The organism is Marinicellulosiphila megalodicopiae (assembly GCF_045862395.1).
Lineage (GTDB): Bacteria > Pseudomonadota > Gammaproteobacteria > Pseudomonadales > Natronospirillaceae > Marinicellulosiphila > Marinicellulosiphila megalodicopiae.
Window position 1 is genome coordinate 4,152,343 of record NZ_AP023087.1, and the last position, 57,671, is coordinate 4,210,013.

General features: G+C 35.5%; 50 protein-coding genes and 1 tRNA gene (2 of these 51 only partly in view). 13 read left to right on the forward strand and 38 right to left on the reverse strand.

The window, feature by feature from the left end; all coding sequences use genetic code 11:
• The 10 genes from rpoB to glnL all read right to left on the reverse strand — a co-directional run.
• A protein-coding gene (gene rpoB / locus TYM08_RS17845) for a DNA-directed RNA polymerase subunit beta (protein ID WP_422380505.1) crosses the window boundary here: on the reverse strand, window positions 1-1,807 show its start. The gene continues 2,276 nt to the left of window position 1, outside the view; the window shows 1,807 of its 4,083 coding nt (coding positions 1-1,807); the start codon lies at window positions 1,805-1,807; its stop codon lies beyond the left edge, outside the window.
• A 165-nt stretch (window positions 1,808-1,972) separates the two neighbouring features.
• A complete protein-coding gene (gene rplL / locus TYM08_RS17850) occupies window positions 1,973-2,344 on the reverse strand; it encodes a 50S ribosomal protein L7/L12 (RefSeq protein WP_422380506.1) in 372 nt (123 codons plus the stop codon).
• 72 nt (window positions 2,345-2,416) lie between these two features.
• Window positions 2,417-2,911, reverse strand: a complete 495-nt coding sequence (gene rplJ, locus TYM08_RS17855) for a 50S ribosomal protein L10 (RefSeq protein ID WP_422380507.1) — start codon at window positions 2,909-2,911, stop codon at window positions 2,417-2,419.
• A gap of 202 nt (window positions 2,912-3,113) precedes the next feature.
• Complete coding sequence (rplA, locus tag TYM08_RS17860) at window positions 3,114-3,812, reverse strand: 50S ribosomal protein L1 (protein WP_422380508.1); 699 nt, start codon at window positions 3,810-3,812, stop codon at window positions 3,114-3,116.
• Complete coding sequence (rplK, locus tag TYM08_RS17865; RefSeq protein WP_422380509.1) at window positions 3,812-4,246, reverse strand: 50S ribosomal protein L11; 435 nt, start codon at window positions 4,244-4,246, stop codon at window positions 3,812-3,814. The genes rplA and rplK overlap by 1 nt, the downstream gene beginning before the upstream one ends.
• Before the next feature lie 108 nt (window positions 4,247-4,354).
• On the reverse strand, window positions 4,355-4,888 hold the full coding sequence (gene nusG / locus TYM08_RS17870; RefSeq protein ID WP_422380510.1) for a transcription termination/antitermination protein NusG: 534 nt from the start codon (window positions 4,886-4,888) through the stop codon (window positions 4,355-4,357).
• Window positions 4,889-4,897: 9 nt separating this feature from the next.
• Window positions 4,898-5,281, reverse strand: a complete 384-nt coding sequence (secE, locus tag TYM08_RS17875; RefSeq protein WP_422380511.1) for a preprotein translocase subunit SecE — start codon at window positions 5,279-5,281, stop codon at window positions 4,898-4,900.
• A gap of 34 nt (window positions 5,282-5,315) precedes the next feature.
• Window positions 5,316-5,391: transfer RNA gene (locus TYM08_RS17880), tRNA-Trp, on the reverse strand.
• Window positions 5,392-5,470: 79 nt separating this feature from the next.
• Window positions 5,471-6,892 carry a nitrogen regulation protein NR(I) gene (gene glnG, locus TYM08_RS17885; protein WP_425325072.1) on the reverse strand — a complete coding sequence of 474 codons (1,422 nt, stop codon included), beginning with the start codon at window positions 6,890-6,892 and terminating at the stop codon, window positions 5,471-5,473.
• Between the two features lie 22 nt (window positions 6,893-6,914).
• Complete coding sequence (gene glnL, locus TYM08_RS17890; protein ID WP_422380512.1) at window positions 6,915-7,979, reverse strand: nitrogen regulation protein NR(II); 1,065 nt, start codon at window positions 7,977-7,979, stop codon at window positions 6,915-6,917.
• A 483-nt stretch (window positions 7,980-8,462) separates the two neighbouring features.
• On the opposite strand from glnL, the gene TYM08_RS17895 reads away from it, so the two are divergent.
• Window positions 8,463-9,029, forward strand: a complete 567-nt coding sequence (locus tag TYM08_RS17895) for a YdeI/OmpD-associated family protein (RefSeq protein ID WP_422380513.1) — start codon at window positions 8,463-8,465, stop codon at window positions 9,027-9,029.
• A 135-nt stretch (window positions 9,030-9,164) separates the two neighbouring features.
• Window positions 9,165-10,049, forward strand: a complete 885-nt coding sequence (locus TYM08_RS17900; RefSeq protein ID WP_422380514.1) for a DM13 domain-containing protein — start codon at window positions 9,165-9,167, stop codon at window positions 10,047-10,049.
• Window positions 10,050-10,262: 213 nt separating this feature from the next.
• Here the strand turns inward: TYM08_RS17900 and TYM08_RS17905 are convergent, their stop codons facing one another.
• Entirely contained in the window at window positions 10,263-10,385 is a 123-nt protein-coding gene (locus TYM08_RS17905; protein WP_422380515.1) for a hypothetical protein, read from the reverse strand.
• Window positions 10,386-10,847: 462 nt separating this feature from the next.
• Here TYM08_RS17905 and TYM08_RS17910 point away from each other — a divergent pair, with 462 nt between their 5' ends.
• Window positions 10,848-12,377 carry a PKD domain-containing protein gene (locus TYM08_RS17910; protein WP_422380516.1) on the forward strand — a complete coding sequence of 510 codons (1,530 nt, stop codon included), beginning with the start codon at window positions 10,848-10,850 and terminating at the stop codon, window positions 12,375-12,377.
• 460 nt (window positions 12,378-12,837) lie between these two features.
• On the opposite strand, the gene TYM08_RS17915 is transcribed toward TYM08_RS17910, so the two are convergent.
• From TYM08_RS17915 to TYM08_RS17945, 7 genes are all read right to left on the reverse strand, one after another.
• Window positions 12,838-13,227, reverse strand: a complete 390-nt coding sequence (locus TYM08_RS17915; protein ID WP_422380517.1) for a hypothetical protein — start codon at window positions 13,225-13,227, stop codon at window positions 12,838-12,840.
• Window positions 13,228-13,273: 46 nt separating this feature from the next.
• Complete coding sequence (locus TYM08_RS17920) at window positions 13,274-13,732, reverse strand: hypothetical protein (protein WP_422380518.1); 459 nt, start codon at window positions 13,730-13,732, stop codon at window positions 13,274-13,276.
• 353 nt (window positions 13,733-14,085) lie between these two features.
• Window positions 14,086-16,095 (reverse strand): hypothetical protein, encoded by a 2,010-nt coding sequence (locus TYM08_RS17925; RefSeq protein WP_422380519.1) that lies wholly within the window; start codon window positions 16,093-16,095, stop codon window positions 14,086-14,088.
• 9 nt (window positions 16,096-16,104) lie between these two features.
• On the reverse strand, window positions 16,105-17,274 hold the full coding sequence (locus TYM08_RS17930) for a hypothetical protein (protein WP_422380520.1): 1,170 nt from the start codon (window positions 17,272-17,274) through the stop codon (window positions 16,105-16,107).
• Window positions 17,275-17,345: 71 nt separating this feature from the next.
• Complete coding sequence (locus TYM08_RS17935) at window positions 17,346-17,531, reverse strand: hypothetical protein (protein WP_422380521.1); 186 nt, start codon at window positions 17,529-17,531, stop codon at window positions 17,346-17,348.
• 944 nt (window positions 17,532-18,475) lie between these two features.
• Window positions 18,476-19,006, reverse strand: a complete 531-nt coding sequence (locus tag TYM08_RS17940) for a hypothetical protein (protein WP_422380522.1) — start codon at window positions 19,004-19,006, stop codon at window positions 18,476-18,478.
• Between the two features lie 430 nt (window positions 19,007-19,436).
• Entirely contained in the window at window positions 19,437-19,790 is a 354-nt protein-coding gene (locus TYM08_RS17945; RefSeq protein ID WP_422380523.1) for a hypothetical protein, read from the reverse strand.
• Between the two features lie 1,252 nt (window positions 19,791-21,042).
• Between TYM08_RS17945 and TYM08_RS17950 the strand changes: the two genes are divergently transcribed.
• Both TYM08_RS17950 and TYM08_RS17955 read left to right on the forward strand, forming a co-directional pair.
• Window positions 21,043-21,756, forward strand: coding sequence for a hypothetical protein (locus tag TYM08_RS17950; RefSeq protein WP_422380524.1), 714 nt, complete (start codon window positions 21,043-21,045; stop codon window positions 21,754-21,756).
• A gap of 2 nt (window positions 21,757-21,758) precedes the next feature.
• Entirely contained in the window at window positions 21,759-22,496 is a 738-nt protein-coding gene (locus tag TYM08_RS17955) for a hypothetical protein (protein WP_422380525.1), read from the forward strand.
• A gap of 245 nt (window positions 22,497-22,741) precedes the next feature.
• Here TYM08_RS17955 and TYM08_RS17960 read toward each other — a convergent pair whose 3' ends face one another.
• Window positions 22,742-23,332, reverse strand: a complete 591-nt coding sequence (locus TYM08_RS17960; RefSeq protein ID WP_422380526.1) for a YiiX/YebB-like N1pC/P60 family cysteine hydrolase — start codon at window positions 23,330-23,332, stop codon at window positions 22,742-22,744.
• A 136-nt stretch (window positions 23,333-23,468) separates the two neighbouring features.
• A complete protein-coding gene (locus tag TYM08_RS17965; RefSeq protein ID WP_422380527.1) occupies window positions 23,469-23,735 on the reverse strand; it encodes a hypothetical protein in 267 nt (88 codons plus the stop codon).
• 611 nt (window positions 23,736-24,346) lie between these two features.
• Between TYM08_RS17965 and TYM08_RS17970 the strand changes: the two genes are divergently transcribed.
• From TYM08_RS17970 to TYM08_RS17980, 3 genes are all read left to right on the forward strand, one after another.
• A complete protein-coding gene (locus tag TYM08_RS17970) occupies window positions 24,347-24,577 on the forward strand; it encodes a hypothetical protein (protein ID WP_422380528.1) in 231 nt (76 codons plus the stop codon).
• A gap of 834 nt (window positions 24,578-25,411) precedes the next feature.
• A complete protein-coding gene (locus tag TYM08_RS17975; RefSeq protein ID WP_422380529.1) occupies window positions 25,412-26,185 on the forward strand; it encodes a hypothetical protein in 774 nt (257 codons plus the stop codon).
• Between the two features lie 95 nt (window positions 26,186-26,280).
• Window positions 26,281-26,991, forward strand: coding sequence for a hypothetical protein (locus TYM08_RS17980; protein ID WP_422380530.1), 711 nt, complete (start codon window positions 26,281-26,283; stop codon window positions 26,989-26,991).
• A 246-nt stretch (window positions 26,992-27,237) separates the two neighbouring features.
• On the opposite strand, the gene TYM08_RS17985 is transcribed toward TYM08_RS17980, so the two are convergent.
• Window positions 27,238-27,525, reverse strand: a complete 288-nt coding sequence (locus tag TYM08_RS17985; RefSeq protein ID WP_422380531.1) for a hypothetical protein — start codon at window positions 27,523-27,525, stop codon at window positions 27,238-27,240.
• A gap of 613 nt (window positions 27,526-28,138) precedes the next feature.
• Between TYM08_RS17985 and TYM08_RS17990 the strand changes: the two genes are divergently transcribed.
• Window positions 28,139-29,032, forward strand: coding sequence for a hypothetical protein (locus tag TYM08_RS17990; protein ID WP_422380532.1), 894 nt, complete (start codon window positions 28,139-28,141; stop codon window positions 29,030-29,032).
• 140 nt (window positions 29,033-29,172) lie between these two features.
• On the opposite strand, the gene TYM08_RS17995 is transcribed toward TYM08_RS17990, so the two are convergent.
• The 8 genes from TYM08_RS17995 to TYM08_RS18030 all read right to left on the reverse strand — a co-directional run bounded on the left by TYM08_RS17995 (window position 29,173) and on the right by TYM08_RS18030 (window position 41,877).
• Window positions 29,173-29,856: a hypothetical protein gene (locus tag TYM08_RS17995; protein ID WP_422380533.1), complete on the reverse strand. Its 684-nt coding sequence runs from the start codon at window positions 29,854-29,856 to the stop codon at window positions 29,173-29,175.
• A gap of 98 nt (window positions 29,857-29,954) precedes the next feature.
• On the reverse strand, window positions 29,955-30,221 hold the full coding sequence (locus TYM08_RS18000; protein WP_422380534.1) for a hypothetical protein: 267 nt from the start codon (window positions 30,219-30,221) through the stop codon (window positions 29,955-29,957).
• 111 nt (window positions 30,222-30,332) lie between these two features.
• Window positions 30,333-30,599 (reverse strand): AVAST type 1 anti-phage system protein Avs1c, encoded by a 267-nt coding sequence (avs1c, locus tag TYM08_RS18005; RefSeq protein WP_422380535.1) that lies wholly within the window; start codon window positions 30,597-30,599, stop codon window positions 30,333-30,335.
• The gene (avs1b, locus tag TYM08_RS18010; RefSeq protein ID WP_422380536.1) at window positions 30,596-36,424 is read right to left on the reverse strand and encodes an AVAST type 1 anti-phage system protease Avs1b; all 5,829 of its coding nucleotides are present in this window, start codon (window positions 36,422-36,424) and stop codon (window positions 30,596-30,598) included. Before avs1b ends, avs1c begins: the two co-directional genes overlap by 4 nt.
• Complete coding sequence (gene avs1a / locus TYM08_RS18015; RefSeq protein WP_422380537.1) at window positions 36,418-37,602, reverse strand: AVAST type 1 anti-phage system MBL fold metallo-hydrolase Avs1a; 1,185 nt, start codon at window positions 37,600-37,602, stop codon at window positions 36,418-36,420. The genes avs1b and avs1a overlap by 7 nt, the downstream gene beginning before the upstream one ends.
• A 697-nt stretch (window positions 37,603-38,299) precedes the next feature.
• Window positions 38,300-38,710 (reverse strand): hypothetical protein, encoded by a 411-nt coding sequence (locus tag TYM08_RS18020; protein ID WP_422380538.1) that lies wholly within the window; start codon window positions 38,708-38,710, stop codon window positions 38,300-38,302.
• Between the two features lie 21 nt (window positions 38,711-38,731).
• Window positions 38,732-40,144, reverse strand: a complete 1,413-nt coding sequence (locus TYM08_RS18025) for a UvrD-helicase domain-containing protein (RefSeq protein ID WP_422380539.1) — start codon at window positions 40,142-40,144, stop codon at window positions 38,732-38,734.
• Window positions 40,145-40,152: 8 nt separating this feature from the next.
• Window positions 40,153-41,877, reverse strand: coding sequence for an ATP-dependent nuclease (locus TYM08_RS18030; RefSeq protein WP_422380540.1), 1,725 nt, complete (start codon window positions 41,875-41,877; stop codon window positions 40,153-40,155).
• Between the two features lie 104 nt (window positions 41,878-41,981).
• On the opposite strand from TYM08_RS18030, the gene TYM08_RS18035 reads away from it, so the two are divergent.
• Window positions 41,982-43,265, forward strand: coding sequence for a TniQ family protein (locus tag TYM08_RS18035; protein ID WP_422380541.1), 1,284 nt, complete (start codon window positions 41,982-41,984; stop codon window positions 43,263-43,265).
• Window positions 43,266-43,555: 290 nt separating this feature from the next.
• Here the strand turns inward: TYM08_RS18035 and TYM08_RS18040 are convergent, their stop codons facing one another.
• The 8 genes from TYM08_RS18040 to TYM08_RS18075 form a co-directional block, all read right to left on the reverse strand.
• Complete coding sequence (locus TYM08_RS18040; RefSeq protein WP_422380542.1) at window positions 43,556-44,503, reverse strand: hypothetical protein; 948 nt, start codon at window positions 44,501-44,503, stop codon at window positions 43,556-43,558.
• Window positions 44,496-45,464 (reverse strand): TniB family NTP-binding protein, encoded by a 969-nt coding sequence (locus tag TYM08_RS18045; RefSeq protein WP_422380543.1) that lies wholly within the window; start codon window positions 45,462-45,464, stop codon window positions 44,496-44,498. Before TYM08_RS18045 ends, TYM08_RS18040 begins: the two co-directional genes overlap by 8 nt.
• Window positions 45,457-47,352 (reverse strand): DDE-type integrase/transposase/recombinase, encoded by a 1,896-nt coding sequence (locus TYM08_RS18050; RefSeq protein ID WP_422380544.1) that lies wholly within the window; start codon window positions 47,350-47,352, stop codon window positions 45,457-45,459. Before TYM08_RS18050 ends, TYM08_RS18045 begins: the two co-directional genes overlap by 8 nt.
• Window positions 47,339-47,983, reverse strand: coding sequence for a TnsA endonuclease N-terminal domain-containing protein (locus tag TYM08_RS18055; RefSeq protein ID WP_422380545.1), 645 nt, complete (start codon window positions 47,981-47,983; stop codon window positions 47,339-47,341). The genes TYM08_RS18050 and TYM08_RS18055 overlap by 14 nt, the downstream gene beginning before the upstream one ends.
• 630 nt (window positions 47,984-48,613) lie before the next feature.
• Window positions 48,614-49,747, reverse strand: coding sequence for a molecular chaperone DnaJ (dnaJ, locus tag TYM08_RS18060; protein ID WP_422380546.1), 1,134 nt, complete (start codon window positions 49,745-49,747; stop codon window positions 48,614-48,616).
• Between the two features lie 77 nt (window positions 49,748-49,824).
• Window positions 49,825-51,735 carry a molecular chaperone DnaK gene (dnaK, locus tag TYM08_RS18065; protein WP_422380547.1) on the reverse strand — a complete coding sequence of 637 codons (1,911 nt, stop codon included), beginning with the start codon at window positions 51,733-51,735 and terminating at the stop codon, window positions 49,825-49,827.
• Window positions 51,736-51,822: 87 nt separating this feature from the next.
• Complete coding sequence (gene grpE / locus TYM08_RS18070) at window positions 51,823-52,380, reverse strand: nucleotide exchange factor GrpE (RefSeq protein WP_422380548.1); 558 nt, start codon at window positions 52,378-52,380, stop codon at window positions 51,823-51,825.
• 160 nt (window positions 52,381-52,540) lie between these two features.
• On the reverse strand, window positions 52,541-54,193 hold the full coding sequence (locus TYM08_RS18075) for a S1 family peptidase (protein WP_422380549.1): 1,653 nt from the start codon (window positions 54,191-54,193) through the stop codon (window positions 52,541-52,543).
• A gap of 200 nt (window positions 54,194-54,393) precedes the next feature.
• On the opposite strand from TYM08_RS18075, the gene hisA reads away from it, so the two are divergent.
• From hisA to TYM08_RS18090, 3 genes are read left to right on the forward strand one after another with little or no spacing between them, the layout of a single operon-like run.
• Window positions 54,394-55,152, forward strand: coding sequence for a phosphoribosylformimino-5-aminoimidazole carboxamide ribotide isomerase (gene hisA / locus TYM08_RS18080; RefSeq protein ID WP_422380550.1), 759 nt, complete (start codon window positions 54,394-54,396; stop codon window positions 55,150-55,152).
• Window positions 55,153-55,170: 18 nt separating this feature from the next.
• Window positions 55,171-56,139, forward strand: coding sequence for a calcium/sodium antiporter (locus tag TYM08_RS18085; protein ID WP_422380551.1), 969 nt, complete (start codon window positions 55,171-55,173; stop codon window positions 56,137-56,139).
• A 51-nt stretch (window positions 56,140-56,190) separates the two neighbouring features.
• Entirely contained in the window at window positions 56,191-57,288 is a 1,098-nt protein-coding gene (locus TYM08_RS18090) for a 1-acyl-sn-glycerol-3-phosphate acyltransferase (protein WP_422380552.1), read from the forward strand.
• 34 nt (window positions 57,289-57,322) lie between these two features.
• Here the strand turns inward: TYM08_RS18090 and TYM08_RS18095 are convergent, their stop codons facing one another.
• Window positions 57,323-57,671, reverse strand: the 3' end of a protein-coding gene (locus TYM08_RS18095) for a nitrilase-related carbon-nitrogen hydrolase (protein WP_422380553.1). Its footprint extends 458 nt past the window's final position; 349 of the gene's 807 nt are visible here — the last part of the coding sequence; the start codon falls outside the window, past its right edge; it ends in the stop codon at window positions 57,323-57,325.

Below are 57,671 nucleotides of genomic sequence, written 5' to 3' on the forward strand. Positions count from 1 at the left end.
ATCCATTTTCTACTGCACGGTAAGGTGTTTCTAAGAAACCATAACTATTAGTACGAGCGTATGTTGCCAAAGAGTTGATCAAACCAATGTTTGGACCCTCTGGTGTTTCAATCGGACAAACACGACCATAATGCGTTGGATGTACGTCACGCACTTCGAAACCAGCACGTTCACGCGTTAAACCACCAGGGCCTAATGCAGAAACACGACGCTTATGCGTAATTTCTGACAATGGATTGTTTTGATCCATAAACTGAGATAACTGTGATGAACCAAAGAACTCTTTGATTGCAGCAGCTACAGGCTTAGCGTTGATCATATCTTGTGGCATTAAACCTTCACTTTCAGCCATAGATAAACGTTCACGAACAGCACGTTCAACACGAACTAAACCAACACGGAATTGGTTTTCAGCCATTTCACCAACAGAACGTATGCGACGGTTACCAAGATGATCGATATCATCTACGATACCTTTACCGTTACGGATGTTAATCAATGTAGATAGCACATCAACGATATCTTGCTTATCTAAGATTCCTGCACCCTCATCTTCTGTACGTAAAAGACGACGGTTAAACTTCATACGACCAACCGCTGATAAGTCATAACGCTCTTCAGTGAAGAATAAGTTTTGGAATAAACCTTCAGCAGATTCTTTTGTTGGCGGCTCACCAGGGCGCATCATACGGTAGATTTCTACCAATGCCTCTAGCTGAGTATTAGTTGGATCAATACGTAATGTATCTGAAATGAACGGTCCACAGTCCAAATCATTTGTATAAATCACTTCAATTTTTTGCTGCTTAATTGCTTTAATTTGCTCAAGTACTTCTTCGGTTATTGCAGAGTTACATGGAACAACTATTTCACCCGTTGCTGGATCAACGATGTCTTCAGCAATCGATTTACCTAACAAGAAATCTTCTGGAACAATGACAGATTCCAATTTTGCTTTTTGCATTTTCTTTAAATGACGAGCAGTAATACGACGACTTTCTTCAACGATAATTTCGCCTTTGCCGTCTGTAATTGGGAAGTTTACAACCTCACCTTTTAACTGATCTTCTTTAATAACTAATTTGAAGTTTTCGCCATCTACTGTAAGAACCATACGATCGTAATACATGTCGATGATTTCTTGAGTGTTATAGCCAATCGCGCGCAATAATATGGTTGCAGCTAATTTACGACGTCTATCGATACGTACAAACACACAGTCTTTAGGATCAAATTCAAAATCTAACCACGAACCACGGTATGGGATCACACGTGCAGAGAACAATAATTTCCCTGAAGAATGCGTTTTACCTTTGTCATGATCAAAGAACACACCTGGAGAACGATGTAACTGAGATACGATTACACGCTCAGTACCGTTAATAACAAAAGTACCGTTATTAGTCATCAAAGGCATTTCGCCCATGTAGACCTCTTGCTCTTTAATATCTTTAATCGCCTTATTTGAAGATTCACGATCATATATGATCAAGCGAACCTTAACACGCAAGGGCGCAGCGTATGTAATACCACGAGATTGACACTCTTTTACATCAAAAACAGGGTTACCCAACTGATAACTTACATATTCTAAAGCAGCATTACCTGAATAACTGACAATTGGAAAAATTGATTTAAATGCTGCATGTAAACCTATATCACTTCGATCGGCAACCGTTACATTTTCTTGTAAGAATTGACGATAGGAATCCAGCTGGATAGCCAACAGATATGGCACGTCCATCACCGGTGGGAGTTTACCGAAATCCTTGCGGATACGTTTTTTTTCAGTATACGAGTATGCCATTAGCAATCCCCAGTTCGTTTGTTTAACCACCCTTAACGGGCTGAATTTTTGACACGACGCATTTGAGAAAATGTGACGATTTTATAAACGGAAAAAGGCCAGCAACAATTTCTTGTTACCAGCCATTTTCTTCACGCTTTCGCGCGAGAAGTTAAACTTAAGTTATTACTTAAGCTCAACAGAAGCGCCTGCAGCTTCAAGCTCTGCTTTCATAGCTTCAGCATCTTCTTTAGAAACGCCTTCTTTAACAGTCGCCGGAGCGCCGTCTACGATTGCTTTAGCTTCTTTAAGACCTAGGCCAGTTGCACCACGAACTGCTTTAATAACGTTAACTTTCTTATCGCCAACAGCAGATAATACAACGTCAAATTCAGTTTGTTCAGCAGCAGCTGCACCAGCATCACCACCAGCAGCAACGGCAACGCCAACTGCAGCAGTTACGCCAAATTTTTCTTCCATTGCTTCGATTAATTCTACAACGTCTTTTACAGACATTTCAGCAACTGCATTGATAATATCGTCTTTAGATAGAGACATGATTATATTCCCAAATTTTGGAGCGATTTTCGCTCACATATAAATAATTTAAACCACTTATCGATAATTCGATTAAGCAGCTGATTCTTCTTTCTGATCGCGAATTGCAGCAATGGTACGAACCAATTTGCCTGCAGATGCCTCTTTCATAACTGACATTAATCTTGCAATTGCTTCGTCGTAAGTCGGCAAACTTGCTAATAATTTAACATCTGTAATGACACCTTCAAATGCAGCAGCTTTAATTTCGAATTTATCATTTGTTTTTGCAAAGTCAGATAAAATACGAGCGCCTGCACCAGGGTGTTCTTGAGAAAGAGCAATAATTGAAGGACCTACTAAATGCTCATTCAAGCAATCGTAATCAGTACCTTCTAATGCGCGACGAGCCAGTGTATTACGAACAACTTTCAACCAAACACCGCTTTCGCGAGCCAGTTTACGTAATTCAGTCATATCACCAACAGTAACGCCACGAGAGTCTGCAACAACAGCAGAAAGTGCAGTACCTGCAGCTTCTTGCACTTGTGCAACAATCGCTTTCTTATCCTCGAGTCTAATAGCCACGGGATTCTCCTGGATTTGATTAGTAAAAAACTAATCGTGTGTATCAATTGCCAAAATAAATTAGCAACTCTTTTTTGGTATCAAATCCAAGCTCAAAAATTTCGAGCCGGGTAACACCGTTTGCGCAGGCATAATTAAGGACGAATCCACCTGCGGTCTTCAACGGCCACGCACAAATTACTTTGAACATGACCCGTTAAACTTACTTTTGGCTTAAAGACGACAAATCAATAGTTAAGCCAGGACCCATAGTCGAGCTAAGTGTAATTTTTTTCAAATATACACCTTTCGCTTGAGATGGTTTTAATTTTCTTAATTCAGTGATGATGGCTTCAACGTTTGCACGCAATGCTGGAGCATCAAAACTTACTTTACCGATTGAAGCATGGATAATACCATTCTTATCAGTACGGAAACGAGCTTGACCTGATTTAGCATTCTTTACAGCAGTTGCTACATCTGGAGTCACAGTTCCAACTTTAGGGTTAGGCATTAAACCACGAGGACCTAAGATCTGACCTAATTGTCCAACGATACGCATTGCATCAGGAGACGCGATCACAACACCAAAGTCTAAATCGCCGCCTTTGATTTGTTCCATTAAGTCTTCCATACCAACAGCGTCAGCACCTGCAGCTTTAGCAGCTTCAGCGTTAGCACCTTGAGTGAAAACAGCAACACGAACATCTTTACCAGTACCACTTGGTAATACTGCAGAACCACGAACGTTTTGATCAGATTTACGCGCATCAACACCTAAGTTCACAGATAAATCAACTGATTCAGCGAATTTAACTTTTGATACTTCTTGCAATAATGCAACAGCTGAGTCGAAATCGTATGCTTTAGTAGATTCTACTTTTTCAGCAATTAATTTTGCGCGTTTAGTTAATTTAGCCATTATTCTACACCCTCAACGTTTAAGCCCATGCTACGTGCTGTACCAGCAATAGTACGAATTGCCGCGTCTTCAGAAGCAGCAGTTAAATCTGGCTCTTTAGTTTTAGCGATTTCTAATAATTGATCACGAGTAACCGTACCTACTTTTTCAGTATTTGGACGGCCAGAACCACTTTTAAGACCAGCAGCTTTTTTCAATAAAATTGCAGCAGGCGGTGTTTTAGTGATGAACGTAAAACTACGATCACTATAAACTGAGATTACTACAGGAATTGGAAGACCTGGTTCAACACCTTGTGTTGCCGCGTTAAACGCTTTACAGAATTCCATGATATTCACACCTTTTTGACCCAATGCAGGACCAACTGGTGGACTTGGGTTTGCTTTACCAGCACCCACTTGTAGCTTAATGTAAGCTTCGACTTTCTTAGCCATTTTTTATTACCTCATTTTGGGTGCAAACGCCTTTAAATAAGGCTCCCCGCTTTAGACACGAAAACCCCGAAAGACATACGCCCTTCAGGGTTTTCATTATTTTATTGATTACGCTTTTTCAACTTGACTGAACGTCAACTCTACTGGTGTTGCGCGACCAAAGATGGAAACCGAAACTTGAAGTTTCGACTTCTCGTAATTTACTTTTTCTACAGTACCGTTAAAGTCAGCAAATGGACCGTCATTAACTCGAACCACTTCACCTGGTTCGTAAACTGTCTTCTGAGCAACTTTATTTTCACCATCTTCAACACGCTGAAGGATGATATTTGCTTCTTTTTGAGTAATCGGCGCTGGCTTATCTTTTGTACCACCGATAAATCCAAGCACTCTAGGTGTACTTTTAACTAAATGCCATGACTCATCCATCATGTCCATTTCAACTAATACATAACCTGGGTAAAATTTACGTTCACTTTTACGCTTTTTACCATCACGAATTTCTACAACACTTTCAGTTGGCACCAAAACATCACCGAATAAGTCTTGCAGACCTTTTAATTCGATTTGCTCTTTTAAAGCACCCTGAACGCGTTTTTCATAACCGGAATAAGCATGAACAACATACCAACGCTTTGACATTTTGATCCCTTAACTTCCGATATTAAAAACAACTGACATTAATGAAGCTAATCCAAGATCCATCATACCAATAATAAACGCTGCAACTGCAGCCATTACAATAACCATAATGGTTGTTTGTATTGTTTCCTGACGCGTTGGCCAGACAACTTTTTTAATTTCTACAACTGACTCTTTTCTTAACTGATTAACGCGCTTACCAGTTTGCGTCAACAACGCCAAACCTAAAGCAATCAGAACAGCTACAACCACACCACCTAGACGCATATACCATGTAACACTTTCTATATTTGTATAATGGTAATTACCCCAAATAGCAGCAGTTAACACTACAACCACTAAAAGCCATACTACGTTATCTACTGGGTTTTTTTTATTTGATTCTGAACTCATATTTATATACTCACATACCATCTATGGTTTGGGATGGCAGGCCAGGGGGGACTCGAACCCGCAACTTTCGGTTTTGGAGACCGACGCTCTACCAATTGAACTACTGGCCTATACACTCGACGAACGCTCGTCAAAAAGAGAGCGCGGATAATACGCAACAGAAAAAATAAAATCAAGTAAAATTAAAGATTAATCTTCATCTTCTTGGTTATCTTCAATCCCTAACTCTTTGATTTTGCGAGTTAAAGTATTCCTTCCCCATCCCAGCCATATGGAAGCATCTTTCTTACGGCCCGCAGTATGCTTGAGCGCAGCCTCAATCATAATCTTTTCAAAAGCAGGTAACGCCTCATCCAAAAGCGACTGATGCCCTCCCGCCAACTCTTTTTCCGCCCAGAATTTTAAACTCTGCTGCCAATCATCATTTTGCGGCGCTCGCTCAGTTTGAGTTTTAGTTAATTCAGGAGGCAAATCAGATACATGCACCTCTCGACCTGAAGCCATCACAGTTAACCAACGGCAAATATTTTGTAATTGCCTTACGTTACCAGGCCAATCCAGCCCTGAAAGAAACACCTCTGATTCTGGCGCAAGTATTTTACTTTCAACCTTTAACTCAACAGCCGCCTCTTTCAGAAAGTGATGCAGCAGTTTTGGAATATCTTCACGCCTATTAGACAATTTTGGTAAATGAATTCGAATCACATTTAATCGATGAAACAAATCTTCCCTAAAGCGACCATCAGTTACCATTTTTTCTAAATTCTGATGAGTAGCAGCTATTATTCTAACATCTACTTTTACCGACGAATGCCCGCCCACCCTATAAAATTCACCATCAGCCAAAACCCTCAATAACCGAGTTTGTGTTTCGTGAGGCATATCTCCAATTTCATCTAAAAATAATGTACCGCCATTTGCTTGCTCAAATCGACCACGACGCATATTTTGCGCACCAGTAAACGATCCTTTCTCATGCCCAAACAGTTCAGATTCCATCAAATCTTTAGGGATCGCGGCCATATTTAAAGCAATGAACGCTTCTTCACGTCGTGGACTATGCCTGTGCAAGGCTTGGGCAACCAATTCTTTACCTGTGCCAGATTCTCCATTAATAAGCACTGTAATATTTGATTGCGACAATCGCCCAATTGCCCGAAACACTTCCTGCATCGCAGGCGCTTCGCCAATAATTTCAGTCTCGTTAGCACCATCATCTACTTCAATACGCGCATTTTGCTCTCTAGCATGAGCAATTGCCCGGCTTGCCAGCTCAACGGCCTCGTCCACATCAAAAGGCTTAGGCAAATATTCAAACGCCCCGCCTTGATAAGATTGAACAGCCGACTCTAAATCAGAATGAGCCGTCATGATAATTACAGGTAGGTCAGGATATTGCTCATGAACTTTGTTCATCATCTCAATACCATCCAATCCCTCCATACGCACATCAGAAATGATCGCCTCTGGCACTTCGGTTTTCAATTTAGTCAACAATGCCTGCGCTGATGAAAAGCTCGTACAAGTAATATCCGCTTTGCTTAACGCTTTTTCTAACACCCATCGGATAGATCGATCATCATCAACGACCCAAAGTGAGGTTGTATTCATAATATTACCTTTAATCAATTATTTATTTTTGTTCAATTGGAAAGTACAGGGAGAAACTGGTTCTACCCGCCATTGAATCATGTTCAATTAACCCATCATGTCGATGCATGATTTGCTGCGCAATTGACAACCCAAGCCCCGTGCCTTTTGCTCGCCCTGAAATCATTGGATAGAAAATATCCGATTTCAATTGCTCAGGAATCCCAGGGCCGTTATCTATAATTTCCAATCGACATGCCAATCGAACATTCTTTTTGCCCATTAAAATCTGTCTTACAATTCTTGTTTTAAAAGTGATTTGCGCATTTGGTGTCCCGCTTTCTTTTAATGCTTGTACCGCATTTTGCACAACATTCAAAACCGCCTGAATCAATTGCTCTTTATCCGCTATGATTTTTGGAATACTCGGATCAAAATCACACAGCAACACAACGGATTTACCACATTCCACTTGAGCTAATTGATAGACCCTATCCACAACTTGATGGATATTGACCCGCTCAAATAACCCCGCTTCACGCGAGCCAAGCATTCTATCTACAAGATTTCTTAAACGATCCGCTTCTTCAATTATGATATTGGTATATTCAGTTAATTCAGAATTTTCGAATTCCGAGGCCAACAATTGTGCCGCTCCTCTAATCCCACCCAATGGGTTTTTTATTTCATGCGCAACGCCGCGCACCAATACCTGAGTTGTTTCTTGTTTTTGACGCATCTGCTCTTCACGATCAAAACGCACCATACGCTCAATATTTTGAATCTCGAGCAACACACAAACCACGCCATTTTCAACAATTGGCGAAGCCACCACATCCACCCTCACAGGCTTATGCCCCTTAATGCACCATTTTGCATCATGCTCAATAACAGGCGCTTCAGACAACCCTGCCGCCTCAACCAACCTCTGGATTTTATCCACTTGAGAGAAAAAATCCTGAAATTCTCCACCTATTAATTGGTGCGAGGAACGATGAAATAGTGCCTCAGCACTAGCATTGACGTAGGTAACCTTAAATGAGCTATCTAGCAAAACAACCGACGTGGTTAAATTATCAAAAATTGAATCAATATACGCTAACGTCAAAAAAGAACCTCTTTAAATGAATATTCAAATTACAAAAAAATGCGCGACCTAGAGCGCCATCGCAAAAATCAAGCCAAGATCAAAAAATAAATTAACCCCCTGCAGCCCGCACCCCTTCATTGTCGCCCATTTTAATTGCACCATAATAAAGCAAGCAAGTTTTATTATGTTTAAATTTATTTAAATTTTCAGCACCAAAAGTAAACACAGCGAAATTTTGAGTGCTAATTTCGCTTAAAAAGCTTAAAAAGCACCTATTTATGAGTTATATACGCAAACGTCTAAAAGACACAACCAATTATTAAATCAATGAATATCCACTTTTTATTATTTTATCCCTGACATCAATGCCTGTATTAGCCATTAACTTGGCTCGATTATTATCCTTATCACCTCCATTTAAAACTTTCGATGGATTGGAAAATCACTATAATGCTGAGCAATACGTGCCTACACACATTTACAAAAGATTTGGAACCAATAATGGACAGCATCATTTTTTTCAAAAATCAAAATGAATTTCACAATTGGTTAGAAATGCATTGTGAAACTAAAGAAATCTGGGTGGGTTATTACAAAAAAAACTCAGGACAATCAAGTATAACTTGGCCAGAGTCTGTTGATGTCGCACTTTGTTTTGGTTGGATAGATGGCATTCGAAAAACCATTGATGATAAAAGCTATAAGATCCGTTTTACACCACGCAAAATCAAAAGCGTTTGGAGCGCTGTAAACGTAAACAAAGTCAAACAACTCATCCCCCTTGGAAAAATGAAACCTGAGGGAATGCTTGTCTATAATAAACGCAGTGACAAACAAGGTTACACATCTCAAGATAGAAATGTACAACTTTCTACTGAATACGAATCAAAAATAAAGTCAAACCTATCAGCTTGGGAATTTTTTACACAATTAGCTCCATCCTATAAAAGAGATTCCATTTGGTGGGTAATGAGCGCAAAAAGAAAGGACACGCAATTAAGAAGACTCGGTATTTTAATTGAATCCTCTGAAGCAGGATTAAAAATCCCGAGTATGCGCAAAAAATAAGTTCAAACATAACTTCTCTAACACTTCGCCATCACGGATCAACTCCCGATTACATACTAAATGTTATATTTTCGTGAGGATTCCTAGCATTTTATTATTTATGATCTTCAGGTCATTCTAATAAACGAGATCATCATGTTTAATTCTAGTCATATATTTAGTTCGGTAATTTTAAGTCTATTCATTTTACAATCATGCCAAGTTATTGAGACCTCAGACGATCAGTTCTCGGGCAAGCATACAGGCTCATTTTCTAAAATACAGATTGAAGGTCTTAAATACCAATCAGGTGATATTACAGGCATCACAAATGATATGGGTGAGTTTGAATACGAACAAGGCAAAAAAATCAGTTTTTACATTGCAGATCAACAATTAATTTCATTAGATAATTCAAACCAAATCAACTACTACCCCACTTATAGCACAGTCGAAAATGATGACGAGACACTTATTAATTTTTGGCGATTAATGCTGTCATTAGATTTAGATGGAGATGCATCAAACGGCATTTATTTAGACCCTGCCATTCATAATTTACAATTAAGCGATCTAGATTTAAGCACACAAACAAGCAACACAACTTTTGAAACCAATGCAAATGAATGGGTCGCTGCAAATAAAGGCTATCACACACAATTAATACCAAGTGAAAATGCAATCACGCAAATCACCAATATAATAAACACTGACTTTACTTGCGGATCAACTCATGAAAAAGTTGGGCAAACCATGACATTCAAAACCAAAAGTCATGATGTATCTGGAACAGCTGAAATTTTAAATGATTGTACGATTCGAATTACAAACTTTACATTCGACGGTAAAGGTCCTGCTGTATATTTTTATACAGGCAATAATGGTAATTTTAATTCAGGCAGCCGTTTAAGTGAAAAATTAACACGCGCATACAATAATGAAGTCGTGGATATCCCTGTTTCTAACTTAGATGATTTTGATAGCTTAAGTGTATGGTGTGTGCAATTTAGAGTGAGTTTTGGTGATGGCGTATTTAATTAAATGAATCAATTGAGTTGTGAAAGAACTAAACAATTATCCTATGAATTCATAAAACCTCCCAACATTTCGAAGGTAAATTTCAGGAAATAATCAGCATCATAAAAAACATGCAAACCACCATGACTCATTTTAAATTAACCAAAGTGTTAGGGTCGAAATTTTCAAAATCGCTGTTTGAATAAATTCAATTTTAAAAGTAGGCGTCATATTAGGTTACTCACCTAAATACCCGCTGTCGTCGCCTATTAATTTTTCATCAACGTATAATAAATTATGCGCATTCATACCAAACGCTTTTTTGCAGGAATGCATTTCAGGATAAGATGATTCGATCATAGGCAGAAAAAAGTCCCTGGGAACGAATCATTCCATATGAATAAGGAATTTTTTCTTTTCGAGTTTGTCTTCATTTCAGATGGGATCCTGCGCCAGTGAAGCTGGATTGATTTATGTAAAATATAGACTTCAAATAAAATTAATAGAAATTCATAGAAATTCATATTTTGGAATTATTTAAAAAGAGTTTCCTTAAATGTACCTTTTTTTTCAGTGATTTGTTAATTCGATTAAAATCAGCCCTAACTAATTACCCCTATTTGGATAACTCCAAACATTGCTACAGACCTTCTATAGTGCGTTTATCTCCTTAGCTTAGTACCACATATCTCTCACCCCCACTGGACTATTTGCGCTTCAATCGTGTGTGTCTTACTTATTGCTATTAAAAGACACCTTGCATACACTTGCCCTGTCTCAATGTTGAGGCAATCAAATTTTTTTTATGAGGGAATACACAAAATGGAAAAAATAACTTTTTCAATACTGACCTGTTTATCTGCTGCATTCGCGACCCAAGCACACGCTAGCTGTGAGTATCAAGTTCATTGTGATTGGGGCAGTGGTCAAATTTTAGAAGTGTTGGTGACTAACGATACTAATCAAACAATCAACGAACCCGAACTATTTGTCAATTTTACAAATGCAAATGTAAATAGTATTTGGGGCGATTTTAAAGTTGCAAGCCAAAATCCTGTACATTTAGATGGAGTATATCGTGGTGATGGACTTCCAGTTAATCAAACAGTCAGTGCTTTTTTAAGTATCTCAAGAACAAACGGTAATGTAATTAATCCGCCCACATTTGACGGTACGTTATGCGGCTTTAAAAATGATGAATTTGCTGCTTTTGTTCCTTCAAGTTTTGGATTAAATGCAACTGTATATGCAACTTCAGAAAAAGAAAAATTCACAAATATTAAAAGTTATCAATGGGATTATTTAGATTCTTCTGCATCTGGTGAAGTGGCAACATTAAGCTTTGACCAAGCCGGTACCTACCCTGTTACATTAACTATTACAACGGACAATAACGAGGTATTTCATTTCAAAAAAAATGTAACAGTCTCTGAATTGCCTGAACGTACCGATCACTATGATAGCGATATAATTACTGGATTATACAAAGTCTCTTACTATGAATATAAAAACGAAAATGGTATTTACGAGACAGACATTTTCAATAATCTAAATATTGAAAAAACGTTAATTGCACAAGAATACGCTCCAACTATGCAATTAATCTATTCAAAAGAACGATTCAATGGCATGGCACCAGAAGATTTAATGGTCACGTTTGAAGCAGACGTAACTGTTTTGCGCGATACAAGGATTCAATACAATGCTCAATCGGCGTATCTAAATGGCTCGGTAATATATTTAGATGACACTCGCCTTTATAGTACAGCGCCAAATTCTTCTTCTGGTAGCGCAGGAATGCGCAATATAGCTGCAGGTCAATACACTATTCGAGGTGCAGCATTAGGTTCAGATCATCGCGAAGAAGGATTTAGATTTCGTTATAATTTTGCCGGAGAAACAGGTTTACTAACAGAGTCTCCATATTTAACTAAAGACGAAACCGACAGCTATTTCATAGATTTATTAAATTCCGATAACGAACTATTTTTAGTTAACCATACTAAAAGCAATAGCATTCAACCTGTACGAGAATTAACTCTACCAAAACGTGATGGTGCGATTAATTTAGTTCTTGAGGCTAAATATATGCCGCCACTTGAATGGCGTATTTCAAATCCTTACAACACAAAAATTAATTCCATTGTGATTTCTCATGGTCATTCACAAAATACAAAAATAACAGGCGTGACAGCTGATGAATATGTTTACACTAACTATTCCAGCCCTTACATTCCAATAAATGTTAATGATATTAATACGTACTTTGAAGACTTAACGGGGCAAACGATTAAACCACAGAATATTTATTCTTCTGAATATTATCCGTTAGAAGGTTATATTTTAAAGTAGAAAATAATTTATCGAATTAATTCAAATCTGAAATGACAGTTGCCTATTTATTTAAAGGTGATTGTCATTAATTAAAGGTGACTGTCATTTTAATTTTTGACTTAATATTATTTTTATTTGACTTAACAATGGATTTTTTAGAATTAGTTGAATGGATAATTAATTAAATAGACAGGCAAAAAAAAACAATAAAGATAAAAAAGGCAGCATTAACAAAAATACGACCGACCAACAACTCTTACTCTTTTGATTCCCAATATTTTGCTCTAGGTTTTTCTAACGTTAAGTTTTAAATCCTCACATTCTTTTATATAAAGCATAACTAAAATGGTGATCTAAAGGGTGATCTAAAGTGACATCCACTTTTGTATTTTAAAAGTGAGAGCACTTATTTTGTTTAGCAAAAAATGATCGATGCAATGCAATCTGTATTGCGGATTTTTCTGTAAAACATAATGGATTAAAACATCAATCTTAACACTTGCCAAATTCCTTTAATGGCCATAGAAGGAAAAAATATCAACAGTGCGGCCGACAATGGTGCAAGTATAACCATAAAACCATCACCATTTGCACAGCGCCCCCACTCATCTGCCGCCAAAGCTAACAACCAAAGAAATACATACCCAACTAACAAACAACCTGCTAGCTGTAAACAATAATACCAACTAATTGTTTGACCAATAGCATAAATCGAACCTACCAACATCCATACTGATATTAAACTGACACCACCAATAACAATAGCCAGTGCAGATAACCGACTTACTAATGCAATAAACACCAAAACTGCACAATAGACTAATAAATGCAAAAACGGAGATTGAATGTTATCTAAAATGGCCTGCATGATTGACTCCTGTTTTTTAAAAAAATAAATGCTATTTCTTGATTGGTTATTTTATTACAATTTTTAAAATAATATTCTTTGAATACCATATTTCAACAAATACACCATTAAACAATTTACCTTTCGCTTTTTTAGGAGAGTTAAAACCTGCCGAATATAGACTAGGGCTGTATCTAAATTTCACAGAGCCCACTTCAAAAGTTTCATCTTTTTGCATGTTACCTCGATATGCATCGAAATATTCAATTTGTCCAGATACAAAACTAACATCGTTTAATGTTTTAAGTTTGTGAGTATAATGAATATTTTCATTTAGCATAAATGCACTGAGCCATATTAAAGTAGCAGCCATAGGTAACACTATAAAAAAACCCAGTACTTTTTTAAGCTTACTTTTAGCTTCGAATGTATAAAAACCATAAACAGTAATTACAAATACAATAATACAGGCAATGAATATCCCAACTAATTTGAATAATTCATCACTGATTTCGTACAATAACATACACCTACTCCACACTATTCTCTTTAATGATAAGGCACATTAACACCTTAAATGACACCCACTTTTTCTCCTACAGCAGGGCGTGTGGTCTGATTGCGCGCTATTCAATTGATATACCCAACGCCGAGGGGCATTTTCGCTCATCCCGCGCGCCTCGCACTTTTAGTGTGCTGTAACTTTTTTAGATGACGAGTTCTACGGCATCGCACTTAAATTCCGAGGTAAATACTTGTCTCTTTTTGGTCATGTGATATTCCTATCGAGGTGCATACCGCCTAATTAAGTGTCCAAGATTATTAGACCCAATCAAGCGCGTCCTTGCCCTTAAAAAAAACCATTATTAGGGGTCCCTTTTAATCCCTCTCTAACTGTGGAATCCATGCTTCATCGCCACATTTAGCTTTAAAAAACGCAATAAAATCCAGTTCTTCAGGTTCGGGTTCTCGCTCGGGGTAATAGCCACCAATAAAATTAACTTCGTCTAAGAGCTCAAAAAGCAACCCCTTAGTTCTGGGCTTTATTTCGCACAAGTCCAAACCAAGCTCAGAAAACATCATTAAGCGATTAATATACCCATTGTGCCTTTCTGAAATTCCCACAGAATATAAAAAAGGGTGTTCCTTGGAAAAACGATCAATACGTTTAAAATCGATGGGGTAATGACGTTGCGCCAAGACCACGAACTCTTTGCTAGGTGCATCCGCCAAAATCCTATGCCGCCTAGGGTCTAAACCCTCACTCATAAGCAGATCAGCCAATTTCAGGTGAGTTTTTTTAATCCATTCTTTGTAATACGGGTGCTTCCCTCGTTCGTGGTATTTGTAGTCCTCAAATATTATAGTGAGGTAATTACCGCGTATATTAATATCATGATCATAGCTTTGAGTAGGATAAGACAGGTTAATTTGATCATAACTAATGTAGGGCAATAGCTTTTTCAACATATTAATTTCACCATCATCTACCGCTGCATAAAATGCATTCACATTAGACTTAAAGGTATCGAAACCACCATTAGCATTGCGCGCTAATAAATAATCCACGCTTTTTTCAGCACCCTTTTTAACGGCATGCACAAGTACCGAAGAGTGCTCACCAAAATCAAGGCTAGCTAATAAAGCCTCGGGATTGCCATGCATAGTGGTTAAAATATAGTCAACCACAGGCACAATATCCGATTCAAAAGCGCAACCCAGAAGCCTATACGCTTGCGAATCATCTATCTCTGGCTGCAAATCATTAAGCTTCGCCAATACATCAAAGCGCCCTTCGCTTGCTGCATTGCACAGCATGATATCAGGGTCGGCGTAATTCCAAGGAACCGAATTACGCTCGGGGTTTTGTTTTTTGTATTCAAGCGCCTGTCGGTACGCGCCCTCAAACTCTGCAACGGTAACCCCAGGGCTAAAATTAGTCTGAAGTAAAACTAAAACAAAAAACACATACCATGCTAAGCCGATAGTTAGGCTATTGATTACCCATCGCCACCGGTGCTGGGCGCGATAAAATTTACCGACTACAGACTCCACTTCGCCAAAGCGCTGAGCTAACTTGCGCAATGCATATTTGTTAGCCAGCAAGACAATCGATAGGTAGGCTCCTAATAAAATAGCTACGGCAAACACACCACCTAATTTCACTACGTCACCAACAAATAACGCTAAACCAAGAGTAATCGGTAAAACCACAACCATCGCCCACTGACGATAGACAATAGACCAAATAGGTAATACAAAAAACGCATGAAAATTCAATGTAGGTCGAGAGTAGCGCTTACTATCGGGCGAAGCCACTGGCCTAAATATCAAGAGAAACAGAATCAAAAATATCGGAAAATAACGATAATCAACACTTTGGTTTTTTAGCTCCGGACAAGCCGCCAGATAATAAAACGCAGTAGGCTCACCAAATGTAATTACCCTAGAAGAATGAAGTCCGCCCCACTGGACAAAATCATAGTACCTCCATATATAACAGCCCCATTCAACGACAGGCATCATTAAAGAAAAATTGACCAGCGTTAACCAAAAACCCCATTGCGGGCGACGCCATAATGTTAGCGCTGCAAACACACCCAGCAAAATTAAGACTAAATGAGCCCCCCCAAAAAACTGGGATATCGTATCGTTTTGGCTACGTGTCCATAAATCACTGCCTAAAGCCACAGCAATCGCCAATTGATACAGAATAAAGCCTATTAAAACTAATGCTTTAACCCGTTCCCAAACTGCGACCACTCTAAACAACCAACCTCTACTGGCTACCTCTTGCAGCAGCTGAGGCGAAGCTTGACCGCTTTTTTTCTCAATTTGAAGGCGGGCTGCTAGCTCAGTATGGCTATAACAACTATATAATCTGGACATTATCAACTCCTATTGTTTCTTATCACACAGCACTTCTTGGCCTGATGGCATATAGACTTTTAGCTGATCCTTAACCAACTCGGCTTTATAACTCATCTCGCCCCCATCAAGCATGGCCCTGCCCATCATTCGGCAGACAGGACCTATTTGCTGCACTACACCTTGTGTGAAGTTGTATTTTGACGGGTCACATTCCAATACAAGCTCACCACCTTGAGTCATGCTAATGCTGACCTTGTCGGCAGAAAAATCAAAGCCAAGTACCTGCTCTGCGGCAATACAACGATAACGACCATCTGCAATGTTTTCGCTTGTCGGCTCGGGAGTCGTTGATGTTGACACCCCCCATTTTTTGCCATCTAAATCGTCTAAAGCCTCTAATTTGCTGAGCACCTCGCTAAACAGGTATCGACTTTCGGCAAAGCCTGTATTTAGATTCGAACGCGCATATTCTTTAGCGCTTGCCACTGCACTTTGGCGCTCCTCATCACTAGCCAGTGCGTTATAAGCTAACAGAAAAGTCCCCCAAACATCACCAACAAGGATCGAACCCCAAAATAGCTCTTGGGCTACTTTTTGCCCCGTAGTGCTGCCTTTTAATTTGCCGCCTTGAGTGAGTAAGTATTTGAATGTCTCAGTGCGGGACCTTTCTAAGGCCTGCTCCATAGGGTAACTAGGAAATGAAACATCCGTCTCATACTCGTAGTTAATTTCGGCGCCGTATTTTACCAATAGCTTTACAGCATTTAAGCCGTCGGCGTCACGCGCTACATCACCAATGACTCGACCTTGTGAACGGGAATGCCAATTAGGGTCAAAACCTAATTTCAGCAATTGTTCTGCACGATCAAGGTGATTGAGGTTTAAACATGTTTTTAGCTCACTTTCACTATAACGTTGCTCACGATTGTACTCCTTTGGTAAGACTATTGGGCCTGGGTTTACACTATGCGCAACCAAAAGATCAAACAATGCAGAATCTTCCTGACGACAGGCAAAACTGTATAGTGACTCACGTGCATTCAATAGAACTTGGCCATTTGCACCCTGCGCAAGGGCAGCTTCAGCCGCTGCCAGGTCGCCATCTTCCACGGCTAATCGCAGCTGGTAATTTTTTTCATTAACCTGTATATCCTGCTTTCTTTGCTTGGCTACCTGCGTATGTGCAACCTCACGCAATCCATCACAAGACAAGCTCACACACAAAATTAAGGCACAACCTAAATACCTAAACGTTTTCCCCTCAAACATCATTCATCCTCTAATATTCTTTTTTTGGTTTCATACAAACACAGCTCGCCTTTGCCGCATAGTAACTGAATTGCGACAAAACGAAGCGAGGTGTTGCGTTCACGTACCGAAACTTCTTCGGTGACTAAGTCGCTAAATCTAGTAATGCTGGTAATGCTGGTAATGCTGGAGAGTAAGATAGACACTCACACTTACTCTCAGATATTGAAATACGCATGCAGGATATCAATAACGGTTATTTTTCCAACGGCTAGCCAGATTATGAATTTTACCTGTCATGGTATTCTTAGTATTGCTTTTAGTTCTACATAGTGTGATTTCACAACTAATAACACTTTTGTACCTGAACGCTGGCCATCACTCCGACATTTTTGAAAGTGGACGGAACACATGGGACAGGAACACATGGGACAGGCAACTTAAAATAGGACAGGCATCATAAAATAATTTGACAACTCAATCCCAATCTATCATTTAATTAATTACAACATATTTAAAATGGATTGAATATGTTCTCCATAGATTAATAGTTAGTCTGCGCCTTGTAAACGATGCAGCCGCTACCAAATAGTTAATTACCTTTCGCTGTGTCCTACACGCATTTTTATGTGAACAAGAAACGTACGGGATCTTCTAATACTAGGATTGCAGGGATATAGTGCCAATATACCAATCATTATTTTGAACCAAGCTAAAATCCAACCAGTTAACATAAGGATTTTAGAATTATTATGTGTGTCAGTGTAAGTTGCTGGATATTATCCGTAAGCTTGCCACCACTTTAGCGGTAAGCGCCGATGAGATAATTTTTGGTGCAGCTGAGCGGACCAGACGAGCGGCTAAGGTTGCAGTTTGAAGCGATCAGTAATTTGATGAGGAAGACAGGTAACTGACTCAATGGGTGTTAGAAGGGTTGATCCTTAAGCATCAGGCCAAACAATCTGTGCAGCGACAAGCAACAGCTAAAGCTAATAAATAGCAGATAAAGAAAAACCCGCTTTTGCGGGCTTTGTAGTGAAATTTTAGAGAGTCATGAATTATTTAGAGTGTGTGTCTAGATAAGTAAGTGAGAAAAAAATCAGAGGTATTTTTCAACAACTCTGACCCTCTTGATTTATTTACTGATTTACTATTCAACTTCAAAATTTATTGGGTTAGTAAATACCTCATAAAAAGAACCATCCTCAACATAAACTTTAAAGTTAAATACATGAGAGCTACTTTTTTCTGCAGGTGCTACGTGCAATCTAAATCCGATTCTTTCAGCACCATAAAGTAGCTGAAAATTATCAATCAAATTAGTCCCTTGAGGTGAATTTTCATTAAAATTACTGTTTGAAAAAATTTCAATTTTTGTAATTAGTTCACTAGGATTTGTTACGAACATCCCCCCACAATCTGCACTTGCGTATGCCGGCTGAATTAGTGACAATCTGCTCCAATTAAAAGATGTTGTTTCTTCAGTGGCATAATCAATAAACAAGTTTAATTCTAAATCATTAAAGTTAATTGTATTTTGAGGTTGATATGATTGCCCTGTAGATTTATTTATTTCAAATATCCGAAAACCATTAATTATTGTAAAATAAGTTGGACATGTACAAGATGAAATTATTGAAAATATAAATAAAACTATAAGACTGACGGTTCTTGCTTTCATAAAAATACCAATATTTAATTTGAATCTATTAATAACCTAGCACGGCTTATTTTGACACACATAATAAGCTTAAAATCCTTGTCTTAACCGGCTTTAAAATTATATAAATCAAACAAAACCAACCAAAACACCAAAACTAAAACCAAAGCCAATCCTAAAAAAATTGGCCTTTTTTATCCAACGCAAACCAAGTGAAGCCCACCACAATTACCACCAGACCAATGGGGTCAGAGTAGAATGGCACTTAGTTAAGCCCTAGAGTCTGATTAAATAAGGCCTGTAGGCATGATAATCCATTAAAAAAAAATAAGACAGCCAGTAATTTTGTTATAATTAAATCACCACAAAATAACGAAACAAAAAAACTGACTGTATGACTATTATCGCTGATCAAACCCAATAGAGTAGTCAGATTAATATTCAATACTCATTACTTCTCCTTTAATAAAAATTTATTTGAAGATGTTGTTCTTTTTTCTTCAACAATTTCAAAGACAGTACCTTTGTTATAACATTTTTTCGCAATAGAATTCTCTACATAATCTTCTTGAAAATAATAGTCTTCATTTAAACTAATACTTTTCACTATTTCACTATTTAATAGATAACTCACCCCCTCACTCATATGATATTTAAAACAAATGTTATCCCATTTCAAACCTTCAACAAGGTTTAATTCTGAATAAAATTTACCATTCTCTTCGTATATTTCAGGAGTTATCCTTTTTACACAACTATTAAGAAAAGATAACAAAAATAAAGCTAAAAAAAGTTGTTTTTTCATAATTATTAACACTCTGAAGGTGGATCATATTGATACCTAATCATCTTCGAGAGAGAGAAAAAAATCAATCACTCGTCGCTTTCCTGTATCAATCTAAGCCGATAATAACATCCCTACGCTTAATTGCTTGAATACACAGAGGTTTGATTTTGGATCAATACTAATTAAGGCAGAATTCCTAAACTAACTGATCTGTTCCAAATCTATGGCATCTTGCGAGAGACTTTGTATTTCTCCTTGCAAGCTACCAAAGCGGGTAAAGTCGAATGCTTCGAGTTTTATCTCTACGCTTTGGCTTTTTAATTTATCCAATACTTTTAATTAACACAATCACAAAAAAAAGACCCCAAACGGAGTCTTTAAAATTATTTCATAAGTGTCGTGTAATTATTTTTTAATGTCAATTGCATTATAGAATGAACCTAAAATCAGCCTACAAGCCTCATTCTTAGGTTTTATTGAAATAAGGTATGAAACTGGTACTGAATTAAGGTTTGCATCAAATTAACCAAACGAGAATCATTATCACATTCAATACCTTTTATTAAATATGGCAACGCTTAATAAATACTTTTTAGTTAATAACAATCAATTCTGATTGGTTATTTCAACAACTCTGACCCGAACGGCACTAAGCTAAGAAGCTTAACTCCCAATATACGTGGTCTGTAGACATGTTATAAATTATCAAAACAGAGCTAATTGGCTCAGGCTGATTATAATCGAATTAACAAAGTACTTAAAATAGATACTTCTAAGAAATCACTTATGAGAGTTAATAAAATATATTAGCAACTTTCTCTGTAAGCCCCGTAGTATAAGGGGTTATAGCTTAACTTAGTGCCATTCAACTCTGACCCGCTTGAATTTGGGTATTATGTTTTTTTTGGTAAAAAATATAATTGGGTTTGGGAAAAGTTATGATTTTAATGAGGAAATCGTTGTAGGCCATATACAGCCTGGGGTTACAGTATTTAATTCTTAAGCTTAATGCTTAGAGAGCGTTTGTTGGCAAGTTAGCTTAAACGAAAGTTACTAAATAATTAACAGATAAAGAAAAGCCAGTGTTAACAGGCTTTGTAGAGAAGAATATTGGAAGTCATGGATTGTTTAGGGTGGATGTCCAAATAAATCAATTTGAAATTCCAGAGTCAATGAAATTCGAAATACTCAGAACATTTTTTGTTTCAGGACAATGTAAAGGATAGTACTATTCATAAAAGAATAAATATTAATTATGGGAATAGTTTAAATGAATGACTTACTGAACAAAATTGAAGCCTTAAAAAAATCAATTGTAATAGCTGGAACCGCATTACCAGTTCTTGCTATTCTCGCTTATTTTTCAGGCTGGCATTATGCTGCTGAATATTTTTCAGAATTCAATATTAATCGTTCCAATATTTTATTTAATGATTACACTGTTTTCACACACTCTTTTTCGGTCATCACAGCATTACCTAAAATTTTATTTAATATGAAACTAGAAATTTCATTTTGGCTTATACCATTACTATTACTATTACTAGGACCTTACATCAAATTTAGAATTGAAAATAAATACGAAAAATTTAAGACTTACAGTCACATGTTATTAAAAATTTGGTCATGGTCATTATTATTAATCGCTACTTTTAATTGCTCACAACAAGCTGGACGATATTACGCTAATTCAGTTAAAAATGAAGCTGGCTATCGATCTGTAAATGTAATTTTCACAAAAGATTTTATGAGTGACCTTAAAGAGTATAACGGAAGTGATTGGACATTAAATAGGAAGTTTTTATTTAAAAACTCTGCAAAAAATAATGCTCTTGGCTTAATTTGGAGAAATTCTAGTGAAACTATTTTGGCAATTTATGATTCATCAGGGGATCCTGAAACTAATAATAAAATGGTCGAAGTTATAAGAATTGACAACAGTAATATATCAATGATTTTAAGTACGATTAAATTTGAGGATTGATTATGAATAAATTAATAAATATTATGTTAATAATTACATTAAATATTGTTGTGCATGGTCAACTAAATGCTAAAAATTATTATGTACTGGATCATAACGATATTCGAATAGGTTTAAAATACACCTCTGGTAAGTTTACAACCTCAGGAGAACTAGGGTATGACGACATTAATAAAAGAGATCTTTTTATTCCTTGCAGACATAAAGACTTAACTCACGATGAATATAAAATCAAATTCAAACTCTTAAATTGCTCTAACGAACAATCAACATGGCCTGCTAATCTAGGCTTCACTTTAGATATGGACAAAGGAGTTAAGCTAGTATTGACAAATATAGAAGGCGGCTGTGCCACTTGTATAGAATCTCCATATGGAAATGAAGAAATAATCGACAAAGAAGAATTGGACTTTAAAATTGATAATAATATCCCAGAAAAGCTAATTAATAATCCAGACTTAATTATAACTATCGATGAATTTGAAGATTTTTTGAAAGACAGTAAAAGTGAAAGTAAATACGCTATTAAAACCCCTGACGATCTTAAGTTGATTAGTATGTATATTCACTTCTTAGGTATCACTGATATAGACGATGAAAGATTAAAGGGAATTAATATAAACCCAGTTCATTTAGAAAGAATATTCCCAGGCCAAACTATTGATATACAAATTCCGATCAGGCAAAACGAAAATCAACTTCAAGAAATGATCAATTTTGAACCCAGTATTACACCTTAAAGACTTCAAAATTAAGTCAGAAATACAGATCCCTAATTAAAATTAATTTAGCTGTTTCAACACTTGCATTGAAACAGCTATTTATTTTGATGCTATATAATTTACTTTTAATTCCAACTTTTCTCTCTCAAAATAACCTTATAGAAAAAGAAATATTTAGAGTGTAACTTATACGACTTATAAGCTAAAACCCTCATTTAATTTAGCTATTCAATAATTATCACTACAACTATTAGCATATCCAGTTAAGGTTCATATCCAGTTAGATCACCGACAACATCATAAATATGTAATCTTTCATCATTACTCATATCTCCTGGGTTAGATCCTGGCTCACCTTCAGGAACTACCATACCGAAGAAATCCAAATAATGATGCTTCCAATAATCATGTATTTCACCAGTTTCAATATCTCTAAAGCTCATTGGAGACTCTTTAAAGAAATCAGCACCTCCATTAGCATATTTAAACATATCAACAATTAATTCTGTACAATAAAGTGCAGACTCATCAGTTAGATAACGATGATCATATGGCACATTCCTTTGCCTCAAACCATATGTAAATGCTTTATCGAGTAGATATTGATATTCTTCTTTAAGCCTTCCAACTATGTACCTAGGGTTCTTAGTACCATACCAAGATCTCTTAAGATAAATGTTGATATTAGTAAGCCTTACTTCAGGCGGAAAAGCCTCCAAAACAAATTTTCCATGTTGATTCTCAATAACTATACCAACATGATTAACTCTTGCCCCTTTATACCCTTTTGTTACTGAGCCGATTGCATTAGTTGCCTCACCTAATTGGGTAAAAATAATATCTCCACTTTTCATATAGACTCTCTTTTTTTAATATCAATTTAATTTAGGGTTGTGAGAATAAATTCATTTAGCCACATTACAAATAAACCGCGCAAAAGGAGGGGGGGTTGCGTCGGTGTAATTAGCTTTATATTCTGGATGATGTGATCTATACCTCTGTTTCTTCATTAACACTCTCAAATGTAGACCAAGAGTTATTCATAAATAATATTTGCTGATTTTTATCTGAATTATTCTTGGAAGCATTTATTGCATGATTAATTGCTTCGTCAAGTTTGCCTTTTGCATATGGATTAGTATTTAAACTTACTGAAAGAAATCTCAATCTAGAAATATTATTTTTTGCATCTACTTTTGAAAGGGGTTCACTGATATCTTCAAGAAGTTGTTCAATCTCTTCAATTTTATTAATCATGTAATACCTTTTTTATGAAGAATATAACGAGGCTGTAGAAAAATTAACTTTGTTCAACCCACTATTAATTTGTTTATTTTATGGACTAAAAATAGCCCTGTATTTTAAATTCTAGATAGGTAGTGTCACTAAAAAAAATATTTCAATATACCCTCAGCAGCTAGATTTTCAAGGTTTTAATTTTTCTACAGCCAGAACGCAACAATAAGTGGCAAATAATACTTGGCTATAATCTACTGTGAGGAACGAAAATCAACCAAGTGTTAGATTACCTTGTATAAAGCCAGTAATGTGATACGCTTAAACAACATTTTTTAAAGCATATCAATAGACTTCTTGCCATATATGGAGATAAATTGATAAATTTCAAGGCATAAGACACCCACTAAAATAAATTTATCTAGTTATTATTGTATCCCTGAATGCACCTAATTTACCAAACCTAAGGCTCAGATTCGTATATATTGTTTATACAAAAAAATATAAATCGTTTTAAGCATAAATTTACGAAAAGAGATCTACCTACTAGGTATCTTATAGCCTGAATATTTGACACACATAAATATTCAGCTATATTTTCTCGTACCATTTTTCAATAAGGATAATATTGAATGCTAACCGAGACAGTCACGCTTGATCAACAAATCCAATCTATTACTTTAATAATTAATAAAAAAAGAAATCAGTTATTCAGAACGCCCTATGCGGGTGACATCATTACTGAGATGGATTGGAAGTCATACATTCCTGATATCGAAATCAGCGAAAGCATTGGCGAAATGAAACAATCGATTAAATCTCTTGAACGCCAATTAGCCCAACTAATAAATAAGATTAACTGAGCTAAAGGTTCACACAAACTCTAATTATTCTTTATAAAGGAGGTGATACTAAATAAAGTATCTATTATCACCTATCAACAAAGCATTTAAATTATAAAAAAACCTCCCCCAATAGCTTAAGTATCATTATTACTCGCTTTATGAACAATATGATTAAATGAAATCTTGTTCCATTTTTATTGAATTTTCGTATTTCATTAAATAATTGCAACAAGACTATTATTAATCTCAATACAATTAAAATTATCGTTAGTTTATTCACGATTAATTATTACTCCAGAGTAACGCGCACATGAAAACACCCAATATAAGTAAAAGGTGTAGAAGTACGCTTTGTTTAATTATTTACCGGCTGAATACCGATAGCCAAAGAAAGGAAAGAGCGTTTTGCTCAAGTTATGATTCTACTTATGTGTAGTTGAATAACTACACGGGAATCAAACAAAGTTCTTACTAAGAACTTACTGTGCTGCACTGCATCCTAGCCTATGTTGCATTGCTAGTTTTATACAGTGCATACCCATTGCATATAACTACTTCCCTCAATAGGTAACCCTTTGTACTGCTATAACCCTCCTTCCAACTAGGTTTGTGATGCATGTCCTTGGCATATAGCTACTATCCTCAATAGGCAACCCATTGTGCTGGTAGATAACTACCTTCTCCCGACTATCTTAAATTTGAAACAACAATTTTAATTAGTCTCGTGCTGATAGGATTTATTAATTTCAATAATTGAGCATCTAAAACCCTATAAAGTATTTTCATTCAGATGCTGACGAATATTTAGAAGTTGTTATTATTTGATTCACTATTAAAAATGAGAACAAGAACATGAATGAAATAGAATATTGTGAAGAGGTTATTAAGTCTGAATTAGAATATAATCGACTTAAAGAAATATGGCCCTCCTGGTATCCAGTGATGGAGAGAATGTTAGATAACCGTTTAGAAATGAGTATTGTTTACAAAGAGATAGTGAATAAATACGGTTATCCTCGGAAAATTGAAAATGATTCAGTGTGGATTCTTTTTGAAGTTTTATGGCAATCCAAAAATGAATTCTCGCAAAAAAACATCCAATCAATAAAAGATACAAGCAAAGAGCTTTCAAAAATACATGACAAAATAATCCAGTCGTCACGTGATTTATGCGCAGCACTTGAAAGGCAAGCCGAAATATTGGACACCGATGATTTTCGACCGGTTAATCGACTTGACGCTCCTGGTTTAATTGATTCGTCAGGTATGAAAGTTGATCGTTATGGGTTTGTTCAGCCATCAATGACCAAGCTCTTTGGGGAGTATGATATTTGCTATTGGCCCTCAGTAATAAATTTAGTAGAAGGAATAGCTGAATTTCAGGAAAACGAACTTCAACCGCAACAACTCACCCTAATTGATGAAGTAGAGTCTGGGCGAAAGTCGCTTTTTAAAGATTTTGTCTTATTACTAGACGATTGCATAACTTCAAATAGATATATTAAAGGGGAATTCCAGTTTTCAAATAACGCCATGGCTAATCTAATCAATGTCGTTTTGGACTTACCACCTGAGACTTTAGCGACACCGGAGGTGGTTAAGAATATTAGGCATAAATATAAGTAAGCTTAAACTCAATAATAAAAATCGAGCTTTTGATTGATTCTTTATTTATGGAGTATAGTACTTCCTTTATTGGTAGGCATGGAAAAGGAACAACAATGAATCTTAAAGAAACTATCAAGGGTATTACAAATTGGGCGCAGACATTCCCAAAAGAAAGAACTGATAACATGGTTCTGCTGACTAAACTAGCCGTTGAAAAAGGTTGGTACCTCAATGAGGTTTTTCTATTTTCCATTTTACGAGACGGTCAAGTTGATGATTTAGATTGCTTACTGCAAGAATGCATACTTGATGAATGGGATGAATATTGGGCAATGATAATTAAGATGTCTCCTGACCGAGAGCACATTTTAACAGAAGCAAAATCCGCATTTGACAGCGAGATGTATAGTGCGGCTATTCACCTACTTTTTAGCCAAGCCGATGGGGTTTTCTATGACAAATTTGCCAAGAATTTATTTACAAACCGAGGAGATGTTGCCAAGTTGGAATTTGGTGGGCACTTAACCGATTTAATTTCCCGAGATTCATGGGAATCTTTGGCTGAGCAATACAAGGATGCATCCATATTTAGAAGGATGTATAACGAAGTGTATAAAGAAGGCTTTTCCGTCAAAGGCACAGACCTCGTGAAAAAAACAGACAGTATTCTTAACGAGGAAAATCTTATGATTCCCAATAGGCATGGTGTTTTGCATGGTATACATAAGAATTACGGTTCGAAACTAAATGCCCTTAAGTGCTTCAGCCTTTTACTTTTTGTAGTGTATGCAATATTTGGTGACGAAATTTATGAGGATATTTAAAAACGTATTTTTCGAATTGATTTTCAACCAACATTAATGATGGGTTGATATAAACGCCTTTCCATTTTCCTATAGTTATTTATGAGAATGAATATTGTTTCTAAAAATTATCGAACTCTTTCACAATTTTTTTAAAGAGAGTTAATTTCTGTTTAAATCACACTTCAATATTCATTGACTTAAGCTAGCTTAAAAGTTTTATGAAAAAGATAATGCGCCAATATTATATTGGCGCTATTGTGAGATTTAGTCCCAGCGATGCGCAGTCACACTTACATTAGTAAGCATTCCGTAGGACACTATAAAATATGCTTCTTCACTTTCAATATAGGCCACTTTGGTATTTTGCCCCTCTGAAACTGTAGACACAGATAAATTTTTAAAATCAGTTGCTTCAGTAAAATGCATACCTAGCTTAGGTACTGCTGCGTTTACTATTTCCACAACCTCAGACTCAGTCCAAGACATATTTTCAGAAGCTGGGATTTTTACTACATCCGTATTCAGGATGACGTTGCTAGTATCTAAATTCATAAATATCTCACTTAGTTCACAAAATGAAGATGTAATGTAATTATTTATTTAATGACTGTCAAAGACACATAACAATCCTGTTCAGGAAATATTCAGGTATTAGATAAGGGTTCAAGTCAGTTGTTCCACAATACTATTTATAAAAAAGTACCATGTAGCAAGCGACAGGCCTTTTCTTTTTTGTTTTTTTCAACGCCTCTGACCCACTGGAATTAATGCAGGTGATAGGTGGCCTCTGTCAATTATGTAATGTATACGGTCCATTTAAAACGAAAAACAACACATATATTTTAGAAATGCATCATATTATTTGGCTGCCCAATGGTGGTGTAGATGAACCTTGCAATACGATTGGAGTACGCTCCAATTGCCATCGAAAGATGCATCACTTGTCATTACCTCAGGATATTGCAAAACTAAAAAAAGTGAATCACCTAAAAAACTAGTTGCATAATCGATCTTTTAATTGATATTATTCCATCGCTTATCTAAGCATGCTTGTCGACATAGCAAACCTGAATTGGAAGATGATACAAAAAATTAACCCTCTTTTTTACTTTTTTGAGTAAATTATTTTGAGTCGGCACATAAATAATTTATTTCGGAGAAGATTATGCAAAATATTTACCTTTCTAATAAATCCGTTTCTATTCTAAAAAAATCAGCTAAATCCTTAGTTCGTGATTCACATCAAACTCACATTCAAACTCTAAATATATTAGCTCAACGTTTTGGATTAAATTCATGGAGTGATGTCATTAAAGGTAATGATGCTTTTAATAATGATTACAATCTTTTCTTGCTACATAATGATGAAATAAGCCTAACTAAATTAAGAAACTTTCATCTTGTTGACTTAGAAGGCAAGGAAATTTGTAATACAATAAAATCAGGTTTATTACCATCAACATTAAATTGTAATACAGTTTTTGAATTATTAAATTCAGGACATTATTTTTTTCTAAAATTAAATCCTAATTATCAAATAGCTAATGACAATAAAGCTAATATGCTAAACCCCAATAAAGGTACTAATGGCACTAATGACCAATATGATAAAGCCCAGGGAAACAGAGGAAAACAACTTAACCCAAATCGTGGTCAAAAACTAATTATTCCAATAACTAAGAAGTCATGGATTGTTACAGGCATATACAATGATATTGGGCATGACACTTATGAGACTTTCGAAGAAGGGTATATTAACAAAGGGTACCTAAATAAAATTGGAGCTGAGATATTAGACGAATCAGTAGTTGCTAAGAAAGATCTTAGAATCCCAAATTGGTCCAAATCCCCAGTAAATATTGAACATTATATTTTTATTGAATATAGAGAAAATATTCATAATGGCAAAGAAGATGTTTACAAATGGCTATCCAGAGACTTTAACGATGATTTATTTGAAATATATGGAGCTTTTTTTTGGTTAGACGGGAAAGCTTATTGGCATGATAATCATGGCGATAATGAGGTGCCTGAAGATTTTGGTGGATATACGTATTAAATAATAATAGCCCCCTTGTTTGAAGGATTTTTAAGCTTGTTGTGCATTTAACTTTGCACAACAACTTTTACATTTAAACAACTATGAATTAATTAATATTTCTCTCTCAACTTTCACCATAAAGTAAAACTAAACATCTTTTATTCACTTTCTTGATCTGCAACCCATTCCAAAAACCAATCTGCTAATTCGGTAGGTACAAAACAATCCATTGCACCTCCACTTAAATGACCAATACCTTCATCTGTTATTAATCCCTTTGCAATTAGCTCTGAACAAATAAGTGTTAATTTATCTAAAGATAATTTTGGAAACAATGATGTTAGGCTATCCGGCAATATTTCACCAGCCAACCTTTGTCCGTTTGATCTTAAGCGAACCAATCTCTTCCCATTAAACTGTCGAGCCTCAGTTATAGATTTAAGTATCTTTAGATGCACTTCTTCAACCGAAGAAAGTATGCGAAAAGCAAATTCCGCATCTTCCCATTTAAAATCGCCACTTACTTGATTAACTAATATGCTTGCAAAATGATCTCGCTTTTCTTTAGATCGCGTTCTAACTACGCACTCAAAAGACATATTCATAAAATCGAAAAGTTCCTCACTTGGCTCAAGTTCAACTTTTCTTTCTATCTTATTTAATCTATTCGTAATCGTTTCTAAATAATCATCAATTCTTGATTTCTGTATTTGTGCACCTTTTCCTGCAATAAAAGTATCAATTGGAGTACCAATATATGGAATCAACTGAAGCATAACTCTTGAGGAATTTGACTCAGAATATTTTTCTATTAATGAATCGGTGGTTTTCTTTTTAATCATATTAAATCCTATACTGGTTAATTTAATAGTACATTATATACTTTTCTTACAAACAATATTTAGTGAGCATAAATACAATTATGTAATTCTCTATTAATTTAAGGGGCTGTATATTTTCGCCAATCCTTCATAAAAGCCTTAAAAGCAAGAATAAAGAACCCCAACAAAGCAATCCAAGCTAGTTTGTCATATCGACTTAGAAGCTTTTCACGAATTACCTCACCCAATGGCTGGTAATACCCTGAAAGTTCAAAATCACTAAGCATGAAACGCCCTATAATATTTATAACAATAAACAAAAAAACACCCATAAATATCAAAAAATGGGATTTATGGGCATTCATAAAAATAATAAAAATATCCATCATCATTCCTTAGTTTTTATTTTAAACAAACCTTAAGCACAAAATGGTCATCTTATAACAGCTCATATTCAACCAAATGATACTAGCCATTACCAACACCCATCAACACCTTTAATCTTCATCACTATTCTCATCCAATTTCGATTGAATATCAAAATTTGGTAAATTAACCATCATGTTGGCATTTAATCTAGCACTCTCATCTACACTGAGAAAATCTATCCGTCCATTTGGAAGCTGCCTAACCTTAAGAACCCCTTCCATTGAGACATGCTCTGCCACTTTAATATTACCATTTTTCATTTTATCATTTAATACGTGTAAGTTATGTTCGAACTCCGATCTCGTCATTGGAGTTTTCATGTCCATAAATTTCATACTTGCTCCTCATCTAAAATTTGAGTAATTATTCCAGCACTCTTACCATTAATTTCACATACCCAAGCCAATCTGATTCCAGAAGGTAGTCGCAGTGCATTTTTATCAATTGCCAAAAAACAACCTTCTGATTCTGGCCCGCCACCAGAACTTGCGACAACCCGACCAGAGCGCCAACATTTACGACTCAAATCCGAACTCGACGCCCCAGTGATTCGCATAAAATTTGCTGTAGGGGTTGCTGGAGTGAAGCTACCTAAATAAACAGGAAGACCCAGGACATTGACACAAGTATCCCAATTAGAAGCCTTACCCAATTCTGGCTCTTCATTTGAATAAAACCTTCCAGCTGGCAATGGAAGACTTGCTTCATTCCCAAAAAAGTAAGCAGTTATTCTAAAATGTTTATAACTACCGTCGAACCAAACACGCTCACAAAAATCTAAATACATACTCCTACCGTTGGATGGTTGAAAGGTTGCCTTTGTATCTTTCAATTGATTAAGCCAATCTATTGTTGGTGAGTGAAAATCTACCAATCTGATGTTATCTAGGCGCACAGGATTGTAATTACGAAAAATTCCTTCAATTTCCGTATGCACTGAACTATCAGTAATGGAATTTAATGCTACCTGAAAAGCAAAGGTTACTTTAGCATCCCAACGTCCATTCTTTTTAGAATTAAAAACATACCCTTGATCAAGTAATTGCTCAACCTCTAAACATTCATCTACTGTCAATGGCAGGCATTGCTTCGTTAATTGAGAAAATGCCAAATCTACAAGCTTTTGACTAATTAGCCCTTTTGCATTTAATTTACTCCATTGATTCCATATGGTTTCAGCCCATTTAGGGAGTTCAATTTCTGTATTTTTAAGTGTAGGCACTACTTTTGAAGTTTCAGATAACACTTCCTTTAATGAAATTAATGCTTTATCAGCACTTTCAGATCCTCTTTGTGAGGCTCTTTTAGCGATTCGCTCCAACACGATAAGTCGGCCTATGTGTTTACATTCTTGTTTTATCAAATCAATATCTAAAGCAGGCAATAATTGATCCCAAAATGATTCTGAATTCGATTTTGAAAGTTGATCAAAAACCCCACAGAGTATATCTGGATGATTGCTACTATTCATTGAAAATGCTTTGGGCCCAAATATAGGGATATATTCAGAGTTATTTCTTAACAACCAAAGAACCATATCTGCAGATTTTTCACGCCTCAACCAAGTAGGGTGATCCATGGCATGAACCAGAAGCTTTATGAGACTGTAAAATATATCTGTATCTTCCACATCAGAAAACAACCCAACTTCTCCAATGTTCCCCTCCCTCTTCACCATAATCTCAGTGTGTTCAATAGCTAGATTAACTAATGTTTCTTGTTCAGTTTGATCAGCATTTTTCGAAACCCAAGTTATCAAATGACTAGCAATTTGCCAACTATTTGAATTGTGTTCATTCAAGATTAATTGAGAGCAGAGTTTAACTAAATCCGATGCAGACTCTGTTGTTTCAAGTAGAATACTTTCTGCTTCCCCCATTTGGTCATTCCAAATCGGCCATCCTCCTAATTGTATTAATTCCAATCCATTAATGGCTTCTTTCTGTGCTTCACCGTAATTATGCCTCCTAAGATGTCTTTCAGCTTTAGAAACTGCGGTATTAGAGTTATTAACAGATTCTTTAGTACCAAAAAATCCTGGAAGCAAAAGATCATCGCTATCAGCTTGTTCTTCAGATAGATCAACTTCCTCGTGTTCAGTTGAGTTCTCAAATGCTGTATTTTGAGTAAATTCGTTTCTATTTGATAAATCCATTTTATTTTCAAATTTATTCTCAAACTGAATAACCAGCTCAGAAGGCAAATAATTTTTAACATATGATAAAAAATTAGAAATCTCATTTTTTTCTATCTCAGATTCACAGACAAGCTCCAGCCTTTCCAAAACTAAAGTTAGATCTTCATTTGTTTCATGTATTTTTTTAATAAGCAGCGCATACCCATTTGCAAAGTTTTTTAAATGACGCGAATCCTCAAATTGATAAATTTCTAAAATAGCCCAACACAACGACCAATCAGCCACTGGGATAGCTGATTCAACAATACTCCAAATTGCATCTTGCTCATCTAGAGCTCCACCTGGAAAACGCCCACCTCTCAATGGAGAGACTCGATCAATATCTCCATTAGAGGCTTCTTCATAAAGTTGTTTTGTAGTTCCATATGATTGTCTAATAAAATAATTTACTGCACCATTAAAAATTCCTCGCTTACAAAGAGCGCCGATAAAGTCCCTCTTTGCATAACGTACAAACCGTTGAAATGTCATTTCACCAGAAGCTTCATCTAAAAGCCCTGCGATTTTCGGTAAAATTGTTGGCTCTATCGGTAAATCATTACTTAAGGAATCCAAAGCTGTGGTCATTAGCCCTAATTGGTCTTCTTTATACCAACTTGGCCCCATTGAAAATGCCAAAACACATTGATGAGTCTTCAAAGCTTCCTCTGAAGCTTGTAATCGAACAAAAATTGGGATTATCGTAAGTAGCTCTGGAACAAGCTCATGACGATTCTTTAGATTACTTAATACAAATTTCTGCCAGCGCTCTAATAAGGCAAATGCTTTATCCTCAACATCATCCTCTAGAGATACTCTAGTGATATTGTCCAAAATATTTACTAATACAGCACGGAAACCTTCTGAATACAGACCACACTGAAATTCAAATTGTTCGTCAATAAACAACAGTATAAAATCAAGATGTGTGGGGAATATTTCTGTAACTAGACTAACTAGGCGTTGATAAATATATGGAAATACAGACTCTGGGATTGCATAACTATCCTCCCATTGCACACGATCAGCCAAAGTAAACTTCAGTTGACTAAAAACATTATTCTGTAATTCGGCCCAAATCAATGTCAAATTCTCATCATCGGAAGTATTCTTTAAACGTGCTCCAGCACCCTCACACCATGCAATGATTCTTAAAATAGATTCAATACCATCCAACCAATTTGAAGGTGATAAAGTTATTAATTCTGGAAAGGAAAGATCTGTATTAACAAAAGACTCTAGCCTCCATTTAGAATACCCTTTATCTAAAAGATCCCCATTTATTGAGACGTTATTTTCGTCAATAAATTGTATTTTACTGAGTGAATTTGAAACCTCACCCATGATTAATTGAATTGAATTTTGTGATGCTCCAAGGGATATAAGATTGTCGATGGTATTATTATGAATTTTATTTGATTCCTCCAATCCATTTTTAATCAACATATCCATATCATCAAGTAATTGTTTAACCAGGCTAGGGTTAGGAACTTTATTATAAAAAATGCACAACTCTCGATAATAAGACGCAGTAAAAATAAGAGGCTCGACCAGGTCGATTAAAGACCCTGTAAAATTCACTTTAATTTTTTCTATAGAAATGTAGCGATCACTTAAACACATTAAAGCTGCATGAAAATAATTCGACATTTCAGAGCGAATAAATTTGCTTACTTCTTTATTTGTAGAGCAAACATCTATGTTTTTCATCCAATAAAAATGAAATTTTTGTAGATTAACATCAGAACTTTCACTACTAGCAAGTTCCTTGATATTTAATTGTTGGACTTGTAAATCATATAGATACAAAAAATTTTCAAAGGAAATTCCATCTTTCACATAAGCAAATTCTAATTGTTCATCTATTGATGATTCTATAATATTCAATAGTTTAAAAGCATCATCACGATCATTAGCATCAATCAATAGCATCGCTATTTTGAGGGCTTGAGGAATTGGAATAATTATCCCTCCATACCTAATAACATGCTGTAGAACTTCTTCTGTTTTCCCTAAAGATATTAACGCCTCGGCAATTAAGACTGCAGATTGAGCAAATAAAGTGTCATAACGAAATTGAACTCGTTGAGTTAATAATAAAATACGAACCGTTTCAATTAAGCTCCCTAGCTCAGTAGCCACAGACAAAACGTTATTAACATCACTAAGAAGAGTATCAGGCTTAATCCCCATTAAAACACAATCATCAACCCACTTTTGATTACACAACGCAACAGTATGAGCTTTAGTAGAATTACTGCCAGACTTTAAACCATGATAGATAATATTCAGTAAGCAATAATGCTTTTCAATATTTTTCTCGCAATATTGAGCAAGTCTAAGCTGAACATTCAATTCATTTACTTGTGTTTTTTCAACTAAAAATTCAGAAAAAGATGAGTGATAAATAGTCGTTTTTTCGGGAGACAGAAGTAAATGCTTAACTCTCGCAATTGTACTTACTAATACAGCTTGCTCTGTTTGATCTAATATTTCAGAGAACTGTTGAATCGTAATTCCCCCGCGTAAACGAGAAATGATTGCTAAAAGGTTGGTAGCATCTGAATCGCTATTCAGTTGGCTCCATAAATTCTCATAGTAATTACGAATGCTACCATTGATTAATGGTAACTCTGCTAACTCTGTATCATCTATCCCTGAATTCACAAGATCTATTAAATAACGTAGATATAGTGGGTGTCCTTGAGACTTACTTGTAATTTGGTCAATAATTACCACTGTTGCATGATTTCTTTCTAGTGCTTGCCTACAATAATCTTGTACAACACTATCTGTTAATGGTGGTAATGAAATACAATCTTCATTTCCTAATCTAGCGCCCAAATTAGCTGAAAGTCTTGTATAACTAGGAGACGAAAGAACTAGAACTAACCCTTCTGACACTTGCTCTGGCAATAGACCAACAAATGCATTAAGTATTTCACTATCCAGTTTCTCAAGCTCATCCAATCCATCGATGAAAAATACCCCTATCTTTCCTCGAGATTTATAATATTCAGCCAATTCAGACAAAAGTGACTTAGCCTCTTTAATTAAATCGGCGTAATCCCTTTTTACAATTCTCCCAGAGGATTTTGTTAGAAGCAAAGACACTTTCATATTTAGCCAATTCACATACTCCTGTGGTTGAGCTAACTGCATGGCATTCGTTGTATTTGAAGTGAGACTGTAAGTATTAAAATATTCAATAGTAGGATCTGTAGGTTTATATGTTTTACAGAAAGTAGATTTCCCAATTCCATGAGCCCCTTCGATAAATGTATACTTTCCTGACTGATTCTCGATAAAGGTATCAAATTCTAGATTAAATTTCTCTCTCGATGCAAACTCATCAGTTGCAGAATTATCATCTAAAATATCTTCAGGAAAAATATCCTGGCCACTTAAAAACTTATGAATAGATAAAATAGAAATTACACCAATTGAATTTGCAATCGAAACTCGAATTAGACCTACACATTTTTCGCCACATATAAGTGGTGCACCAGAAAACCCTTCATAGCAATCAAGAGAAGAGTTATCAACATGAATTTCTGCATCCATGCCTAATTTCGGAGTTTCTAAAACCTGAGAAATAGTTCCTTCTAATCGGTGCCCTAAGTTCAATTTGCAAACAGGCCAACCATATGAGTATATTTCACTTCCACTAAGCGGTGGATTTTTACTTATAGGAATAAATGCTATATCGCTTATTTTTTCTATTGAAAGCAAACAAACATCTAAACCTTTTTCATAACCAATAATTTTTGCATTCAGGACAACTGGGGATTCCAGAAAAGCAAACTTTATGGTGATTGGAACACTTTCATCAATCTTATCGTCTTCATCAAAAGCATTAATCACGCAATGACGAACTGTAATTATTTTATCTGGTGATATTAACCAACCTGTACCTATATCTGTATCCGTGTCTTCACCACACTCAATTCTACAAGTAGCATTTTTAATTATATTTTCTAACACAATTCATTCTCGCTTATCTTTATCCAGTCCGTAGCATTTTCAACTACTGAAAATGACGTAGCTGATTTTGTTTTGTATTCTCGAATCTCATTCGATGCTGTTGTCGAATAGTTAAAATAAAGAGTCCGAGGGAAATTTGCTGGCCTTTCAACAATAGCCACCAGAAGCTCAATATCTGGATGATTATGTTTACTTCCATTTGAAGATATAAAATAGTTGGGAGCATCGATGAGGCCTAATAACTCAGGACTAGTATTGCGAAAACTTCCATGATGTGAAATTTTGATACCATCAAAACTCATTGAAACCCCTGAAGACTTTAGTTCAAGTAAAGCCTCCAATACATCCTCAGCCCAAGCATCAGCTAACATTAACAAGCGCATACCCCCAAGTGATATTATGGTCGCAATTGAACTACCGTTTGTTATAGATGTATCGGGAGTATAAATATCTTTAAGGATTCTCCTACGGCCAGCAGATATAAGGGAAGGAGCAGAATAAGGCTTTTCATTAAGATGTTCATAAGTAAACTCAAAAGCATCATCTGTAAAATCACCTGAACCAGTAGGGCCTCTATATCCAGAATTTCGGATATTTTTTTGCCAGAATTTTAATAATTTATTCAACCGTAGCTTAGAGGGTGTAATTACATTGACCAAACCACCTTTTAAGTTAGCATTTTGATTACTTTCAAACGAAATAGCCTTAGCTCCATCACTGCCATTCCATGAATATCCTCCACTATGAATTAATGAAGCTAATGTGCTTCCTTGTTTTGCGGATATCTCCTTAAGTATTTCATCTGTCTGTATGGTTAATACTGGGTGCCCTCGACGCTTAATCGCATTCAGCACTTCTAGATCGCCAGGCTGAAACGGAATATTTAATTCATTTCGACTTGTCAAACTACGAAGACTGTTATGCCAAATATTTCGAATAGGAATGATTTTTGACTCGTCAGAAGACCCATTCATCGATAAAAGTTGTACTATTCCTCCAATATGGTCAGCATCAATATGGGTCGTAATTAAGAGATCTAGACTTTCACCATTAGTATTTAGAATCTTAAGATCATTTAGAATATAATTATCGAAGGTTCTTGCGTAACCACCATCAACAAGTATATTTATCCCATTTGCACATAGTAAAAAACTATCTCCATTTTCTGCTGGGTACATCTTAAATTTTAGAATATTTAACTCCTAATGTGACAATATCAAACAACGCAATTAAGCCCTGGATTAGGGGACCATATTAACTCTTTAATAACTCTAAAATTTTTTATATGGATGTGTCGAATTTCTGCCAAAACAAGCTCCCTTTGGTGTGATTATCAATTGAAATTATATTAATTCATTCTCACGTATTTAGCATTATTTAACTAAGCTTAATATTTAACTCATATCGACGGTTATGCAACCACTACTTCACAACCCCCCTATGAAAGCAGACGAATGTCCAATTCGCTATTTAACACGCATTAGTGAACATAATGGTTTTTTACATTTTGGTTATTTACTTCAACACGGCGGATTTTCTATAAATGGTAGCAGGCCACCCATCAAGCAATTACTGGAAGGTAGCTTTAACATACATGAATACACTGACAAACTATCACTTCAAGTTCAAAACAACTCATTAAAAGCAATGATAGGTGATTTTAAGCCTAGTTTTCACCACCCAGCACTACTGAACACATCACCCAAATTTTGCCCTAAATGCATGAAAGAGTATGGTTATGACCCAAATATCTGGAATATACTTCCAATACCGGTACAAATTATTACCGTGTACTGCGAATCATGTTGGCTCAGAGAGTAACCCTTATCTTTGACGACAGCCATAATTTTGGGGCGCGATTATGCCTTAAAACAATTAAAATTCTAACGCTAAGCCTCTTTCCACCCACTCTAAGTCATTTAACTTAAAACATTTTTCAGAGGCTTTATTTATTGACTCGATCATATTGCTGAATAATGATTCAGTACGATAATGCTTTGCTATTTTATTATATTTCTTCCCTTCTTTCGTTTTCCACTCAAAAATTATTCGCACAGCATCAGACCCAACCTCACGTGTTCGATCTGTTTTTTTATCGATGGATGAGTAAATAATAATAGAGACACTTTTATTGCGTAATGTAAATTGATAAACGTATTCATTAATTGGTATTTGATTGTTTTCTAGATTTGATGAGATTTCCGTCCATCTATTAATTTTTCCGGTATTGGCAATTGATGTTAAAGTATTTTGAAACTCGGATTTCCAGTATTGTTTGTATGGCATATTGGTTCCTAAAACTGTTATTTATGGCAATAAATGTTTCTTTGAGAAAACGGTTAACGACCTTGCTCCTCGAGACAATGCTACATATAAGTTCGAAGGCGACATTGCACTCGCATCTAAAATTAATGAATGATCAGACTCTAGCCCTTTTAAAAGTAACGTTGAGCCTATTGCCCGCAAAGGAATTCGTCTATCACCAAGATGCCTTCTCTGCTCAAGGATAGTTTCTGAAGCCTGAACCATTGTTTTTGTCGAGTCACCACACTTTAATACAACTATTTTTTTCAATGTACTGAAAGCACTGTTTCGATAAATTCTCGTATCTGAGTGACACTCAAGCGTATTCAATAAGTTTGTAATTGACTCAATTGAGTTAGATTCAATAACCAACCTCACCGCAACCTCTAACTCAGTGGCTGGCGTTCGGTTTCTTCCTGCCATAATTGTGGGAATACGTTTTTTTAAATTAGCCAATCCCACTCCAGTCATCATAGAAGAAACAACCTCAAGAAGTTTAAACGCTAATTCATTACCTTTTAACAAGTCCATATTCAATGCAAAATCGGTGATATCACCTAAATCAACGGGTTCTACAACATCGATCCCCCTAGTTAAACTAGCAAAGTTATGTCTTGATCGTACATTTATTGAATCGCCGATAACTAATAACGAATGATTATCATCGTTTTTATTTCTAATAGAGTATTGAGCTTGGGTTTGTAATTTAATATTTTCTTGGGCATTTGCTGACAAAGGATTCCAGTGAACGTAATTAGGACACCCTAATAGATCAATTGAGTGCCCATTCAATAACAGCTTTCGACAGTTTAATATCCATTCACCTAATTCTTGAGCATTTGAATTTATCCACCTCCAAGGTGTATTAAGTTCCATAATTACTGGAAACTTAACCATTACCTCTGATTCCCAGGAAGGCATTGGCCCATCAAAGTTAAAGATGCACTGCATCGGGTCACCAAAAATAATCGTAGGTAATAATTCAGAAAGTGAGGAAATTAGATTATGTTGTGGCATATCGCAATCTTGGTACTCATCTACCAACACACGTGAATACGAAGCCTTTAATATGTCAGTTATATGACCTTTAGAAATATACGTATTTACCTTTGTTCGCAATTCTGGATAAAAGGCTCGTGGATTACTAACTGTAGACTGCAGCCCACATGATGCTGGAAACATATTTGAAAGTCGTAATGCCCAACCATCAATAGTTGAAATAACATAATTGCTATTGGATACATTTAATCGTTTTAAACGCTGCTTTAATGCCGCTACTCCTGCAGTCGTATGCGTTAACACCAAATAAGGTTTAGTTTGTTTTTGACGTAACGTTTCAACAATTAAGTGTGTTTTACCACAACCAGCAGGGGCTACGACAGAACCTCGTTCAAAATTTAAAATATTTTCAGACATGGCTTCTATCACCCTTCATGTCTAGCCCATTTAAATAGATTATTAATAGGGTCAGTCAATTGAACTGAAAAGTCTTTATAAAAAGGCATTACAATTAATTTGCCAATCTGCTCAGCTGGTTCAATATCTTTAAACCAAGATTTTTTATTAGATACTTTTGATAAAGCTGGCCTCATTGTGTCGTCAAAATTAGTCAACACACTATCTAAACTTAATTTATTATTCGAAAAATTTTGAATATTTGAATCAATTGATTCTCGACCTTTTCTTTTAATTGCTAAATCAATTAACTCTGGAATAACTTGCTTAGGAGAAGATGCAAACAATACGTCTTCTGTTGCACAATTATTACCCCATTCAAAAATAGTAATCCCATTCTTTTGAGCTTCCGCTGTCGGTTTAATATGGTCTGCCGCTTTATCTGAATCCTTGAAAATAGAAGTTCTATACCCCAATTGCTTAAATACATGCGCTCGCTTAAACATGTCATCACCGCCACCGTCAGCACAGTAAGTTCCATAAGCTTGAATGCTCATATTATTTTGTTCTTGGCAATATAGATCAATACCTCTAATTAAGCCAATTTCCGTCTTACCCTCACAAACAATTACTGATTTACTAAAAAAAGCCTCAGCACAAACTCTTAATGTACTTTGTTGATCATCAGTACCCTCTAATGAATAAACCATATGAGATAGATGGCTATTGGGTGGTGGGAATGGTGCAACTTTAGTTTTTCGTATTACATGGAGTTGATTGGCTTGGAGCTCCCTTAATACATAGGGGGAGTGGGTAGTAATGAATACTTGCTGTTCTGGCTGTTGAGATTTAGAACCAAGTTCATTCAATAGCCTGGATATCCTAAATGGCTCTAAACCATATTCCGCCTCATCAATAATCAATAAATTAGAATTATTGGCAGCTTTTTGAAGGCCACTAATTAATAAGCGTGATGATCCAGTACCTAACTGCCTTAAAGGGGTATTATCATCATGGAGGCTTATCGCACCATTTGAAAAAGAGACACTTTTAACATCTAGCAAGGCTTTTAAATCACCGACAGGTACACCTAAATTATTCGCCACGGTTTTCACTTGTGTAAGAACTGAATCAATATTTTCAATTTTTTGTCCTGAGAAACTTTCACGAGCACCTCTACCAAGCTCTGCTAACATTGATTTAGTGTCAAAATCACCCTCAGTTAGTTTATTTAAAACTGAATGACTTCCCCAAGCTAGATGCTGATTAGATGTGGAGCCAAGCCTAATAGGTGTTATTAGCTCTCTATGCTTCCAAACTAGTCTTTTTTCGAAACCGTTTTCGTTCGCTCTTTCTGAGTACAAATGCCAATCTGGGTCTAAATCGGCTCCAACAGATAGCTTCATAGTTAAGACAGTTTCTTCATTGACTTGAGGTTCGTCAGTGATATTTCCAGAAACTGGATCAAAGCTTCTCAAAAACATTCCGTATGAATCTAAATTTTTAAGTTCATCATTAAGGGCACCTAAAGTGACCCATATTTCAATTGGTTGTTTTACATTTAACTCATGAAAATCTGCGTCACTAAAAGGAAATGAACGTCTAGCTCCTAATGCCAAATCGATCGCTTCTAACACAGTTGATTTACCAGAATCACCAGGCCCAATAAGGCAATTAAGCCCTGGATTAGGGAGCCATACTAACTCTTTAATAACTCTAAAATTTTTTATATGAATATGTCTAATTTCAGCCAAAACAAGCTCCCTTTGGTGTGATTATCAATTGATAAATATATTAATTCATTCTCACATTTATAGCATTATTTAACTAAGCTTTAAATTTAACTCATATTGATTTTATGCAACCACTACTTAGCAAACCACCAATAAAACCTGATGAATGTCCGATTCGCTATTTAACCCGAGTTAGTGAGGCTAATGGATTTTTACATTTTGGCTACCTACTTCAACATGCAGAACTTTCTCAAAGAAACAGTAGCCCACCAATTAAGCAATTACTAGAAGGTAGGTTTGATATACATCAATATATGGAAAAACTTTCACTTCCAGTTCCAGTTAAAAAAAATCCATTAAAAAAAATAATTAATGATTACCAGCCGAACATCCACCATCCCGCAATACTGATCACTACACCCAAGTTCTGTGTTAAATGTATAGAAAAGTATGGTTATGCTAAAAATATATGGAATATATTACCAATATTAATTTGTCCCGAACATAACTTACTACTCAGCAATGAGACTCGTAATGGTAGAAAAATAACTTGGCATGAAAGACAATTAATTTCAAATAATGGATTTAAAGGAATTAACGCTAAAAAATTTAATGGTTTAATTTATCTACACGATTTAATTAACAACAAATTAAATAACATCAATCAAGATTCACAATTACATGAATTATTCAGACATACAAATACGACAGAAACTATCAGCATCATAAATCATATTGCCTTTATTATTTATAAATTAGAACACAGTGAATCAGGATTATTGAGAAACCTAAAAATAAATGATCAATTTAAATTATTTAATGAAGCTTCTTTTATAATAAAGAATTGGCCTAATTCCTTCCATGATCTACTGGAAAAGCATCATTTAAAATTCAACCAATGTAAATCATTCTCTATTCAAAAGTCATTTAAACATATTTATAAGTTTATTTATAAATGCCGTGAGATTGAAGGCTACAAATTGATATTCAAAGAATATGAAAAATTCATAAACACAAAACAGGAATACATGAGAAGCTCAGATCTTAATAGAATTACTCATTTTTCGTTAAAGCCACAAAATCTACGATATTACAATCGTAAGGATGTAATTAAGCTATTACATACAACTAGTAGAACTATCAATAAGTTAATAGAAAAGAAAACACTAAATACTATTTTAGTAAACGGCGAATTGAAATTTTCAAAGGATGATATAGACGAACACGCTAGAAAAAAATCAGAAAATTTAAATTTTAGTCAAACAATGAAGTTACTAAATATTCCTGAGAAAAAACTACACAAAATAATTAAAAATAAATTATTGATCATTACTTCCTATCCTGACAAATCAAACAAAGAATGGAGTATCAACAAAGAGTCAATACTCCAATTCTCTCAAAGTAATTAAATTGTAACTAATTCATTTACAGATACAATAAGTTTATTAAAAAAGTCTCACTTAAAATAATATTAGCAAGTGGTTAGTTAAAATTATAAAAAAACAAAACACATACTTACGTCAATATCAACAATGACAATCTAAAATTTTAACAATCTAGAGAACTATTATGTATTTCAGAAAGGAAGTTAAAGAAACTTATTATAGAGCGATTATTAAAAGTAAACATGATATCTTACGTAGAAAATGAAGAATGGAGTATCGCCAAATAATCAACACTCCAATTAACTATAAAAAAATCAATTATTCAATTTTTCTCTACCCGATTTAAATTGAACTTTAATAGTATCTTTTTCGTATAAATCAAGTTCCATATCAGGAATTTTTGATATAGATTCATATATATCCTCTTCTTTATTTGAGACACCATCTCCCCACTCATTTAAAAAAAGGCGCTCATCCCCATTAAATTTAGTGAACTCCCTTAACATCTCATAAAAATAGACCATCATATTACGAAACCTAAAAATAATTTTTTTCCGATAGCACTCATATCTAATATCAAAATCAAGTTTCATCCTATCAAAAAACAATTTTTCCAGAGATAACAAACTGAATTTTTCAAAATCGTTATCATCAACAAATTTCTCTACAACATCGAAATCACCTACACCCTCTAGAATACCATTTTTATTAAGATTAAAAAAATAGAATGTAATCAAATTACATTTATACACACGATATTCAATTATTTTATAGTAGCTATCCTCAATTTCCGGAAAAGCTATCAGAACCTTACACAACTCCTCATACTTCAAATTAACATCTGGAAATAACCAAATTTTATTATTAGTAAATCTAATAATTTCTCGACCACTAAATAAATCATCCATTTCTTCATCATGAAAATGGCATTTATAATATGATTTATTCCTCCAGAAATATCTTATGTAAGGATCGTTTTTATAACATGATTTACAAACCATAAAGTTATTAGACAAATCTCTAAATAACATATTACTAATATCGAAACATTTTATTTTTACAACAATACCAGCATTTTCTTTCAACCCAAAAACAATTGATTCATACCAACAAAATTTTCTATTAAAGCTTTCACTTTTTAAATCAAGTATTTCTAATAGATCATCTACATTCTTAAAACCATTCCTTTCAGAAAGCCTCCACAGATAATCACTCAGCATTTCATCTTTTTTAATAGATGAAAAATAAGGTAATTTAATCATAAGAAATAAATTCTCCGTCAATATATTTATACTTCTTATACAAGGGAGGTACCATTTTAACTTTATATGGCTTTTCCTCAAACTTCCAACTTGTAGTTTGTTTAATTTCAAAAAATTCTAATTCTTTGATACCTACTAAAAAATTATTTTTCTCATCAGAAACACCTTTCACCCTTAATTCCAATGCAAACAATTTCATCAATTTATTTTTATTTTTATCAGATAACTTACTTACACAAATAGCAATCAAACTACTTAAAGATCTCATCGACCCTTTAGTGTAACTATATAGCCTTAATGACAGATCTTTATCAGATAGATCAACTTCTGGAAATAGACAGTAATCTATTGAAAATTGTCTTAGTAGTTTCCTGAAATCAGTAAAGTTTTCCGACACATTATAGCCTGATAAATTAAAACGAAATGATATCCTACTTGATAATTGGCTGTTAGATTCAACAAAATCAATGGTCCAAGGCATACCAACCAATACAATTGGTATTTTAAGATCATTCATTAAATCTTTAAACCAATCAGCTATAGTTGGCAATCGATCAACTCGATTATTTTGAACAGTGACCTGAACCTCATCAAAAACAATAATTTTTGTTTTACAAGTTTTAACAAGAGTTTTTAGACGCTCCCTTAATTCATGAATATTTCTAATTTTTCTACCTTGCTGAGGATCTTGAATTGCCTTTAACGTTTCAATAGAAAATTCCTTCACTCCTTTTACACTTTGCAATAGCACATATACAACTGGAATTTCTGTAAATTCTTGATGAATAATTGGTGGGTATTTATTTTTGAAATACGTAATTAATGCAGATTTACCCGAACCAGTTTCTCCAGTCAGAACCATATTACAGTCACCCGATTCGATATAATCAGAATCTTTTAAATATTCAAGTGATTTAATAACCCTGGATACGCCAGGAGTTAAAATAAATTTATTATTCATCACCCCAACCCTCCATATTTAAATCGTCATCGAAGTATTTATTTTGAACCACTTCTTTTTGTACATTTGCGACATCACCAATATCTTTAAGAATATCAACATCGAACCCTTCCTTCATAGCCCTAGCGGATTTAAGTTTTGTTTTCTGAGTTTTTCTTTGACGAGTAAAATCAACACTTTCTTCAACTTTTTTATTAAATTTAATTTTAGATTCAATCATTTCTTTATCATTTAACTTTTCTTTAACTATAGACCTCCTTTCTTTAAGAATTGATCTATGCTCAAACATAGATATTCCATTAGAGTATTCATACTCGACACAATTCACTTGCATATAACAGTTATTTTCTTCATCAAACACCAAAATAAATAACAAGTTAAGCGGATTATATTTAAATGTTAAATTAATTTTTCCTTTTATCTTAAATAATTCCTTCAAATATATATTTGAATAATTTAAATGTTCGAATCTAATTCCCATTTTACTAAGCACACGTTCTGAAGAGGGAAGCAATACTATTGAAAGTTTTTTACTATCAACAACAGGTATTAAATTTTCTTTTTCACTTTCCTCCCACAACTCTAACGGTGACTCAATATTATTAGCTCTTGGTGTTTTGTGATAAATATTAAGCAACCAAAATTCAAAAATCTCAATTAATTTATTAAGGCTTAAGCCGTATTCACTGCTTTTTATATTATTATGGCCTTTGAAAGAGTTTTCTTTAGTACCAGGAGTAGATATATTATCAAAGTGATATAAAAACTCAGTATTAATGGTTCCATAAGTCCTCTCAACTTTTGGCTTATATTTAGGTGCTTTAACTGGAGAAACCTGAACAACAAACCCCAAATCATTTGATACAGATTGCAATGCATTTCCAATAAATTCTTTTCCATTATCAATTACTATTGATTCTGGTATACCATGGCAAGGCCATTGATATGGGTCCTCCTTTTTTAAGAATGCCATCCTCAATGTAAGGAACACTTTAAGAACTGAATTTTGCTCATAAGAAATTGTATACCCTAATATCATTGAAGAATAACAATCTATTATTGTTGTAAGATAAGGGCGACCAAGCTTAACTATTCCAACTTCATCATAAATATCCATATCCAACTGTGTATGATCAATTTCAATTTTTTCCAAAATTCTAGTTACTTTTGGAGGAGTAGTTTCTGTATTAGTTATATGATTCCGTGCATATGCCTTGCCTTTCGTACGAACAACTTTTTCATAATAAGGGAGCCTATCAATATAATTTTTAATAGTATTATAGGATGGAATTTGATAATTTAATTTTTCCTCCCTTGCTAACTCCAATACAGAACATTCGATTTTCTTATATATAACCGAAATTGGTCGATTATATTCATCAACATACTTATCAGTTACTTTTTTTATTATCGCCATAATTTTTGGATTTAATCGAGAAGTATACTTTCTTTTTAATTTGGATTTATTAATTAAACCTAGGTACCCAAATTCAATATAAGAGTCAATCCATCGAATTAAAGTAGAATAGCTCGGAGGTGATAATTCCATTATATTTTTTGAAACTTTTCTTGATAATTCTTCCAATTTAGGCTTTGATTTCGAAACACCTTCATTTAGAGCCGCTCTAACAAATTTATACCTGTATTCTAAAATTTCAATCTGCTCTTTACCCAATTGATCTATAGAATGCGGAATTTTATTTTCATTAGAGAAAATAATTTTTCCTTTATTTATAGATTTAATAATTTCCTTAATTGAATATTTTTTAGCTGTCCCTTGTTCTAAGTTTCTAACAAGAACTTCATTTTCATTAATTTGAATAATAATATGATCTACGCTTAATTTTTTTCTAAAGCTAAATATTTGACCTATTTCAAGCTTGTTCATGAGCCACCTCAACTACAGAAGATGAAGTAAATAAGTCATTAATCATATCAAAACACAAAACATTAAAATAAACTGATGAATATATAGAATCCAAATATTCATCTCCTATTACCCTAACTGCATTTGTGACAGTAAATCTATTTCCATACACATTCACTATTTTATTAATTTCAACCACACTCAGTACCGGTGCTCTAATAAACCTAAATAGAAATGATATATTTTTAATTAGATTCCCTTTTTTAATTTCATTTTCATAGACAATTGTAAAACCAACCGCCCCTTCATTTTCCGGTAAATATACTTCAGAAAAAGATTTCAATTTGGTATTTAAATCCTGCGATACTTTTGACTTATTTAGCTTTACTTCGACATATTCTGATGATCCATTCTCATACAAAACATAAAAGTCAGGTGTGTAAATAAATTTCACACCCTGGTCTTCCCACCTAAATTTAAATGGTTGAGCTATAAAATCAACAATACAGTCATCACGCTCTAATAAATGACAATATTTTACTTCCAGAATTGAGTCCACATACGCCATTCCGTGTGTAGACTTGTGTGAAGGGAACATTCCTCTGTTTTTCACCGCAGACACTTTAAACGACTTCTTAGCAAATTCAGGCATTTTAACCTCTCTAATTTATAGTTTTTCTTATATCTAATTAAGATGATTTATACTTTTTTTAGGCAATAGGGTGCCTATTGCCGAACAAATCGAACTTTTTTATTGACATAGAGTAAATTAGAGCCCAAAATTTTAAGCGATAGCTGTTCATTTTTTGGACTCTTATGACTGTGAATAGCCCCTGCAAGGGCTGTTCACAGTAGTTTTTCTTCAAAATTATATTATTCTCACAACACCCTCCTATTTTTATTCAAAATATCTAGCAACCCTTTTTCTTTAGGCAAAAAAAAAGGCAAAATCATTAAAGCATTCAAAAAACAACAATATCTACAGATATCGCAAAACTAAGCGGTATTAAATACCACTTAACTTTACTTAATTGTCTTTTCTCACACTCTAATAATTTTGCCAATTCGGCTCTTTAAACAAAGTAACTAGACTTCGTTTAGCTAATACCGTTTCCGATATAGACTTTTTTACTACAGATCACAATTAATTTGTATATTATTTAAACAATAGATAACTACATCAAATTTGTACAATCAATTACAAAATTAAGTTTCAAACATTATTGAAATTTGTTTCAAACCAAGCGTCATAAGTTGCAAACCATTCACAAAGTTGCAAACCTTATTCACCTTTATATTTAACATCATCAAAAAATTTCTTAACACCATCGAGCCAGCTTGTTGCTTTTGGCGAGTGTTTTTTGCCATCTAGCGATGCTTGGAATTCTTTTAATAAGTCTTTTTGTTTTGATGTTAGATTCACTGGGGTTTCGATGTTTAATCGAACCATCAAATCTCCGACTGCTCCACCACGTACTGACTTAACGCCTTTGCCACGCAATCTGAATACTTTTCCACTTTGACACTCTGCTGGCACTTTTAATTTTACTCGGCCTTCTAAGGTTGGCACTTCAATCTCGCCACCTAATGTTGCTTGTGTGAAGCTGATTGGCATTTCACAATGTAAGTCTGATCCGTCGCGCTCAAAGATTGAGTGGCGTTTAACTGATACTTCTACGTATAAATCACCGGAAGGTCCGCCATTTGGTCCGGCTTCGCCCTCTCCAGTTAAGCGTATGCGATCACCTGTATCAACGCCTGCTGGAATTTTTACATTTAAGGTTTTGGTTTCTTCGTTTACACCGCGACCACGACATTTAGGACAGGGTGATTCAATCACTTTGCCTTTACCGCTACAGGTTGGACAGGCTTGTTGAACCGCGAAGAAACCTTGCTGCATACGCACTTGACCTTGGCCACCACAGGTTTGACAGGTTTTTGAGCTGGTGCCTGTTTTAGCGCCACTGCCATCACATGGCTCACAACCAACTAAGGTAGGAACTTTGATTTTTCGCTCTACGCCATTAACTGCTTCTTCAAGACTCATTTGCATGCTGTAACGTAAGTCTGATCCGCGCTGCACTGAACTTCTGCGTCCACCGCCTCCGCCACCAAAGATGTCACCGAACACATCACCAAAAATATCACTAAACCCACCGCCGCCTTGGCCGCCACCACCAAATCCACCTTGTTCAACACCAGCATGACCATACTGATCATAGGCGCCGCGTTTTTGATCATCGGATAAAATTTCGTAAGCTTCGTTCACTTCTTTGAATGATTCTTCAGAAGCTTTGTCATCTGGGTTACGATCTGGATGATATTTCATCGCCATTTTACGATAGGCTTTCTTGATTTCTTTTGCATCAGCGCCTTTGGCGACACCTAATACTTCGTAATAATCACGTTTGGACATGTCGATTTCTTCTTAACTTTTATTAAATGAAAAAAAAGGCCAAGAAATCTTGGCCTAGTTTGGTCTACAAAGAGGATTTATTTATCTTCTTTTACTTCTTCGAATTCAGCATCTACTGCATCGTCAGGACCGGCTGTTGCTTCTTCAGGTTGCGCGCCGCCTTCAGCTGCTTGCTCAGCGTATAACTTTTCAGCCATAGACTGTGAAGCTTCTGTTAATGCTTTGGTTTTCGCTTCGATATCATCTTTGCTATCACCTTTTAACGCTTCTTCTAAATCTGCAATGGCTGCTTCAATTTTTGCTTTTTCGTCAGCTTCGATTTTGTCAGCAGCGTCTTCTAATGTTTTCTTAGTTGCGTGTACTAAGCCATCAGCAGTGTTGCGAACTTGAACCATTTCTTCGAATTTTTTATCTTCTTCAGCGTTCGCTTCAGCATCACGAACCATTTGTTCGATCTCTTCATCACTTAAACCAGAAGACGCTTTAATGATGATAGATTGCTCTTTACCTGTACCTTTATCTTTAGCAGATACGTTTAAGATACCGTTGGCATCTAAATCGAAGGCTACTTCAATTTGTGGTACACCACGTTGTGCTGGTGGAATGTCCGCTAAATCAAAACGACCTAATGATTTGTTTTGAGTTGCTTGCTTACGCTCACCTTGAATCACGTGGATCGTTACTGCGCTTTGGTTGTCATCAGCAGTAGAGAACGTTTGTGTTTTCTTAGTAGGGATCGTTGTGTTTTTCTCAATAAGCGCCGTCATTACACCGCCCATTGTTTCGATACCTAATGTTAAAGGCGTAACGTCTAATAACAATACGTCTTTCACTTCGCCAGATAAAACCGCACCTTGAATCGCAGCACCCATTGCTACTGCTTCATCTGGGTTCACATCTTTACGTGGCTCTTTACCGAAGAAGTTTTTAACGGCTTCTTGAACCATTGGCATACGTGTTTGACCACCCACCAAAATAACGTCATCGATTTCAGAAATTTCTAAGTCTGCATCTTTAAGCGCCATTTTTAACGGCTCTAAAGAACGCTTAACTAAATCTTCAACTAATGATTCTAATTTAGAACGCGTTACTTTTACATTTAAATGCTTAGGACCCGTTGCATCCGCTGTGATGTAAGGTAAGTTAACATCGGTTTGTGTAGAAGATGACAATTCAACTTTTGCTTTTTCGCCTGCTTCTTTTAAACGTTGCATCGCTAACGCATCACCTTTTAGATCAATGCCTGTGTCTTTTTTGAAAGACTCTGCTAAGAATTCGATCATGCGCATATCGAAATCTTCACCACCTAAGAATGTATCACCGTTTGTTGATAACACTTCAAATTGGTGCTCGCCGTCTACTTCTGCAATTTCGATGATAGAGATATCAAATGTACCACCACCTAAATCGTAAACTGCGATTGTTTTATCGCCACGGTTTTTGTCCATGCCGTATGCTAATGCAGCTGCTGTTGGCTCGTTGATGATACGTTTTACATCTAAGCCCGCAATTTTACCTGCATCTTTAGTTGCTTGACGCTGAGCATCGTTAAAGTATGCAGGAACCGTTACAACCGCTTCGGTTACTTTTTCGCCTAAGAAATCTTCGGCTGTTTTTTTCATTTTTTTCAAAACTTCAGCAGAGATTTGTGGTGGCGCTTTACGATCGCCACGTACTTCAACCCAAGCATCACCATTGTCTGCTTCTACGATTTTGTACGGAACCATTGTGATGTCTTTTTGTACTACGTCATCTTTAAAACGACGACCAATCAAACGCTTGATTGCATACAAAGTGCTTTCTGGGTTAGTTACCGCTTGACGCTTAGCTGATTGACCAACCAAAATTTCGCCATCTTCAGCGTAACCGATGATCGAAGGAGTCGTACGATCGCCTTCAGCGTTTTCGATTACTTTAGCTTTGCCGCCTTCTAAAATTGCGACACATGAGTTAGTTGTTCCTAAATCAATACCTATTACTTTTGACATTTTTATATTACCTCGAATCTTAATGTTTGCATGATTCACTATATGGGGTGAATCGAATTTTTTTTCAAGCGCTTGGACGGTTATTTTTTAACCTTTATTCACAACCACCATTGCAGGGCGTATTAAACGACCATGCATTTCATAACCTTTTTGCATCACAGCGATCACTGAATTAGGTTCTGCATCTGGCTGCTCAATCATTGTCATTGCTTGGTGCAATTTTGGATCAAACGGTTCGCCTACAGGGTCAATCGCAACCACTTCAAATTTTTCTAATGCTGAAACAAATGATTTAAGAGTTAATTCCACACCCTCTGTCATTGGTTTTAAGCTTTCGTTTTCAGTATCGGCACTTTCTAATGCGCGGTCTAAATTATCGATAACAGGAAGCAATTCTTTAATGAGTTTTTCAACGCCAAATTTATGTGCATTTTGCACATCAATTTCAGCTCGGCGACGAGTATTTTGCGAATCCGCTTCACTGCGTAAAGCCGCTTCTTTCCATTTTTCTGCTTCAGCTTTTAATAATTCGACTTCATTATCAGCTTCTAACACTTCCCCTTCTTGGGCCTGTTCTTCTTGCTCAATCTCATCAATTGAGACTTCTTCTAATTCGTCATGCGATGGTTTTTCGTCAACAGACATCACTCACTCCAGTATTTCTTCAAAGTTTTAAAACAATATGCTTTTTAGTTGCTGCTATATGAGGACAAGACGAAAGGTTTCAAGAGGATTTTTGAATAAAATATTGTTTTTTTGCACCTATTTAAATAATAAGTGCAAAATGATCAATTAAGGGAGGGTATCAATGAGAAAGTAAATGAAATTTGCGGCGTATTAATAAAAGGCTCAAACTCATAAGTACTAAAAATGAAATGTTTACATTACCGATCCGCGCTCTTTGTGGAGCTTCTTCGCCTTCGAAACAGCTTGTGTATTCATCTAAATTGTAACTTTGTTTTAATGTTTGAATATTGCTGAGCTTAACTTGGTCTAATCCAAAATTCGTATTTTCATCTTTTGAATAAATAAATGCCACACGATGATTGCCTGGAGTCATACCTACTGAAACAGATTGTTTTGCACAAACACCGCTGGATATTGTATGAAATTGAATTTGCCCGTCCACAGTGACATAAAATAAATCATAAACAAATTCCGACTCCATAGTTAAATCGAAATTAATACCATAGTCAAAATAGCCTGATACTGAAACAACGGAAGTCTCATATCCATTATTGGCACTCGATTTAAATTCGCCGTTAAATGTATCAAATACCCAATTATCAGAAGGAGTTTGCGCCCAAGAATAAAAAGAAAAATCCGACAAAAAGGATTTAGGATCATTAATTGTCGTATCTTTTAGCACATCCAAATTCACCGTTTCATTTTGATTGATGATTTGATTCTCGCTTAAAAAACTAAATTCAACCTCTAAATCATATTCCTCAAGACTGTTTAATCCATTAATAGTTAATGAACAGGTGACGCTGTCATTTGATTTCACTTCTTGATTATTTAATTGGCCACACCCTTCAATATCAAGGTCTGAATCAATCGAAAATTCACTCAACGTAATCGGATTAACATCAATATTAATAAACTCAAAATCAACCTGATTATTCGCATTATTTCCTGGGTGCAATAAATAATTGGTATCTAAAACATCTAAAACAACAATTGTATTTTTAAACTCTAAAATCCAATCATAAAATACATCGGTTCGAGTATATATGCCTGGATAACTAGCCTCTGCACAACCATTACCAAAACTTACAATCCCTGTATGGTAAAACGCCTGCCCATCCGAATACAACAATGGTCCTCCGCTGTCGCCTTGGCAACTATCTTTACCTATATCCGAGGCACACATCATTAGCTCTTCAATAAAATCAACGCCAATGTTTTTATAATTGGCTTTACATTGCGCATTGCTCACTTTAAATATATCTACACGCTGCATGTGAGTTGAGCCTTCACTTTGGGTTTCAGTGACCCCATAGCCAATTACTTCTAAAGACTGTGTAGCTGTAAAAGAAGCAAATTGTTGTGCAGTTAACAGATCTACCGATTCCGGATATTGGCCATTTATCGCATCGATTTTTATCAATGCTAAATCAAACCCCATCTCAACAGATATGTATTCAGGGTGCATTTTAATATAGCGAATTTCAAAGGTTTCTGATTGAAACTGAGGGTCATGGGGGAAGTCTATGGTTAACTTTTCATGTAAATATTCCACACAATGCGCTGCGGTCAAAACAACACCATTACCAATGTGCGCTCCGCCACAGCCCACATTTAAGCGCGCAAAAAAACCATAGGGGCTTCCATTTGAGAATACCGGTTGCCCACCAATAATTTTAGGTTGTATTTGCAGTTGCTCGGTTTGAGCTGCAGATAAAACCAAGCTTTGGATTAGCAAAATTAAAGCGAAAAGATACCGACAATTACTCATTTTTATTCCCAATAAACAATATTAACTGCATTAACCATAGTGTATTGCACGATTCAATTCCATGCCTGAATACCCATACCTAAAATTTAACAATCTAAAAATCCATTTGTTAAATTTAAAACTAAACTCAGTTTGACTACCTCTTGGTGCACGTCATAGGTATAATCGCGATTTTTTCAAAAATGGCTTACATGACCCACATGACTAAATTCCGACCTTGTATTGATTTACATCAAGGCTGCGTCAAACAAATTATTGGTGGCAGTTTAAATGATAGCGGCGCTAAAACCAATTTTATAAGCGAGTATGACGCGGCTTATTACGCAAAGCTTTATCAACAACATGCGTTAACTGGCGGGCATGTGATTGCATTGGGTCCTAATAATGAAGCACAAGTTAAACTTGCCCTTGAGACTTATCCAAATCAATTGCAGTTTGGTGGCGGCGTAAATGACACTAATGCGGCTCGTTATTTAGAATATGGTGCATCGCATATTATTGTGACGTCGTATCTTTTTGAAAATAAACAATTTTCTTTTGAGAAGCTTGAACGCATCAAAAGCATTGTGGGTAAAGATAGACTTGTTCTTGATTTAAGTTGTCGAAAAGTGGGTAACAGCTGGTTTATTGCAACAGACAGATGGCAAACTGTTACAGACCTAGAAGTTAATCTAACAACCTTGAACGAGCTTTCAAAACATTGCGCTGAATTTTTAATTCATGCCGCCGATGTAGAAGGTTTGCAACAGGGTATAGATGAGCAATTGGTGATGTTGCTTGCTCAATTTACAGCCATTCCTGTGACCTATGCCGGTGGTGCAAGATCCATTGAAGATTTAGAGTTAGTGAACACACTATCAAATGGCAATGTTGACCTCACTATTGGTAGTGCCCTGGATATTTTTGGCGGAAGCGGAATAACGTTTGATCAATGTCTACAGTGGAATCAATCCAAGTAATTAATTAATAGGTATTTTATGAGCATTTATATGCACTTTGGCATTATCATCGCCAGTTTAGCCGTACTCGTTTGGAGCGCAGATCGTTTTGTATTTGGCGCATCAGGCCTTGCTAGAAACTTAGGTATTAGCCCACTGATTATTGGCTTAACCATTGTTGCGATGGGCTCATCTGCACCAGAAATGATGGCAGCGGCACAAGCTTCACTTAATGATGGTACGCCTGATTTAGGTGTAGGTAATGCGATTGGATCAAACATTACAAATATTTTGATGGTGCTTGGCATCACCGCATTAATTAAACCGATGCTGGTGGGTTCTTCCACTATGAAACAAGAAATTCCAATGGTGTTGATTGCATCAATCATTGGCGCGTACTTCTTGTTTAATGGTGAAATCACTAAGATTGAAGGTTACATTTTATTATTTGCTTTTTTTGCGACCATATCGTTTTTAACGTTTAACGCACTTCGCCATCAAAGATTAGGCGATGATCCGGATATGCTTAAAGACATCGAAAGTGAAGTTCCTGATAAAATGCCTTTGTATTTAGCTTTAATATGGCTAACAGTTGGAATTGTACTTTTGATTGTATCTGCTGATTATTTAGTGAATTCTGCAAAAGAAGTAGCAATTCATTTTGGTGTTTCGCAGCTGGTAATTGGTTTGACTATTGTTGCGATCGGCACCAGCTTGCCAGAGTTAGCAGCAAGTGTTGCAGGTGTATTAAAAGGTGAGAACGATTTAGCAATTGGCAATATTATTGGCTCTAATATTTTTAATATTTTTGCAGTTATGTCCCTTCCAGGCATTTTGGCCCCCGGTGTTATTGATGCAAATAGAGACACATTGGTCATGATTGCTGCCACTTTATTATTATGGGTATTAGCAGGAATCGGGAAAACTAGATCCATTAGCCGTATTGAAGGTGGTCTTTTATTTGCTGGTTTCATCGCATATCAAGTATTTCTATTTGTTAGTGTATAAGTCAGTGGGTATAATCCTGCCTCTTTTTTGCATGCTGGATAGTTCAAAACTATGAATCAATTTGATGATATACGCCCTTACAACGATCAAGAAGTACGTGAGGTTTTATCAAAACTAGTACACGACAGCGAAATGCAAAACGCTGTCGCAAAATTCAAATTCCCAAAACTGCATACAATGATGCCCGCTCTAGCGAAATGGATCATTGGCACCTATTTAAAAAGTAAAACCAAACAATTTAACTGCGTAAAAGATCTTCAAATGATGATTGAAGGTTATATGGATCGCATGATTGAAACCACAACAACCGGTTTTACTTCTTCAGGTTTAGATCAACTGGATCTAACGAAACCTGCATTATTTATTTCTAATCACCGAGACATTGTGCTTGATCCAGCACTGGTAAATTTAGCATTACACCGAGCAGGCTCTGACACATTAACCATTGCGACAGGTGATAATTTATTCACCAAACCTTGGGTGTCTGATTTAATGCGTTTAAATAAAAGCTTTATTGTTAAACGCAGTGGCGAATCCAAACGCGAACGCTTTAATAATTCTAAACAGCTGTCTGCTTATATGGATCTGTGTGTGCACACTGAAAAAAATCATGTTTGGATTGCACAACGTGAAGGTCGAGCAAAAGACGGATTAGACAAAACCAATCCTGCGATTATTTCAATGCTGTTATTAAACAAAGAAAAAGGCGGTGATATAAGTGAATACATCAACGCATACAATATTGTGCCTGTCTCCATTTCTTACCAGTTTGATCCCTGCGATGTAAGCAAAGCCACCGAATTAGATGCAATAGCCCAGCATGGCAGTTACAAAAAAGGGGAACAAGAAGACATTCAAAGCATAACCAAAGGAATTGTTGGGCAAAAAGGCAACGTGCATGTTGCATTTGGTACACCATTAAATGGTGAGTTTACAGATAACATTGAAGTGGCAAATGAAATAGACGAACAGATTATCCGTTTGTATCATTTATTTGATACCAATTTAAAATCTGCTGAAGCCATAGAAAAAAGTGAATCGTTACAACACCCAGAGTTGGATGCGCGAACGCAAGGGTTAACTGAATCTCAAAAGGCGATTTTCATTCAAACTTACGCCAACCCTGTTTTTTCAAAACAAACTAAATAATGTTTAAAACCTCATTTCAATTTTGAAATGGGGTTTAATCAAACTTCACAACATGATTAAAGCTTGGCAATAATTCTTTCGAATGAATTATGTCGTTTTCCTCGATATCGCAATTTAACAATCCGACCTCTTCGCCCAGAGTATTCACAACTTCACCCCAAGGATTAATCAACATAGAATGACCAAATGTGTGTCGTGTTTCATCATGCCAGCCGGTTTGATTACAAGCTAAAATGTACACTCCAAACTCAATGGCTCTTGCTCTTAATAATACTTCCCAATGAGCATCGCCGGTTTTATAAACAAACGCAGCAGGCACTACAATCAATTGCGCGCCTTGTTTTTTTAATTCATGAAACAACAAACTAAATCGTAAATCATAA

Coding starts and splice junctions, on each gene's coding strand:
- grpE (WP_422380548.1), bottom strand. CDS start 52,380: ATGTCTGTTGACGAAAAACCATCGCATGACGAATTAGAAGAAGTCTCA.
- avs1c (WP_422380535.1), bottom strand. CDS start 30,599: ATGAAATTTATGGACATGAAAACTCCAATGACGAGATCGGAGTTCGAA.
- avs1a (WP_422380537.1), bottom strand. CDS start 37,602: ATGTACCCAGCAGAAAATGGAGATAGTTTTTTACTATGTGCAAATGGG.
- TYM08_RS17905 (WP_422380515.1), bottom strand. CDS start 10,385: ATGATCGAATCATCTTATCCTGAAATGCATTCCTGCAAAAAAGCGTTT.
- TYM08_RS18085 (WP_422380551.1), top strand. CDS start 55,171: ATGAGCATTTATATGCACTTTGGCATTATCATCGCCAGTTTAGCCGTA.
- TYM08_RS17970 (WP_422380528.1), top strand. CDS start 24,347: ATGCTAACCGAGACAGTCACGCTTGATCAACAAATCCAATCTATTACT.
- TYM08_RS17965 (WP_422380527.1), bottom strand. CDS start 23,735: ATGATTAATAAAATTGAAGAGATTGAACAACTTCTTGAAGATATCAGT.
- dnaK (WP_422380547.1), bottom strand. CDS start 51,735: ATGTCAAAAGTAATAGGTATTGATTTAGGAACAACTAACTCATGTGTC.
- glnG (WP_425325072.1), bottom strand. CDS start 6,892: ATGAATACAACCTCACTTTGGGTCGTTGATGATGATCGATCTATCCGA.
- TYM08_RS17925 (WP_422380519.1), bottom strand. CDS start 16,095: ATGTCCAGATTATATAGTTGTTATAGCCATACTGAGCTAGCAGCCCGC.
- TYM08_RS18050 (WP_422380544.1), bottom strand. CDS start 47,352: ATGAACAAGCTTGAAATAGGTCAAATATTTAGCTTTAGAAAAAAATTA.
- TYM08_RS17895 (WP_422380513.1), top strand. CDS start 8,463: ATGGACAGCATCATTTTTTTCAAAAATCAAAATGAATTTCACAATTGG.
- TYM08_RS18090 (WP_422380552.1), top strand. CDS start 56,191: ATGAATCAATTTGATGATATACGCCCTTACAACGATCAAGAAGTACGT.
- TYM08_RS17985 (WP_422380531.1), bottom strand. CDS start 27,525: ATGAATTTAGATACTAGCAACGTCATCCTGAATACGGATGTAGTAAAA.
- TYM08_RS18025 (WP_422380539.1), bottom strand. CDS start 40,144: ATGTCTGAAAATATTTTAAATTTTGAACGAGGTTCTGTCGTAGCCCCT.
- TYM08_RS17995 (WP_422380533.1), bottom strand. CDS start 29,856: ATGATTAAAAAGAAAACCACCGATTCATTAATAGAAAAATATTCTGAG.
- TYM08_RS17990 (WP_422380532.1), top strand. CDS start 28,139: ATGCAAAATATTTACCTTTCTAATAAATCCGTTTCTATTCTAAAAAAA.
- hisA (WP_422380550.1), top strand. CDS start 54,394: ATGACTAAATTCCGACCTTGTATTGATTTACATCAAGGCTGCGTCAAA.
- TYM08_RS17950 (WP_422380524.1), top strand. CDS start 21,043: ATGAATGACTTACTGAACAAAATTGAAGCCTTAAAAAAATCAATTGTA.
- TYM08_RS17945 (WP_422380523.1), bottom strand. CDS start 19,790: ATGAAAAAACAACTTTTTTTAGCTTTATTTTTGTTATCTTTTCTTAAT.
- TYM08_RS17900 (WP_422380514.1), top strand. CDS start 9,165: ATGTTTAATTCTAGTCATATATTTAGTTCGGTAATTTTAAGTCTATTC.
- TYM08_RS17960 (WP_422380526.1), bottom strand. CDS start 23,332: ATGAAAAGTGGAGATATTATTTTTACCCAATTAGGTGAGGCAACTAAT.
- secE (WP_422380511.1), bottom strand. CDS start 5,281: ATGAGTTCAGAATCAAATAAAAAAAACCCAGTAGATAACGTAGTATGG.
- TYM08_RS17915 (WP_422380517.1), bottom strand. CDS start 13,227: ATGCAGGCCATTTTAGATAACATTCAATCTCCGTTTTTGCATTTATTA.
- TYM08_RS18020 (WP_422380538.1), bottom strand. CDS start 38,710: ATGCCATACAAACAATACTGGAAATCCGAGTTTCAAAATACTTTAACA.
- dnaJ (WP_422380546.1), bottom strand. CDS start 49,747: ATGTCCAAACGTGATTATTACGAAGTATTAGGTGTCGCCAAAGGCGCT.
- TYM08_RS17940 (WP_422380522.1), bottom strand. CDS start 19,006: ATGAAAGCAAGAACCGTCAGTCTTATAGTTTTATTTATATTTTCAATA.
- TYM08_RS17980 (WP_422380530.1), top strand. CDS start 26,281: ATGAATCTTAAAGAAACTATCAAGGGTATTACAAATTGGGCGCAGACA.
- TYM08_RS17920 (WP_422380518.1), bottom strand. CDS start 13,732: ATGTTATTGTACGAAATCAGTGATGAATTATTCAAATTAGTTGGGATA.
- TYM08_RS18055 (WP_422380545.1), bottom strand. CDS start 47,983: ATGCCTGAATTTGCTAAGAAGTCGTTTAAAGTGTCTGCGGTGAAAAAC.
- TYM08_RS18000 (WP_422380534.1), bottom strand. CDS start 30,221: ATGGATATTTTTATTATTTTTATGAATGCCCATAAATCCCATTTTTTG.
- TYM08_RS17955 (WP_422380525.1), top strand. CDS start 21,759: ATGAATAAATTAATAAATATTATGTTAATAATTACATTAAATATTGTT.
- TYM08_RS17975 (WP_422380529.1), top strand. CDS start 25,412: ATGAATGAAATAGAATATTGTGAAGAGGTTATTAAGTCTGAATTAGAA.
- nusG (WP_422380510.1), bottom strand. CDS start 4,888: ATGTCAAAGCGTTGGTATGTTGTTCATGCTTATTCCGGTTATGAAAAA.
- TYM08_RS17910 (WP_422380516.1), top strand. CDS start 10,848: ATGGAAAAAATAACTTTTTCAATACTGACCTGTTTATCTGCTGCATTC.
- rplK (WP_422380509.1), bottom strand. CDS start 4,246: ATGGCTAAGAAAGTCGAAGCTTACATTAAGCTACAAGTGGGTGCTGGT.
- TYM08_RS18035 (WP_422380541.1), top strand. CDS start 41,982: ATGCAACCACTACTTAGCAAACCACCAATAAAACCTGATGAATGTCCG.
- TYM08_RS18040 (WP_422380542.1), bottom strand. CDS start 44,503: ATGATTAAATTACCTTATTTTTCATCTATTAAAAAAGATGAAATGCTG.
- TYM08_RS18075 (WP_422380549.1), bottom strand. CDS start 54,193: ATGAGTAATTGTCGGTATCTTTTCGCTTTAATTTTGCTAATCCAAAGC.
- TYM08_RS18045 (WP_422380543.1), bottom strand. CDS start 45,464: ATGAATAATAAATTTATTTTAACTCCTGGCGTATCCAGGGTTATTAAA.
- rplL (WP_422380506.1), bottom strand. CDS start 2,344: ATGTCTCTATCTAAAGACGATATTATCAATGCAGTTGCTGAAATGTCT.
- rplA (WP_422380508.1), bottom strand. CDS start 3,812: ATGGCTAAATTAACTAAACGCGCAAAATTAATTGCTGAAAAAGTAGAA.